Source organism: Thiorhodococcus drewsii AZ1, assembly GCF_000224065.1.
GTDB lineage: Bacteria > Pseudomonadota > Gammaproteobacteria > Chromatiales > Chromatiaceae > Imhoffiella > Imhoffiella drewsii.
The window spans coordinates 1-56,622 of the sequence record NZ_AFWT01000022.1 but is presented as its reverse complement, the minus strand read 5'-3'; the positions used below and the strand labels follow the sequence as shown (position 1 = coordinate 56,622).

Annotated in this window: 51 protein-coding genes, 1 tRNA gene, 1 pseudogene and 1 riboswitch; of the genes and pseudogenes, 22 read left to right on the top strand and 31 right to left on the bottom strand. The window is 61.4% G+C overall.

All coding sequences use genetic code 11. From position 1 onward, the window contains the following. The first annotated feature begins 381 nt into the window (after positions 1-381). On the top strand, positions 382-612 hold the full coding sequence (locus tag THIDRDRAFT_RS15180) for a hypothetical protein (protein ID WP_007041755.1): 231 nt from the start codon (positions 382-384) through the stop codon (positions 610-612). 208 nt (positions 613-820) lie between these two features. Beyond that, complete coding sequence (locus THIDRDRAFT_RS15175) at positions 821-1,003, top strand: hypothetical protein (RefSeq protein ID WP_007041754.1); 183 nt, start codon at positions 821-823, stop codon at positions 1,001-1,003. Positions 1,004-1,228: 225 nt separating this feature from the next. On the opposite strand, the gene THIDRDRAFT_RS15165 is transcribed toward THIDRDRAFT_RS15175, so the two are convergent. Together THIDRDRAFT_RS15165 and THIDRDRAFT_RS15160 are read right to left on the bottom strand one after the other, a co-directional pair. Continuing rightward, positions 1,229-1,807 carry a DUF3501 family protein gene (locus THIDRDRAFT_RS15165; RefSeq protein WP_007041752.1) on the bottom strand — a complete coding sequence of 193 codons (579 nt, stop codon included), beginning with the start codon at positions 1,805-1,807 and terminating at the stop codon, positions 1,229-1,231. Positions 1,808-1,849: 42 nt separating this feature from the next. Beyond that, the gene (locus THIDRDRAFT_RS15160; protein WP_007041751.1) at positions 1,850-2,395 is read right to left on the bottom strand and encodes a glutathione peroxidase; all 546 of its coding nucleotides are present in this window, start codon (positions 2,393-2,395) and stop codon (positions 1,850-1,852) included. Positions 2,396-2,547: 152 nt separating this feature from the next. On the opposite strand from THIDRDRAFT_RS15160, the gene THIDRDRAFT_RS15155 reads away from it, so the two are divergent. Then, entirely contained in the window at positions 2,548-3,291 is a 744-nt protein-coding gene (locus tag THIDRDRAFT_RS15155) for a ferredoxin--NADP reductase (protein ID WP_007041750.1), read from the top strand. A 90-nt stretch (positions 3,292-3,381) separates the two neighbouring features. Here the strand turns inward: THIDRDRAFT_RS15155 and THIDRDRAFT_RS15150 are convergent, their stop codons facing one another. Beyond that, positions 3,382-4,722 (bottom strand): DEAD/DEAH box helicase, encoded by a 1,341-nt coding sequence (locus THIDRDRAFT_RS15150; RefSeq protein WP_007041749.1) that lies wholly within the window; start codon positions 4,720-4,722, stop codon positions 3,382-3,384. Between the two features lie 330 nt (positions 4,723-5,052). On the opposite strand from THIDRDRAFT_RS15150, the gene THIDRDRAFT_RS15145 reads away from it, so the two are divergent. Further along, positions 5,053-6,573 (top strand): DUF2325 domain-containing protein, encoded by a 1,521-nt coding sequence (locus tag THIDRDRAFT_RS15145; RefSeq protein ID WP_007041748.1) that lies wholly within the window; start codon positions 5,053-5,055, stop codon positions 6,571-6,573. Positions 6,574-6,598: 25 nt separating this feature from the next. Here the strand turns inward: THIDRDRAFT_RS15145 and THIDRDRAFT_RS15140 are convergent, their stop codons facing one another. The 9 genes from THIDRDRAFT_RS15140 to THIDRDRAFT_RS15100 all read right to left on the bottom strand — a co-directional run bounded on the left by THIDRDRAFT_RS15140 (position 6,599) and on the right by THIDRDRAFT_RS15100 (position 15,866). After that, the gene (locus THIDRDRAFT_RS15140; protein ID WP_007041747.1) at positions 6,599-7,708 is read right to left on the bottom strand and encodes a glycosyltransferase family 2 protein; all 1,110 of its coding nucleotides are present in this window, start codon (positions 7,706-7,708) and stop codon (positions 6,599-6,601) included. Between the two features lie 132 nt (positions 7,709-7,840). Continuing rightward, complete coding sequence (locus THIDRDRAFT_RS15135) at positions 7,841-9,532, bottom strand: PP2C family protein-serine/threonine phosphatase (RefSeq protein WP_007041746.1); 1,692 nt, start codon at positions 9,530-9,532, stop codon at positions 7,841-7,843. A gap of 12 nt (positions 9,533-9,544) precedes the next feature. After that, positions 9,545-10,324: a substrate-binding periplasmic protein gene (locus THIDRDRAFT_RS15130; protein WP_007041745.1), complete on the bottom strand. Its 780-nt coding sequence runs from the start codon at positions 10,322-10,324 to the stop codon at positions 9,545-9,547. Between the two features lie 5 nt (positions 10,325-10,329). Further along, positions 10,330-11,169, bottom strand: a complete 840-nt coding sequence (locus THIDRDRAFT_RS15125) for a GGDEF domain-containing protein (protein WP_007041744.1) — start codon at positions 11,167-11,169, stop codon at positions 10,330-10,332. Then, positions 11,159-11,566 carry a DUF1987 domain-containing protein gene (locus tag THIDRDRAFT_RS15120; RefSeq protein WP_007041743.1) on the bottom strand — a complete coding sequence of 136 codons (408 nt, stop codon included), beginning with the start codon at positions 11,564-11,566 and terminating at the stop codon, positions 11,159-11,161. The genes THIDRDRAFT_RS15125 and THIDRDRAFT_RS15120 overlap by 11 nt, the downstream gene beginning before the upstream one ends. Positions 11,567-11,615: 49 nt before the next feature. Beyond that, entirely contained in the window at positions 11,616-12,170 is a 555-nt protein-coding gene (locus THIDRDRAFT_RS15115) for a SiaB family protein kinase (RefSeq protein WP_007041742.1), read from the bottom strand. A gap of 90 nt (positions 12,171-12,260) precedes the next feature. Then, a complete protein-coding gene (locus THIDRDRAFT_RS15110) occupies positions 12,261-13,064 on the bottom strand; it encodes a phosphatase PAP2 family protein (RefSeq protein ID WP_007041741.1) in 804 nt (267 codons plus the stop codon). A gap of 121 nt (positions 13,065-13,185) precedes the next feature. Continuing rightward, the gene (locus THIDRDRAFT_RS15105) at positions 13,186-14,844 is read right to left on the bottom strand and encodes an ArnT family glycosyltransferase (protein WP_007041740.1); all 1,659 of its coding nucleotides are present in this window, start codon (positions 14,842-14,844) and stop codon (positions 13,186-13,188) included. Further along, entirely contained in the window at positions 14,844-15,866 is a 1,023-nt protein-coding gene (locus THIDRDRAFT_RS15100) for a glycosyltransferase family 2 protein (RefSeq protein ID WP_007041739.1), read from the bottom strand. Before THIDRDRAFT_RS15100 ends, THIDRDRAFT_RS15105 begins: the two co-directional genes overlap by 1 nt. 154 nt (positions 15,867-16,020) lie before the next feature. On the opposite strand from THIDRDRAFT_RS15100, the gene THIDRDRAFT_RS15095 reads away from it, so the two are divergent. Both THIDRDRAFT_RS15095 and THIDRDRAFT_RS15090 read left to right on the top strand, forming a co-directional pair. After that, on the top strand, positions 16,021-17,289 hold the full coding sequence (locus tag THIDRDRAFT_RS15095) for an MgtC/SapB family protein (protein ID WP_007041738.1): 1,269 nt from the start codon (positions 16,021-16,023) through the stop codon (positions 17,287-17,289). A 248-nt stretch (positions 17,290-17,537) separates the two neighbouring features. Next, on the top strand, positions 17,538-17,948 hold the full coding sequence (locus tag THIDRDRAFT_RS15090; protein WP_007041737.1) for a hypothetical protein: 411 nt from the start codon (positions 17,538-17,540) through the stop codon (positions 17,946-17,948). A gap of 42 nt (positions 17,949-17,990) precedes the next feature. Here THIDRDRAFT_RS15090 and THIDRDRAFT_RS15085 read toward each other — a convergent pair whose 3' ends face one another. The 4 genes from THIDRDRAFT_RS15085 to recJ form a co-directional block, all read right to left on the bottom strand. After that, entirely contained in the window at positions 17,991-18,917 is a 927-nt protein-coding gene (locus THIDRDRAFT_RS15085; protein ID WP_007041736.1) for a coiled-coil domain-containing 22 family protein, read from the bottom strand. Further along, positions 18,910-20,352 carry a vWA domain-containing protein gene (locus THIDRDRAFT_RS15080; RefSeq protein ID WP_007041735.1) on the bottom strand — a complete coding sequence of 481 codons (1,443 nt, stop codon included), beginning with the start codon at positions 20,350-20,352 and terminating at the stop codon, positions 18,910-18,912. The genes THIDRDRAFT_RS15085 and THIDRDRAFT_RS15080 overlap by 8 nt, the downstream gene beginning before the upstream one ends. A gap of 204 nt (positions 20,353-20,556) precedes the next feature. Then, positions 20,557-21,099 (bottom strand): ribosome biogenesis factor YjgA, encoded by a 543-nt coding sequence (gene yjgA / locus THIDRDRAFT_RS15075; protein WP_007041734.1) that lies wholly within the window; start codon positions 21,097-21,099, stop codon positions 20,557-20,559. A gap of 52 nt (positions 21,100-21,151) precedes the next feature. Beyond that, the gene (gene recJ / locus THIDRDRAFT_RS15070; protein ID WP_007041733.1) at positions 21,152-22,876 is read right to left on the bottom strand and encodes a single-stranded-DNA-specific exonuclease RecJ; all 1,725 of its coding nucleotides are present in this window, start codon (positions 22,874-22,876) and stop codon (positions 21,152-21,154) included. A gap of 244 nt (positions 22,877-23,120) precedes the next feature. Between recJ and THIDRDRAFT_RS15065 the strand changes: the two genes are divergently transcribed. Next, entirely contained in the window at positions 23,121-23,408 is a 288-nt protein-coding gene (locus THIDRDRAFT_RS15065) for a co-chaperone GroES (RefSeq protein ID WP_007041732.1), read from the top strand. 72 nt (positions 23,409-23,480) lie between these two features. Further along, positions 23,481-25,109 carry a chaperonin GroEL gene (gene groL / locus THIDRDRAFT_RS15060; RefSeq protein ID WP_007041731.1) on the top strand — a complete coding sequence of 543 codons (1,629 nt, stop codon included), beginning with the start codon at positions 23,481-23,483 and terminating at the stop codon, positions 25,107-25,109. Between the two features lie 82 nt (positions 25,110-25,191). Here the strand turns inward: groL and THIDRDRAFT_RS15055 are convergent, their stop codons facing one another. From THIDRDRAFT_RS15055 to THIDRDRAFT_RS15045, 3 genes are all read right to left on the bottom strand, one after another. Next, complete coding sequence (locus THIDRDRAFT_RS15055) at positions 25,192-26,889, bottom strand: patatin-like phospholipase family protein (RefSeq protein WP_007041730.1); 1,698 nt, start codon at positions 26,887-26,889, stop codon at positions 25,192-25,194. 85 nt (positions 26,890-26,974) lie between these two features. Next, positions 26,975-28,843: a GMC family oxidoreductase gene (locus THIDRDRAFT_RS15050; RefSeq protein ID WP_007041729.1), complete on the bottom strand. Its 1,869-nt coding sequence runs from the start codon at positions 28,841-28,843 to the stop codon at positions 26,975-26,977. 133 nt (positions 28,844-28,976) lie between these two features. After that, the gene (locus THIDRDRAFT_RS15045; RefSeq protein WP_007041728.1) at positions 28,977-31,499 is read right to left on the bottom strand and encodes a hypothetical protein; all 2,523 of its coding nucleotides are present in this window, start codon (positions 31,497-31,499) and stop codon (positions 28,977-28,979) included. 251 nt (positions 31,500-31,750) lie between these two features. Beyond that, a riboswitch (cobalamin riboswitch) is annotated at positions 31,751-31,978 on the top strand. Positions 31,979-32,170: 192 nt separating this feature from the next. On the opposite strand from THIDRDRAFT_RS15045, the gene btuB reads away from it, so the two are divergent. The 6 genes from btuB to THIDRDRAFT_RS26100 all read left to right on the top strand — a co-directional run bounded on the left by btuB (position 32,171) and on the right by THIDRDRAFT_RS26100 (position 37,000). Further along, on the top strand, positions 32,171-34,051 hold the full coding sequence (gene btuB / locus THIDRDRAFT_RS15040; RefSeq protein ID WP_007041727.1) for a TonB-dependent vitamin B12 receptor: 1,881 nt from the start codon (positions 32,171-32,173) through the stop codon (positions 34,049-34,051). 357 nt (positions 34,052-34,408) lie between these two features. After that, positions 34,409-35,461: a nicotinate-nucleotide--dimethylbenzimidazole phosphoribosyltransferase gene (gene cobT, locus THIDRDRAFT_RS15035; protein ID WP_007041726.1), complete on the top strand. Its 1,053-nt coding sequence runs from the start codon at positions 34,409-34,411 to the stop codon at positions 35,459-35,461. Between the two features lie 4 nt (positions 35,462-35,465). Next, the gene (locus THIDRDRAFT_RS15030) at positions 35,466-35,891 is read left to right on the top strand and encodes a histidine phosphatase family protein (RefSeq protein WP_007041725.1); all 426 of its coding nucleotides are present in this window, start codon (positions 35,466-35,468) and stop codon (positions 35,889-35,891) included. Next, complete coding sequence (locus THIDRDRAFT_RS27500; protein WP_007041724.1) at positions 35,888-36,049, top strand: histidine phosphatase family protein; 162 nt, start codon at positions 35,888-35,890, stop codon at positions 36,047-36,049. The genes THIDRDRAFT_RS15030 and THIDRDRAFT_RS27500 overlap by 4 nt, the downstream gene beginning before the upstream one ends. Next, positions 36,046-36,798, top strand: a complete 753-nt coding sequence (locus THIDRDRAFT_RS15025) for an adenosylcobinamide-GDP ribazoletransferase (protein WP_007041723.1) — start codon at positions 36,046-36,048, stop codon at positions 36,796-36,798. Before THIDRDRAFT_RS27500 ends, THIDRDRAFT_RS15025 begins: the two co-directional genes overlap by 4 nt. Before the next feature lie 75 nt (positions 36,799-36,873). After that, a tRNA-Gln gene (locus tag THIDRDRAFT_RS26100) sits at positions 36,874-37,000 on the top strand. A gap of 308 nt (positions 37,001-37,308) precedes the next feature. Here the strand turns inward: THIDRDRAFT_RS26100 and drt3b are convergent. From drt3b to THIDRDRAFT_RS15015, 3 genes are all read right to left on the bottom strand, one after another. Then, entirely contained in the window at positions 37,309-39,255 is a 1,947-nt protein-coding gene (drt3b, locus tag THIDRDRAFT_RS24725; protein WP_007041722.1) for an antiviral reverse transcriptase Drt3b, read from the bottom strand. Beyond that, positions 39,248-40,486, bottom strand: a complete 1,239-nt coding sequence (gene drt3a / locus THIDRDRAFT_RS24720; RefSeq protein WP_007041721.1) for an antiviral reverse transcriptase Drt3a — start codon at positions 40,484-40,486, stop codon at positions 39,248-39,250. The genes drt3b and drt3a overlap by 8 nt, the downstream gene beginning before the upstream one ends. Positions 40,487-40,978: 492 nt before the next feature. After that, positions 40,979-41,212, bottom strand: coding sequence for a hypothetical protein (locus THIDRDRAFT_RS15015; RefSeq protein ID WP_007041720.1), 234 nt, complete (start codon positions 41,210-41,212; stop codon positions 40,979-40,981). A gap of 370 nt (positions 41,213-41,582) precedes the next feature. Here THIDRDRAFT_RS15015 and THIDRDRAFT_RS15010 point away from each other — a divergent pair, with 370 nt between their 5' ends. Next, positions 41,583-41,822, top strand: coding sequence for a WGR domain-containing protein (locus THIDRDRAFT_RS15010; protein WP_007041719.1), 240 nt, complete (start codon positions 41,583-41,585; stop codon positions 41,820-41,822). Here the strand turns inward: THIDRDRAFT_RS15010 and THIDRDRAFT_RS15005 are convergent. Continuing rightward, a complete protein-coding gene (locus THIDRDRAFT_RS15005) occupies positions 41,795-44,137 on the bottom strand; it encodes a DNA internalization-related competence protein ComEC/Rec2 (RefSeq protein ID WP_007041718.1) in 2,343 nt (780 codons plus the stop codon). The two genes, THIDRDRAFT_RS15010 and THIDRDRAFT_RS15005, sit on opposite strands and share 28 nt — an antisense overlap. 180 nt (positions 44,138-44,317) lie before the next feature. Here THIDRDRAFT_RS15005 and THIDRDRAFT_RS15000 point away from each other — a divergent pair, with 180 nt between their 5' ends. Then, positions 44,318-44,848: a DUF2062 domain-containing protein gene (locus tag THIDRDRAFT_RS15000; protein ID WP_245535857.1), complete on the top strand. Its 531-nt coding sequence runs from the start codon at positions 44,318-44,320 to the stop codon at positions 44,846-44,848. Here THIDRDRAFT_RS15000 and lolD read toward each other — a convergent pair. From lolD to THIDRDRAFT_RS14980, 4 genes are all read right to left on the bottom strand, one after another. Next, positions 44,791-45,492: a lipoprotein-releasing ABC transporter ATP-binding protein LolD gene (gene lolD, locus THIDRDRAFT_RS14995; protein WP_007041716.1), complete on the bottom strand. Its 702-nt coding sequence runs from the start codon at positions 45,490-45,492 to the stop codon at positions 44,791-44,793. The two genes, THIDRDRAFT_RS15000 and lolD, sit on opposite strands and share 58 nt — an antisense overlap. Continuing rightward, a complete protein-coding gene (locus THIDRDRAFT_RS14990; protein ID WP_007041715.1) occupies positions 45,485-46,732 on the bottom strand; it encodes a lipoprotein-releasing ABC transporter permease subunit in 1,248 nt (415 codons plus the stop codon). Before THIDRDRAFT_RS14990 ends, lolD begins: the two co-directional genes overlap by 8 nt. Before the next feature lie 108 nt (positions 46,733-46,840). Then, complete coding sequence (locus THIDRDRAFT_RS14985; RefSeq protein WP_007041714.1) at positions 46,841-47,236, bottom strand: GFA family protein; 396 nt, start codon at positions 47,234-47,236, stop codon at positions 46,841-46,843. A gap of 73 nt (positions 47,237-47,309) precedes the next feature. Beyond that, a complete protein-coding gene (locus THIDRDRAFT_RS14980; RefSeq protein WP_007041713.1) occupies positions 47,310-48,611 on the bottom strand; it encodes a threonine/serine exporter family protein in 1,302 nt (433 codons plus the stop codon). A 227-nt stretch (positions 48,612-48,838) separates the two neighbouring features. On the opposite strand from THIDRDRAFT_RS14980, the gene budA reads away from it, so the two are divergent. From budA to THIDRDRAFT_RS14965, 3 genes are all read left to right on the top strand, one after another. After that, positions 48,839-49,624, top strand: coding sequence for an acetolactate decarboxylase (budA, locus tag THIDRDRAFT_RS14975; protein WP_007041712.1), 786 nt, complete (start codon positions 48,839-48,841; stop codon positions 49,622-49,624). 229 nt (positions 49,625-49,853) lie between these two features. Then, entirely contained in the window at positions 49,854-51,215 is a 1,362-nt protein-coding gene (locus tag THIDRDRAFT_RS14970; RefSeq protein WP_007041711.1) for a TrpB-like pyridoxal phosphate-dependent enzyme, read from the top strand. Positions 51,216-51,271: 56 nt separating this feature from the next. Then, on the top strand, positions 51,272-52,165 hold the full coding sequence (locus THIDRDRAFT_RS14965) for a LysM peptidoglycan-binding domain-containing protein (protein ID WP_007041710.1): 894 nt from the start codon (positions 51,272-51,274) through the stop codon (positions 52,163-52,165). A 33-nt stretch (positions 52,166-52,198) separates the two neighbouring features. Here THIDRDRAFT_RS14965 and THIDRDRAFT_RS14960 read toward each other — a convergent pair whose 3' ends face one another. Further along, positions 52,199-52,648 (bottom strand): hypothetical protein, encoded by a 450-nt coding sequence (locus THIDRDRAFT_RS14960; RefSeq protein WP_139058752.1) that lies wholly within the window; start codon positions 52,646-52,648, stop codon positions 52,199-52,201. Positions 52,649-52,880: 232 nt separating this feature from the next. Here THIDRDRAFT_RS14960 and THIDRDRAFT_RS14955 point away from each other — a divergent pair, with 232 nt between their 5' ends. The 3 genes from THIDRDRAFT_RS14955 (at position 52,881) to THIDRDRAFT_RS27340 (ending at position 55,575) form a co-directional block, all read left to right on the top strand. Continuing rightward, positions 52,881-54,572, top strand: coding sequence for a methyl-accepting chemotaxis protein (locus THIDRDRAFT_RS14955; RefSeq protein ID WP_007041708.1), 1,692 nt, complete (start codon positions 52,881-52,883; stop codon positions 54,570-54,572). 270 nt (positions 54,573-54,842) lie between these two features. Continuing rightward, on the top strand, positions 54,843-55,157 hold the full coding sequence (locus tag THIDRDRAFT_RS14950; RefSeq protein ID WP_007041707.1) for an EthD family reductase: 315 nt from the start codon (positions 54,843-54,845) through the stop codon (positions 55,155-55,157). 139 nt (positions 55,158-55,296) lie between these two features. Continuing rightward, the gene (locus THIDRDRAFT_RS27340; RefSeq protein ID WP_425358446.1) at positions 55,297-55,575 is read left to right on the top strand and encodes a hypothetical protein; all 279 of its coding nucleotides are present in this window, start codon (positions 55,297-55,299) and stop codon (positions 55,573-55,575) included. Here THIDRDRAFT_RS27340 and THIDRDRAFT_RS14945 read toward each other — a convergent pair. The 3 genes and pseudogenes from THIDRDRAFT_RS14945 to THIDRDRAFT_RS26405 form a co-directional block, all read right to left on the bottom strand. Continuing rightward, a pseudogene (locus tag THIDRDRAFT_RS14945) lies at positions 55,503-55,679 on the bottom strand (transposase domain-containing protein); the annotation flags it as partial. The gene THIDRDRAFT_RS27340 and the pseudogene THIDRDRAFT_RS14945 sit on opposite strands and share 73 nt — an antisense overlap. A 152-nt stretch (positions 55,680-55,831) precedes the next feature. Beyond that, positions 55,832-56,305, bottom strand: coding sequence for a tyrosine-type recombinase/integrase (locus tag THIDRDRAFT_RS14940; protein ID WP_083827498.1), 474 nt, complete (start codon positions 56,303-56,305; stop codon positions 55,832-55,834). 205 nt (positions 56,306-56,510) lie between these two features. After that, positions 56,511-56,600 carry a hypothetical protein gene (locus THIDRDRAFT_RS26405; protein WP_483754786.1) on the bottom strand — a complete coding sequence of 30 codons (90 nt, stop codon included), beginning with the start codon at positions 56,598-56,600 and terminating at the stop codon, positions 56,511-56,513. Between the last annotated feature and the right edge of the window lie 22 nt (positions 56,601-56,622).

The window sequence follows — 56,622 nt, the reverse complement described above, 5'->3', positions numbered from 1 at the left end:
CCCCCAACCACGCGCAAATCCGGCGCAACCCCACCACATCCAAGGATGAACGCTTGACCCACCTGGGTCCAGCACACAGATCAAGGAGACGGACTCCATAACCCGATCGCCCCTGGCACATCTCGATCGATCCTGTGTCAGCCATCGATCTCGCTGGCGCTTCATCAGAGAGGGAGTGTCACCGAAAACGGCCGAACGACTCGATCCAAGCGAGTGTTGCAGATATGGTAGAGAATCGCACAACCAACGAAAATTTTGGGCCAGAAAGACGGAATCCTACGAGGAGCCGCCGTCAATTGTGCAGAACGTGACGCACCTAGCGAAAAGCAACCCAACCAACGCGGTAACTTTATGCCTCGTTCTAACTGGTAGAGACAGCGCATGTCGTCGAAAACAGGTGTGCTTCACATCAGCAATGAAACCATCATCCAATTGCAAGCCCTTTCACTCCCAGGTGAGTCTCTGGACAGCGTCATCCAGCGCGCCGTGCTCGCGCTCCAGACCCTGGAGGGAACCTCTAGACAGGAGGCCATGGTGCAACGCATGAACGAGCTCGAATCTCGCATCCAACAACTCGAGCATCGATATGAAACCTGTCAAGAAACGGAATAAGGCGATTGCTGCGAAAGAAGGGACCTGTCTGAGGGACGACCCACATCGGTCGTGCAAGATGCGGTTCGCACGCTCACCGCATCCTACGGGGGAGATTATCGACCACCCGATACCGAAGACGAATGAGAGCCTACGACCTAACGTTCACGCCAAACCCTACGCAGAGCAACGACCGATCAGAGCGATCGCTCGATCAAGGAGAACCCCGATGGCACAACGCCCCACTCTTTCGCCCATACAGCAGGCCAAGAAGCGCATGGCGGAAGCCAAACGCCGGGAGGATCAGATCTTGGCCGGAATCAAACCCGAAGCCGGAACGAATCAGACCCAGCTCTCGGAGGAGGACGCCAAACGCATCGCCGCAGCCTTGACTCAAATCCTGAAGGATTAAACCCGCAAAACGTTTAGGCGGAGGGACATCCTGTCGCAGCTTGGCTACAGGCTTGAGAGCCATCGGGGTTTCCAGCGATAGAGGTGGCCAGCGGCCGCCTCATACCTTAGGTCTAGCACTGAGAACGCGGACCAAAGCACCTCGACGCCTTCATCCAGACCGAGCACATCGAAAATCCGGCCGAGGCACATCCTCAGGCAACGCTTGATCAGACCGGAAACGCCCTCAAGCCAGGTCGCCAACGAGCGAGTCGCGCACCGCATGAGGCAGATCCACCCGATAGGTGCAGCCTGGATGGTCGATACCGACGGCCACCTCAGCCACGGCCTTGGCGGCATCGACCATGGATTGCGTCAGCTCGAAGCGCAAAAAGTGCACCGCAGAGGTCTTGGTCGTGTCCTCGCGCTTCATGTCTTCGTCAGCGATCGCGTAGACCCTGTCGCAACCGGCGACACGCACCCAGACCCTGTCCTCAACTCCGCGCAGCCGAACGAGTGCCTCACGCCGCTCGTCCGGGTCCTGGTACGCGATCATGAGGGTCGCCTTCCAGTTGCCGCCATCCGGAATCAGCGGATTGTAGGCGTCCAACTCGTCCTGGATGCCTTCGGCCTCGAAGATCCGCTCGACCCGCAGCATCTCCTGGACCTGGTACTGCATGGTCAGACGGTCTTCGAAATAGAGTGTTGCGTGGGGACCGAGCGGCACCTGGCGGCGCTTCTTGTGGACCATCACCTTGGCACGAAACTCGCCGCGAATCTGGGCGTATTCTTCGAGGCAGTAGAGATCGTCGCGTGTCAGATGCATGCGCATCTCCGAATCAAATGCTCATGAACACCGCAGACGCGATCACAGCAGCTTCTCGATCGCCTTGACGACCTTGCCGCTATCGGGTTTGGTGATACTGGTGAAATGATCGACGAAGTTGCCCTCGCGGTCGATCAGATACTTGTAGAAGTTCCACTTAGGATAGGGCGCGCCGGCGGCGGCGAGACGCTCGAACAGAGGCGCAGCCTTGCCGCGCTTTACGCTGACCTTCTCGAACATGGGAAACTCGACCGAGTAGGTCAAACGGCAGAATTTCTGGATATCCTGCTCCGACCCCGGTTCCTGACTGGCGAAGTCGTTGGACGGAAATCCGAGCACGACCAAGCCCCGCTCGCCATAGGTGCGATAGAGCCGCTCCAGTCCGTCGTACTGAGGGGTGAATCCGCACTTGCTGGCCGTGTTCACGACCAGGATGACCTTGCCCCGATAGGCGTCGCACAGGCTTACCAGTTCGTCACTGGCAAGACGCCGCACCTCCAGATCGAGTAACGGCGGACAACCCGTGTCATCGGCAGCAGCCGAGGTCGACATGGCAGCCAAGCCGAGTATCAAAAGGGTGTTTTTCATGACGACCTCCACAATTTCCCGATATCGCATCAAGGTTTCTTTAGGTAAAGCAAGCGAACCGGGATTGCAATGGCCAGACACGGACCGATCATTTTGTTTGAGATCCGCCACTCGCGCGGATTCACAGACATCCACCAGAGGTAGGACAGGATATGAACGATTGGGTAAAGGCGACGGTCGTCGGCAAGCATCAATGGGCCGAGGGGCTCTTCAGCCTCCAATTCGAGGCGCCGGTCGCTGACCATGTCGCCGGGCAGTACATCAAGGTCGCACTGGACATCGAGGGGGAGCGGGTCGGTCGACCCTATTCACTGGTCAATGCCCCTGGAGAGCATCCACTGGAGATCTATTTCAACGAGATTCCGAGCGGACCTCTGACCCCACCGCTCTCGGCGCTGAACCCGGGCGACAGTCTGTGGCTGACCTCGACCGCCAGCGGCATCTTCACGCTGGAGACGGTCAAACCCGCCAAGACGCTCTGGCTACTGGCCACCGGCACTGCGCTCGGGGTCTATCTGTCGATCCTGCGCACTGAAGATCCCTGGAAACGCTTCGAGCGCGTGGTCTTGGTTCATGGCGTGCGCCAGGCAAGCGACCTCGCCTACGGCGAAACGCTGGACGCGATCGCCAAACAGCATGAGGGGCGATTCACCTTCATCCCGCTGGTGAGCCGAGAGACACGCGAGGGAAGTTTGTGTGGCCGAGTCACCGACCTGCTCAACGACGGTCAGTTAGAGGGCCTGGTCGGGGAGTCGATCGACCCGGAGAACAGCCACGTCATGCTGTGCGGAAACTCGGCAATGATCAAGGACGCCAAACAGATCCTGGAGGCACGCGGCCTGGCGCGCCACCGTCGTCATGAGCCCGGCCAGTACACCACCGAGCAATATCACTGAGCACGAGAGCGATCGGATCGCGACGCCGAGCCCGTGCTCGGCGCCGCCTTACCTTACCGGATTGCCCAGCAAGAGCCGGCGAAGGTCGGGCTAACGCACCGAGCGGCGGTTCCCGTTGCCATTCCCGCCGCGCGGACGTGCATGACGCGGGCCCTGACCGGCGGCGTCCCCCGAGGGCGCATTACGACGCGCGGACGGAGAACGGGCATGATGGGCGCGGTTCTGCCCAGGCTCACCACCGGAGCGCCGCGGGTTTCCCTTCTCCTGACGATTCGAGGCATCGCGAGACGCGGGCGAACCTGCCTCGAAGCCGTCGATGGCAATCTTCTCGATCTTCCGACCGAGCAGACGCTCGATACCAGCCAGCAGACCATACTCGTCGGGTCCGACCAGGGACACGGCGGCACCCTCTGATCCAGCCCGTCCGGTCCGGCCGATCCGATGGACATAGTCCTCGGACACGTTCGGCAGCTCGTAGTTGACGACATTCGGCAAGCGGTCGATGTCCAGTCCACGCGCAGCGATATCGGTCGCCACCAGCGTGCGCACGGCACCGCTCTTGAAATCCGCGAGCGCACGGGTCCGCGCGCCCTGACTCTTGTTGCCATGGATCGCAGCCGCCGTAATGCCGTCCGTGATCAACTGCTGGGCGAGCCGGTTGGCGCCATGCTTGGTGCGTGTAAACACCAGCACCTGCTGCAAGCCACCGGAATGGATCAGATGCGACAGCAAGGCGCGCTTCTGATCCTTGACCACGGGATGCACCAGCTGCGACACCGTTTCGGCAGCCGTGTTGCGTCGCGCAACCTCGATCCGAGCGGGATTGCTGAGCAACCCGGTGGCGAGCTGCTCGATCTCGCGCGAATAGGTCGCCGAGAACAGCAGGTTCTGACGCTGCTTCGGGAGCGACTTGAGGATGCGGCGGATGTCGTGGATAAAGCCCATATCCAGCATCCGGTCGGCTTCGTCCAGAACCAGAATTTCGATACCACCGAGATCCACATTGCCCTGGCCCTGATGATCGAGCAACCGCCCCGGGGTGGCGACCAGGATATCGACGCCACGACGCAGCTTATCGACCTGCGGTCCCATCCCCACGCCGCCGAAGATCTGGAGCGAGCGCAGCGGCAGATTCTGACCATAGAGACGCACGCTTTCGCCAACCTGTGCCGCGAGTTCGCGGGTCGGCGTCAGAACCAGGGCGCGAGGGCGACGCTGGCGTCCATTCGACTGCGCCGCGTTCAACAGCTGCAGCATGGGCAAGGTGAAGGCGGCGGTTTTTCCGGTACCGGTCTGAGCGCCGGCGAGAACGTCTCGGCCCAAGAGAACGGCGGGGATGGCCTGAAGTTGGATCGGGGTGGGATGGGTATAACCCTGCGCGTCAACGGCGCGCAGCAGTTCGGCCGAGAGGCCGAGCTCAGCAAAGGACATAGAAACTCCTGGGTCGGCCTACCCAGAGGTTCCCTGGGCCGGTCTAGGCGCTGTGATTGGATAGCGTGACGGGTGAGCCTTGCTTGGAGGGAAATCAACCGACGGACGGATTGCGCCGACCGGATGGCGCATTAGGAACCATGCACCATACGCCAAAAGCACACGAATGCAAAGCGAAAGCTGGCCGCCGTCAGCAACCAGATTGACAGGGATCGGACGACGACATAGCATCCAAACAACAATAATTCCCATTTGCATCAGAAGACGCGAACAACGGGTGAACCACCACACATCGCGCTTCGTCCTTCCGATCTCCACGGAGCCGCTGGCATGCTTCAACGCTTCTTTCTCGAAGTCACTCAATCCCAGGACAGTCAATCACCGGAACGCATGGCGCTCTACGACTACGACAGTCGCCGCCTGCTCAACGAAATCCACGGCGAGGAGTGGCGAAAACTCCTCGAACACCTGGATACATCCGAAGAGGGGATCTTGGATGCGACGACGCAGGATGAACCCGACGGCCTCCGGCCGCTTGATATGGACAGCCAACCGGCGTCCAACACCGACACCAGCGGTCGTGCGGAGTCGGTCGGGGAGATCCCGCAATCGGCCGGCGCGATCGAACTCTACCGCCCGCCCGAGGATGCGCTGGATCCGGTCAAGACCGGACGCCGCAAGCTCTGGGAGATCCCGCACAAATATCACTGCCCCATCATCGGGACCTGCCTCACGGTCGAAGAGCTGCGTCGAATCGGCAAACGTTTCGTCTGGAGCACGAAGGAGCGACTGAGCGATTATGAGATCCACGTTGGATTCGTGTCGGCTGCAGAGGAGCGTAACGGACTCTCTCAGGCAACACAGAAACTGCTCGACAAGAAATTCGCCAGCACGGTGCGCCGTTACGGCAAGGCCAAGGATCAGAAGGCCATCCTCGCCCTCTGGTCCGAATCCCTCGCCTGCGGCGAGGTTCCGAGCGGACTCTGGGCCCTGATGAGCCACCCGAAGACGGATGCAGAGACCATGGTCCTCGCCTACGAGGACATCCACATGCTCTCCCACCAGATCGGAGCCGGACAGCGGGCCGACCTGAAACGGCTCAGCGAGACCCGCGTCGAGCTGAACCGGGTCCGTCACGAATTCGAGACCTTTCAACGACGCTCCACGCACCAGGCCGAACAGCGCGAACGCACGATCTCCGATCTGGAAACCGCACTGAGCGATCGACAGGATGCCTGCACCCAGCTCGAACAGAAGACCGAGCTGCTTCAGCGGCAATTGGCAGAAAACGGGACCTCAGACCTGGTCGAGCGCATCGCCGCGCTCTCCGACGCACACGCACTGGCGCAATCGCGACTGGAAACGGCCCTAAGCGCATCCCAGGCCCTACGTCAGAAACTGAGCGACACCGAAAAACGCGCCGCCGAGCTCGAGACCCAGCTCGCCGAGCGCGAAGCCGAGCGCGAGTCGCTCGAACGGCTACTCACGCTGAACCTCAGTCAACAGTGCGAGGAATGCCCCAACGACAGCTGCGCCTGCCGCGCCGACCTAGCAGGCCAGCTGGTGCTCTGTGTGGGTGGACGCAAACCCCTGGTCGAGCAATACCGTCAGTTGGTAAACAGCTGCAACGGACGGTTCGAGCACCACGACGGCGGACTGGAGGATAGCCACCGCAGACTGGAGACCATGCTCGCCTCGGCCGACGCCATCGTCTGCGCCGCCGACTATGTCAGTCACAACGCCTATTACCGCACCAAACGATTCTGCAAACGATTGGATAAACCCCACGTCCTGCTGGGCAACTCGGGACTCTCGTTCTTCGCCCGCGCCCTGGAGCAGGTCGCGAATTAGGGCCGCCGGCGACCGACGGCGGCCCTCAACTCGCCGAGCGCACCGAAATGGCGCGCCCCTTCCAGCGCACACTGTTGCGAACCAGGGTGAGATAGAGCGAGCGCAGGAAAACGCCGAAGAAGAAGACGAGCGAGATCGGGTAGGTGATGGCGGTCATCAGGCCGAAGTTGCCGAGCGGTCGCAGCAGCCACCCGATTTGGGCGACATAGGCGGCATAGCCGATCAGTCCGGCGATGCCCCAGCTCGACAGACCATCGACGGGCAGACCACGCAACGCGTCGAAGGCGGCGACACCGCCCGAGATCCAGGCGGTCATCATCGCCAGCATTGCCAGATCGGTGTCGATGGCGCCACGGGCAAAGTTTTTGGTCCAGCCCTCGACGAGATCCCGCAGACCGCCCGGATACATGCGAAAGGAAATGGTGCCGCGACCGATGAAATTATGGGTCGCGACACCGCGCCGCCCCATCTCACGCGCCAGCGCCACGTCATCGACGATCTCGGCCCGGACCAAACCGTGCCCGCCGGTACGGAAATAGTCCTCGCGCAGACAGACCATGCAAGGACCGAAGCTACCATTCGAACGTATCCGCTCGCCCGCCAGGGTGAAGGAGCGGATGCTCCCCATCATGATGATGAAAAAGAGCGCCGAGAGTTGCTCATAAGGGCGCTTCATGCGGTGATAGGGCTGCACCGAGACCAGGCCGCCGTGCCGGGCATGGGTGGCGACGATTCGCCGCAATCCACCAGGCTCCAATTCGGTATCGGCATCGAGGAACACCAGCAGATCGCCGCTCGCGCGCCGCGCACCCAACCAACAGGCATGCGGCTTGCCGAGCCAGCCCGGCTCAAGCTCGGTGACGCTGATGACCTCGGCTCCAGCCGCACGCGCCAAATCACCCGTCCCATCGGTCGAGTTGTCATCGACGACGATCAGCTCGAAATCCACGTCGTCCTGCCTCGTCAAGGATTCGAGCAGCGGGGAAATGCGCTCGCATTCGTTACGCGCCGGGACGATCACCGACACGCGCGTTCCGGGCACCGCGTCCGGGGCCGGCGGACACACGCGCATTCGACCGAGAAAGACGAAAGCCAGGCTCCAGGGCAGGAGCAACCACAAGAGTTCGGGCAGCATGATCGGGAGGCTCGTGTATGACGTCGGATGATCGGCTCGCCGAGCGGCCGTCCATCGAGCGGGGAATGCAAATGAGCGCAGTATGCGGATCGCCCGTCGAGAAGGCAAACCGCACAAACGCTGCCGAAAATCTCAGCGCGGTCGCACGCCGATCAGGGTCATATCGTCGCGACGGGATTCGGGTCCACGATAATCGGCGAGCATCTGGCACAGCGCGCTCGCCTGGGCTTCCAGGCTGAGTTCGGCGTGCGATTCCAACCATTCGGCGACCCGCCTGCGCCCCAGGAGTCGAGGCGGCACCCCACCCATCTGATCGGTGATGCCATCGGTCATCAGATAGTAGGTCGCGCCGGGACGAATCTGGATCTCATGCTCGACGATCCGATCCGGCGCGGACAGGCTCTGATAGCCCAGATGGCCACGCGAGCCACGAATCACGCCAACCGGCTCGCCCGGCTCAAGCATCAGCAGAGGAATACCGCCGGCACTCGCGAAGCGCAGGCGGCGGGTCCCGACATCCCACAACAGGATGGCCGCGTCCAGACCGTCGTCGGACTCGGAGCTCGGATCCTGCTGGCGCAGACGGCGGCGGACATCGCGATCCAGGGCCTTGAGGATAGCCACAGGCTCGGCCAAACAGTCGTCGCGCAGCAGACGCTCAAGGGCCGCAGCCACCACCAGGGTGATGAAGGCGCCCGGAACCCCGTGCCCAGTACAATCCGCCAACAGGATGAGACAGCGATCGCCGCAACGTTCGATCCAATACCAGTCCCCGCCGACCTCATGCAACGGCTCCCAATGGACATGGATCTCGCGAACCGCGTCGCCAAGAACAGCCGGTGCCGGCAGCATGGAGCGCTGGATGCGACGCGCGTAACGATGACTCTCCAGCAGTTGATGATTGGCTTGCGTCAAACGCTGGTGGGTCCGATCCAGTTCAGAGAATGCGCGCTCGACCTCGATGTTCTGTCGCGCCAAATCGCCGAGCGCCCGTTCCAATTCCGCTGTTCGCGTACTTACCCGCTGTTCCAGTTGCTGGTTGAGCGCAGTCAACTCGCGCTGAGCCACATCGCGTTGATCGAGCCCGCGTTGCGAGGACTGGAGCAACACCCTGAGGTGTTCGCTCAGTAGACCCAGCTCGTCGTGCGCATGCGTGCGCAGATCGGGCGGGACCCAACGGCCCGGTCGTTCGGGATCCACTTCCGAGATCGCCCGCGCCAGCCGCAGCAAGGGCCGAGTGATCATAAAATAGAAGATCGCGACGACCAGGGCCGAGATGAACAGCGAACGCGCCAGACCGAAGATGGCCTCCCGAGTGATTCGACGCAGAAAGCGCTCGGACAGAACCTCCGGGGACAATTCCACCCGCAGCTCGCCCACCCGAGTGGTCGAGCCACCGGGAACAGGGTAGTACAGCGGCAGACGATACCGAGTCACCCCCTCGAACAGCCAGGCCCAACGCTTCGCGCCCACCGCCGGATCCCCGCTGCGGTGCTGCTGAGCCAAGATCTTGCCGAAGTCGTCGCTCAACCGAGCGTCGCGGATGGCATCGAAGACGAACAGCCCCTGCACCAACTGGCGTCCAAGCTCGGGATTGAGCTGATAGGCCGCCTCGGCGGCCGATCCCTCGACCAACACCAGCAGCCTGCGCATATTCCCCGCCGTCTCGTCGCGCATCGCGCGCCAATCGACGAAGAGCTGGAGCGCCCCGACCAGCAACCCAAGCAGGAGCGCTGCCATCAGAGTGACGCCGGCCTGCTTGAAGGTCAGACCAGACCTGAAGGCGACCTGCCGCTTACCGAGCAGCGATTTAGTCGGCTTCATGCAATCGCACGGCTAATCGGAGAGCCCCGGCGGATCGGTCAGTCCAGCGCGACGCTTGAGCCGCGAGACCCGCTCGGCGTTTTCCAAGAGCCAGCGGTCGAAGCGCACCAGGACCTCGGCATGATGCCGACTGGAGAGCCGGTATTGACCGGTGGCGTGCGGCAGACGGGGATCGTAGACGAGTGCCTCGGCGTTACCAAATATGCGCTCGGACTGGACCTTGGCCACGGCGATGTTGGCATAGGCCGCATCCAATCGGCCGGCCAGCACCTGCTGGAAGAGCGCAGATAAATCGGCGTTCTCCATCAGCGTGAGTTGCCCCGCCTCGATGCGGCCCACCCAAGCGACGGGGGCAAAACCGATGATCGCGCCCAAGGTCCGAATCTTGCTGATCGGATCACCGACCCGCGAGGGGGGAACGAGCGTCCCGTCCAGATAGTCCACGATGGGACGACTGTACTGGATGTCATGGCCGACGCGCAGCTCGGGACGCCAGCTTGGATCGTCGGGGTATTTGAAGTCGATGCGATCCCGGAGCAGGCTCGCCAAGAGACGTGATGGCGGCATCGGCAGATAATCGAACTGGATGCCCGCGTCCTCGGCAAAGGCATCCAGCAGATCGCGCCCGAATCCCTCGAAGCGGCCGGACAGCCCGTTCTGGAAGGGCCGATAGTCGATGTTCTCGACCCCGACCAGATATCTGGCGGGTACCTTCTCGGCCGCCTCTTCGGCCGCAGCGAAGCCGTATCCGACCAGACACACCAACAAACAGACGAGACGAATCGACCCCATATGCCCTAGCGTACCGAAGCGGGGCGATAGGTGACGACACGGTCGCGCCCCGCGCTCTTGGCCTCATAGAGCGCCTGGTCGGCGCGGGAAATCGCCCGTTCGAGCGGTTCCTCGCCCTCCACCTCGGCCAAGCCGATGCTGATCGTCATGTGCAGACTCCCATCCTTCCAGGGCGAACGAAACGCGCGCGTCTGCTCGCAGAGACGATTCGCGATGGATTCGGCCACGTCAAGCTCCGTCTCGGGGAGCACCGCCAGAAATTCCTCTCCGCCGAACCGCCCGGCGATGTCGCCCTTGCGCAGCCCCCCGCGCAACAGCTCACCGAAGTCCCGCAACAGCTGATCGCCAGCCGCGTGCCCGAACTGGTCGTTGATGCGCTTGAAGTGATCCAGATCCATCATGAGGACGATGAGTCCCTTGCCGTGACGCATGAGACGGCGCTGCTCGTACTCGGTCAGCTCCAGCACGTAACGACGGGTGTGGACGCCGGTCAGCTCGTCGATCGAGGCGATGCGCCGCAATTCATGCTCAAGACGCTCGCGTCGCTCGATCTCTTTGTGCAAGGCGTCGTTGAGCTGTTTGAGGTCCTCGGCCTGGGCGCTGAGGATGCGATTCGCCTCATGCAGTTCGAGTTGCATGCGATCGCTGATACGGACCAGACGCACCGTCTCGCGGTAACCGATCCGATAGGCATCGGCGAGGGTCTTGACCCCGTTGGAAACCACGTCGAGCTGCTCGATCATCCCCTCTGCCCGACGGATGACGGCCTCTTCCTGGGCATAGAGAGAGAATCCCTCGTCCGCCTGCGACCCATCGCCATCTTGGTGGAGAAGGTCAGAAGACATGGGCATCGAGCACACAGAGATTGAAGCGGACGCACTCCATGTCCTCGCCGAAGTCCTCACCGAATTCCTGCATGGTCTCGTCGTCCGGATCGTAGTTCCAATTGATGTCGACCGGGGTACCGCACCGCGCGGCCTCTTCGAGCATCTGGAAGAGGTTCATCAACGCCTTGGCGCTGCTGCTGTTGAAATAGGACATGCGCAAGTCGAGCAGAATCGGAGCGGGCCGCGTCTCGGCCGACACCTCAGCCAGAAAAGCCGCAAGGCTCTTGAATACGGGTCCGAAGAAGGACGCCGCGTCCTCCGGGTAGGATTCGCCCTCGATTCGCAATCGCCGATTGGCGAAATCGAAGTCGATCAGCGGCGAACGCTCGGTTTGGGGTCGGGAAAATGTATCCATCGGTTCGGGTCGAATACTGATGATCCTCTTGGATGGCCTCGGGGAGGTCTTAGATGAATGCCTTCAGACAGAAGAAGTCATGTTCACCGGGAAACGGGGTCAAACCGAACTCGATCGGACGGCTCGAACGTCGGGCGATCTCGATCAGCCCGATACTGGCGCCACGGCTCGCCGCCTCCGCCGGCTCGCGCAGCTTCTCCCGGTAGTAGGACTTGATAGAATCCCGATCCATCGCCGCGAGTTCGGAGAGACGGCGCATGAGGGTCGCCCCCTCCTCGCGCAGCACCCTGTTGCCGCACAGGACGAAAAAATGGCCCTGCTCGCGCCCGACGATGATCATGCCCGAACTCAGCTCGCTCGGTGATCCTCGCTCGTCCTCCAGACGCTCGGCCGAATAGCGAATGATGTTCTGCACCTGCTCGACGAAGATCGAGAAGACCCGCTTAGTGACGTTGGTGTCGGTTGCGTCGAGACGCATCTTTTGCTTGAGCGCCTCGCCCAGCGAGAAGAGGATGCCATCGGAAACATAACCGACGAAAGAGAAAATCACGCCCTGCGCGACCATTCGCTGATAGGAGTCGAGATACTCTTCCGCTAGAGACATGTTATCGGCTCTCCAAAAGGATTCGATTTCCGCACACGGACAAGGTCCAGCGGACCACGGACGCAACCGCTGCGCTCGTCCAAACGCGAATCAGACATCAGGACCCACTCTGTGGAGGTGCCGCCAAGGCAGTAGGACGTACTGAATCATCACACTGAGGAAGGCAACCAGACCCAGAGCACTCAATACCGGCGCCACGCTCGGATACTGACCTGGATCGTACAGCAAACTCAGCGCGGGAACCGTCAGCAGCGTCACAACCGAGAGATGCAGCACAACATTTTCAGCCGGCCCAGGCCAGTGCTGAGCGATACGGCACCCCAACCAGGCCGCGAGCGCACCACCCATGAGTCCGGCCGCCACGTCCACCGGCCAATGGACGCCGACCGCCACCCGACTGAATCCGACCGCAACCACGAACAGCGTCGCCAGCAGACGCCAGGGCCAGGCGCGCACATGCCAGATCAACACCGAGAAGAAGACCGTCGCCGCCACACTGTGGCCCGAGGGGAAGCTGGCACCTTGATGGCCTGGGCCGATCAGATGGAAAACGCCCTCCTCCAGCATCGCCGGAGGACGCGGGAGATCCAACAAATCCTTGAGCCCACGACTGTAGATGGCCGCAATCAGGGCCGACACCAGCAACGACCAGAAGAGTCGCGGATACCGTAGAGAGAAGAGCAGCGCAAGCGCCGTCAGCACGCGCTCGTCGCCGAAGCTGGTCAGAGACGCCCAGACCCAGTCCGGGTAGCCCGCCGCGATGGCGTTGAGCCGAATGAACCCCCCGTGATAGCCACAGATCAACACGATCGTCATGGCGACTAGCGCCGAGACCATCGCCCAACGGATCAGCCAATCGCTGGCATCCGATCGCGGCTCGGGCGTGCGCAACATGCCAATCCTCAGCCGCCGGGACCATTCGGCGGACAGACGCCGCGCCATTCCACCCATCACACTCGCCCCCTAGACACGGGCACCATGAGCACTCCCTGCCCCGCTTTCAACCAAGCCAAATTCATTGCATCGCCTCCATCATGACCAAGGCCACGGGTCCCCGGCGATAGACGAGCGTCTGATTCAGGCCGGGTAGATCGCGGGCCAATCGATCGAGCTTGTCGATCCGCAGAAAGACCAGATCGCCCGCCTCGGGTGTCCGGCTGGGTGTTACCGCATCCCGATAGACGCTGAAGCTCGGCATCGAGGTGCGATAGACGACGGTCGGCATATCAAGCGTTTTGGCGACCAGGCCCGCCTCCTTGACGGGACCCTGCATGACATCGAACACCCTGGGTACCAGCACGCCGAAGACCACCAGGGTCTGGATCATCCCGGCCAACACCAGACGCGCCCAAAGCGCGGGACGCGACCAACTCCACAGCAGCAACAGGGCGACCAGCCCGGCCAACACCGCGACGCCATACTGGACATCGAGAGCGAAACGCCCGCTCCCAATCATCGCGACCTGATGCGCCTTAAGCGTGATATCGAATCTGGCTGCGACATAGACGAACGCCTCCAGCAGCCAGGGCAGCGCCACCATGAGCGCAAACAGCAGCATGGGCGGCACGAAGGCCAGCCAACGATTGGTCAACCGCTCGCGGTATCGAGCCATGAGGATGAAGAGCGGTGTGCAGCCGTAAAGCAGATAGTGCGGCAGCTTGGTTCCTGAGAAGGAGAAGACCAGCAGCACGGTCAGAAACCAGATCCAGAGGAAGCGATCGAGCGGATCGGACCAGGCGTTGCGCAGATCCTTCAGCAGACTCAGGAACCAGCCCGAGAAAGGCAGCAGGATGATCGGCAGCATCACCAGATAGTAGCCGGGGAAACCGCTGTGACCCTGCATCGCCGAGTCGAACCGCCCCAGGTTGTGCTGTAGGAAGAAGCTGCGGAAGAAACCGTCGCCATCATGGAGATAGATGGCCAGATACCAGGGCACGGCCACCGCCAGGAAGACGATCCAGCCGAGCGGAGAGAAGGCGGCTCGAAACCAGCGTCTCAAGACGCCCTTCGAGCGCCCCATCTCGGACAGGAAGAAGAGAAAGCTCACCACCAGCGGAAAGAAGACCGCCACCGGTCCCTTGGTCAGGAAACCGAGTCCCATCCACAGATAGGCGCGCAGCACGAAACCCCGGTTGGTCTTGGGATCCGGATCCAGGAAATAGCGATAGATCTCGAAGAAGGCCATGGCGATGAAGAGATTCAGCACCGCATCCGCAACCGCAGCCTTGGCGATGAGCGACACCTGGAGCGAGAGCGCCATCGCCAGACCGGCGACGGTCGCGGTCCGAGCATCCAGACAGCGCCGCACGAAGAACCAGAGTCCGGCGATCCAGAGCGTCGCGGCGATGGCCGAGGGCAGTCGCAGTGCGAACTCGTCGAACCCGAGCAGCTCCGCGCTCGCCGCCTGCAGCCAGTAGATGAGCACCGGCTTGTCGTAACGCGGCTCCCCGTCCTTGTGCGGCGTGATGTAATCGCCGCCGGTCAGCATCTCGCGGGTCGCCTCGGTGAAGGCCCCCTCGTCCAGGTCGTAAAGCGGAACGGCCCCGAGCTGCCAAAAGAAGCTCAGCGCCACCACCAGAATCAGCAGCCAGGGCGAGGTCATGAGCCGCTGGAAGCGCCCAGCCGCGATACCCGAGGCGGCGACGTTCTTGAGTGATTCGGTTGCCGGCTCCATCACGCGCCCTCGCTCCAGCCCGCCGCGTGCGGATCGGACTGCCAACGGATCCGATGATGCGTGCGCTCGCCCGAGGCGTAAAACGTACGGGTCATCAGCTCGGAGAGCACGCCTGTGGTCAGAAACTGCACCGAGGCAACCAGGAAGAGAATGGCGACGAACAACAGCGGACGATCGCCGATGTTTTCGCCCAGCGCGAATTTGACCACCAGCAGGTGCGCCATCATGAGCCCGCCGAGCAGCCCGAAGAGGATCCCAATCGAGCCGAAGAAGTGTCCGGGACGCGATCCGAAACGCAGGAAGAAGAAGGCGGAGATCAGGTCCAGCACCACACGGAAGGTGCGCGAGATGCCGTATTTGGAGACGCCGAACTGGCGCGCCTGGTGGGCGACCTCGGTCTCGCCGATGCGCTGCGGTGCGGTCACACCCGCCACCCAGACCGGAATGAAGCGGTGCATCTCGCCGAGCAGAGTCACCTCCTTGATGACCTCGGCGCGATAGACCTTGAGGCTGCAGCCGTAGTCGTGCAGCGCCACGCCGGTCACCTTACCGATCAGCCGGTTGGCAATGCGCGAGGGGATCTTGCGCATCACCAGGTCGTCCTGGCGCTTGCGCCGCCAGCCCTGCAGCAGATCCAGATCGCGCTCCAGGAGCTCATCGACCATGCGCGGGATGTCGGCCGGATCATTCTGCAGATCGCCGTCGAGGGTCGCGATCAGCTCGCCTCGGGCGGCATCGAACCCGGCCTGCATGGCCGCTGTCTGGCCGAAATTGCGCCGAAGACGAATCACGCGCAGATGCGGGCCGGTGCGTTCGGCAACCTCGCTTAGACGCTCGCCGGTACCATCGCGGCTACCGTCGTCGACGCAGATCAGTTCCCAAGGCCCCCGATAGCCGGCGAGGCCCTGACGCACCCGTGCCACCATGGGCTCGACATTGTCGATCTCCTGGTACATGGGAATGACGACCGAAAGCGATGGCCGCCCGTCGTCGGCGGATTCTGAGACTGGGGAAGTGGTCATCGAAGCATGATCCGTGATGAGGCCGAACCGGCCCGGGCAGGGGCAAACTATACGGGAGACCTGGAAAATTCAACTGCGGGCTGGCGAGACGCTTCGAGGTAATTCTCCAGCCATGGCGTGATTGCCGAAGCCCGATTTGACATAAGAGAGGCACATGAACGACGAGCAGCAAATCTTCTACCGACTGGGCGTGGCGCTGGCGATCGGCCTACTGATCGGGACCGAGCGCGGCTGGAAGGAGCGCCGGGCCTCGGAGGGACGTCGGGTCGCCGGGGTGCGCACCTATGGGCTGATCGGACTGCTCGGCGGAATCACGGCGCTCCTGTCGCAGACCTTCGGTCCGGTTCTGCTCGCGCTGGTCTTCTTCGGACTCGCCGCTCTGGCGACAGCGACCTATGTAATCGAGCACGCCCATGACCAGGATCTCGGCATCACCAGTCTGGTCGCGGTCTTCCTGACCTTCGCCTTCGGCGCACTGTCGGTGGCGGGCGACATCTCGGTCGCGGCGGCCTGCGCCGTGATCGCCACACTCGTCCTCAGCGCCAAACCCCTGCTCCACAGCTGGGTCGAGCGCCTCGGCGAGGCCGAACTCAAGGCGGGGCTCGAGCTGCTCCTCATGTCGGTCGTGGTCCTGCCCCTCCTACCCGACCGGGGCTACGGCCCCTGGCAGGCGCTGAACCCATACACCATCTGGTGGATGGTGGTACTCATCGCCAGCATCTCGTTCGCGGGCTACATCTCGGTCAAGCTGATCGGGGCCCGGCGCGGTATCGTCGCGACCGGTCTGATGGGCGGCATCGCCTCATCGACCGCGGTCACGCTGAACTTCTCGCGCATGGCACGCCAGGAGAGCGACTCGGCGCCGATATTGGCGATGGGCATCCTGCTGGCCTGCATGACCATGTTCCCGCGGATACTCATGGTCACGACCCTGCTGCATCCGGCCTTGGCTCGGCAGCTGCTCCCAACCCTCGGCCTCATGACGCTCTGTCTGCTGCTGCCGGCACTGCTTCAATGGCGGAACCGACCGGGCAGCGACGCGCCGCTCCGATCGCCGCTGAAGAACCCGCTCGAGTTCGGCACCGCCCTGACCTTCGGTCTGCTGCTGGCCCTGGTGATGTTCTTCGGCACTGCGCTGCACCAGTGGTTCGGGACGGCCGGGGTGCTTGCACTTGCGGCCATCTCAGGGATCACGGACGTCGACGCCATCACCCTGTCGCTGGCGCGCATGAGCAACGACGGCATCGGGATCCAGATCGCCGCCACCGGCATCCTCATCGCCGCCTCGGCCAACAACCTCACCAAGGGGCTGATAGCGACCATGATCGGCGGACGGGCGATCCGGCTCAGAGTCGGACTTCCGCTCGCGGCGAGCGCTGCCGTAGGACTCTCGGCCGCCTGGATCTGGACGGCTGCCGGCTGAGCCGACCGACGCACCTCGACCTAGGACACGGTTCGAGGACAACTGTAGAATCCAACACGAGGAACAAGGAGTGTGGCGGGATTCGATTTCGTGAACTCCACAGCAGAATGGGACTATTAGGCATGTAAAACAGTCGGATATTCAGATTAAGATCGTGGATCGGATACTGGGGAGATGACCTTTCATCTCGAGCAGGTATTCGCTCATCCCCTAGCGATTCGTCCTTCCGATCTGCGGCAGATGAATATATGAACGACCATATGGTTGAAACCCTGGACATACCCATACTTTTCGGGCGCTTTCTCGTCCTGACGGGACTGGTGAAGGAGGAGGATATCGCCGAGGCCGCCGCCGTGCAGCGGGACCTCAACGCAAGCCCGCTCTTTCACCTCGTCGAGCAAGGGATTCTGTCCATGGAGGAGATCATGCGAGCACGGCAATATCAGCGCGAGCAGATGGTAACCTTCTGCCAGGCGACGCGCGCACTCGACATCATGTCCGAGGAGGACTGCGCGGCCATGCTCGACAGGACCGCGAAACAGCGTTTTCAGCTCGGAGACATTCTCGTGAAGCAAGGAAAGATATCCGAGGCGCAACTCGCGGAGGCGCTAAACAGGCACCGGAGACACCAGGAAAACAGCGGTCTGGACCAGGCATGAAGGACGCCGATCGCGATGGCGAGCGGCCCATGGCGCGCGACATCAGTGGGTAACGCGATAGAGCTTGAGGTATTCGAGACGCAGACTGCTATAGGTCCGATTCATGCGCTCGAGCTGTCTCAGTAGCTGTTTCTTCTGCTCCGCCAGACTGTCGCGCTCGAGCTGTGTCTCCTGCACCAGCTTGCGATATTCCTGATTGGTCGACTTAAGCGAGAGAATCTTCGTCGCCAGCTGATCCAGTTCGATCCCCAGAACGTTCTGATGCTGGCTCGACTCGGACAGAAGCGTTTGGAATTCGAGATTCTGCTGCTCGATCGCATCGAGATCCTGAATCAACTGCTCGGTCAGGTCCGATTGCAAGGTCGTATCGAGCTTGTGTCGAAGCTCCTTGTTCGTGCTCTCCAACTGCCGGCACTTATCCGTGAGATTGCTGATGTCATCGCGGTTCGCAGAGAAGGACGACAGACTCGCCTCATACTGGTCGAGGAGATCGTCGATGCCCGTGTCTAGCCCATCGTCCCCCGGATACGCCGGGAGAGCCGATGCCCCGACCAGGGAAGCGGAGGACTTCCCAAGGGTGGCGGGCGCTGATTCTGCGTGTGGTGGAACGCTGGATGCCACCTGTTCCCGGTCCCAGACCTGGATCAGGTGGTGGAGATCGTCCAGAACCGATTTCCAGGCCGCCGCCTCGGCGATCTCCTCATCGAACGGCCTGGCCAGGGATTCGAGGAGGGCCCTGGGATCGTCCCTGTGTGCACCAGCCTCTCGGACATTGCCGAATGACTCGACCTCCTTGGCGATCCGATTGGACACCGCTTTGCAGGTTCGTCTCATCTTCGCCTGTCGCTTATGCAGCCGCCACCAATTGATACCGAACACCAGGGCCGCAATCGAGGTGACCGCACAGAATTCGGCAAGCCCATAGACCCACAAATAGCCGTGTTCGGTCATCGTTGCGATTTCAGACATCCAAGTCGGACTCGTCGCGATCGGCTAGCTTGCGTCGACGCCACCACCATCCCCCGAGGATGAGCGCCAGCAAGAGCAATATGACCGCATTGGCGAACAGCAGGGTCATGGCGGCAGACCGTTGCGGTGGCGGAGATGGGATCGGCTCGTCGGCCTGCGCGGGGCGCCCGCCGCCATTCGCCACAACGACAGTCGGTGCAGCAGCAGAGGCGACGACCTTGACCTGATAGGATTTGGTGCGTTTGAAACCCCGGCCACGAGCCATGAGTTCGACGCGAGCATCCCCCGTGGAGGTGAAGAACAAGACACCGGTGAAGCGATGGATATCGCCATCCACCGAGACGGAGTCGAACGAAATCGGTGGCTGCTCCCAACCCGAGGCGGGATGGATCCAGGCCTCGAGACGCACACCCTCAAGCAGCGTCGCGTCGGTATCCGGGCCTCGATTCACCAGGCGCGCCTCCACCGTCACGCCCTCGCCGCCCCGAACCTTTAACGGCATATCCGCCTCCAGATCCAGATCGCTCTCGATATAGGCCTTCTTGTCCGTGCTCGAGGTTGTGAGTTTCCAGGCTCCTGCTTCAGGGTTCTGGATTCGGACATGATCGAAATCATCGAAGCTCTGCCACTCCACGCCAGGGCGTTGATCGCCGGCCTTGAGCTCCCGATTGCTGGGATCGGTCAAACGCATCTGACCGTCGCTGGGACCACGTTTGACGAGAAGCTCCAGCCCCTGCACGTTCGTATCGACCACAATCTCATCGCCGACGATCGGCGTCGTCAGTGGGATATCCACCTGTTCGAACAGCTGCACGAATGCAGCATAGAGGTCCTCGGGCCTCTCGGTGCGGAAGGCCTGACCGCCGGTTGCCTCAGCGAGTTGATCGAGAAAACCCAGGTCCGCCTCAGACGAAAATGCAATGCCGAAAATGCGAATCCCCGCAGCGCGATAGAGCGGGATAATCTCGTCGAAGATCGCTTGGCGTGCCGACTGGGGGGCCTGTTTGTTGCCCAGATTCAGTTGCCCATCGGTGAACAGCACCATGAATCTGTCGACTCCAGGCTCCTTGGGTTGGCGCGCATAGGTCTCGTACCCGAGACGCAGGGCCGCGCCGAAATCGGTGCGCACTCCATCCATTTTCACCGTGCGCAGGAAGTCGCCGAGCTCTTTATGTGTACGACCTCCCCGCATATTCTTGCCGGACACCCGCAATTCAGCCGTACTGGCAAAGGTGAGCACGCCAAACCGATCGTCGGGCTTGAGCAGGGCGCTGAAAACCTCGATCCCCGTGAGACTATTCCGATCGGGATCGTTGCTGGCCATGCTGAGCGAACGATCCAGCGCCAGCATCACTTCAACAGCAGCGGACGCATTCGGTGGCCCCAGAACCAGGAACAGGATGAGAACGAAGAACGTCGCCGGCCAACCCATCATTTAGGACAGCCTCTCAAGTTGAGGTGATGTTGAGACGATTCGCGTGAACGAGAAGCGCGCGCCCTTTACACAATACGCAGGAAAGGGCGCCTAATGGAAGTATAAATGCACTCAGTCTCCCGCCCGAAAATGGACCGGAAACTGAGTGCCTGGAACCGATTGCCGCACGGCACCTGGAGATATCGGGCGATCATCGGCAAGGCGTCAGTCCTGAGCCTCTTCCATCGTCTCACGCAGGAAACGGAACAGCTTGCGCGGTGCGTCCGGCTTGCCGCGCTCGACGTCGCGCTGGGCGTTGCGCACCAAGGCCCGCAGCTGCTGCCGATCGACCGACGGACACGCTTCAACGAAGGCGTTCACCGCGCCATCGCCCTCGGCGATCATGCGCTCGCGCCAACGCTCAAGCGCGTGATGACGCGCGTTGGCCTCGCGCTCGCGAGCCTCGGCGCCGTCCATAAGCGCCTGCACCGCCGCCATGTCCTCGCGCACCAGGAGGTTGGCGATCCGCTTCCAATGGCGGCCGAGCGCGCGGTGATCCTTGATGCGCGGCGTCTCGTCGAGCGCGACCCAGGTGTCATCGCTGAGATTCAGACGCTCCAACTCGGAACGCGGCATGCTCGCCATCCGCTCCGCCAAAGACTGAAGCGCCAACTTCTCGCGCTTGAGCTGGCTCTTGCTCGGACCGCGCTCCTCTTCCTCGTAGGCGTCGTCCTGATCGTTGAGATCGTCGTCGTATTGGTTCTCCATCGAAACCCTTTGCATTGTTAGCGTTCTTTGCGATTCAAATGAGGTGGCACGCTCAGGCATCCGGCTGCAGGTATTCCATGACCAGCTGCGGTGAGCGGACGCCACGGTACTGGTTGACGTCCAGGCGATAGGCCAATCGAACAGGCCCTCGGGCCTGTTCGAGCTGATCACCGAAATGAAATCCGATCGCGTCGAGCGGATCGCCATCGGGCGGCGCGAGTCGCAGCTTCAGATGACGCTCGCCGACGATGCGCGCCTCCAGCACCTCGAAGGTCCCGTCGAACCTGGGCTCGGGGAAACCCTTGCCCCAGGGACCGGCGAGACGCAGTGCCTCGGCCGTCTCCAGGGTCAGCAGTCGCGCCGGGAGTTCGCCGTCCGATAGGATCTCGGGCTGCGGCGGGACGTCGCCGATCTGTTCGCGCACCACCGCCACAAAGGACGCGCGGAAGACGTCGAGCTGGCCGCGCCCAATGGTCAGACCAGCCGCCATGGCATGGCCACCGAAGCGTTCGATGAGCCCCGGGTGAGCGCGATCGACGCGATCGATGGCATCGCGAATGTGCAGCCCCTCGATCGAGCGCGCCGAGCCGCGCAGCCATCCGTCACCCGCGTCGGCGAAGGCGATCACCGGGCGATGATAGCGTTCGCGGATGCGGGCCGCGACGATCCCCGACACCCCCTGATGCCAGTCCTCGCCGAACAGACAAAGGGCCGGCGGCAACGCCTCGCCGTCGAGGCTCAGACGATCCAGCAGACACTCCGCCTGATCCTTCATCTCGCCCTCGATCTCGCGACGCCGCCGGTTGAGATCATCGAGCACCTGAGCGCTGGACAAGGCCCGCTCCGGATCATCCGTCAGCAGACACTCCACGCCCAGGGACATCTCCTCCAGACGCCCAGCCGCATTGAGACGGGGCGCCACGAAGAATCCGAGATCGGCGGTCGTGGCCCGGGTCGGATCACGTCCGGCCACCTGGAGCAACGCCGAGACCCCGGCGCTACAGCGCCCGGCCCGAATGCGCCGCAACCCCTGCTCGACCAGGATGCGATTGTTGCGGTCCAGCGTCACCACGTCGGCCACGGTGCCGAGCGCCACCAGATCAAGCAATTCGGCCAGATTCGGTTCGGGCCGACCCGCCCCGAACCAGCCGATATCGCGCAAATGACGACGCGTGGCGGCAAGCAGATAGAAGACCACCCCGACCCCGGCCAGGTGCTTGCTCGGAAAGACGCAGCCGACCTGATTCGGATTGACGATGGCGGCGGCCTCGGGCAGCGACTGACCGGGCAGGTGATGGTCGGTGACCAGGACCGGAATGCCGAGTTCGGCCGCGCGTCGCACCCCGGAGACGCTGGAGATGCCGTTATCGACCGTCAACATCAGATCCGGGCTCAGACCCGCAGCCGCCTCGGCCACTGCCGGACTCAGGCCATAGCCGTTGGCGAAACGGCTCGGCACCAGATAGGAGACCTTGGCCGCGCCGAGCATACGCAAACCGCGCACCGCCACCGCGCTGCCGGTGGCACCGTCGGCATCGTAGTCGCCGACGATCAGGATGTGGCCACCCTCGCGAATCGTGTCGGCGAGCAGCTCGACGGCGCGATCCAGCCCGAGCAGGCTGTCCACAGGCTCCAGATCGCCGAGACCGAGGCGTGCCGCCGCGTCCGGGTCGGTCAGACCGCGATTGGCATAGAGCACCGCCAGAAAGGCCTCGGGGGTCCGAATCTGGGCAAAGAGATCTTGATCGGAAAGGCGTCGGATTCGGATAGGGATCACTGCGACTCGGTCTAGGGACGTTGATGATCTAGGGATGTTGGCCTGGGTCGAGCATTCGGGCCGGCCGACTCAGTGTATTGCCTATCCCCGTTCGAACCAAACGCAGTCGTCGAACCGAGCCCAACGAACAGCTTGACAAGGATCCGTATCTCACTACAGTGTTAGCACTCGCTAAGCGAGAGTGCTAACAAGCCATATCCATTTTCTCAACGACACAGAGATTCCCCGAGGGAGATCGTCATACATGAACCTCCGTCCTTTGCATGACCGCGTTGTCATTCGTCGCAGCGAAGAAGAACGCACCTCCGCTGGAGGCATCCTGATCCCCGATTCGGCCACCGAGAAGCCGATCCAGGGCGAAGTGGTCGCCGTCGGCAACGGCAAGATCCTGACCAATGGCGACGTGCGGCCGCTCGACGTCAAGGTCGGCGACAAGATTCTCTTCGGCAAATATTCCGGAACCGAGGTCAAGGTCGCGGATGAGAAGCTGCTGGTGATGCGCGAAGACGACATCATGGGCGTGATCGAGTAACGGCTGACGCCGACTCTCCGCCAGCATCCCGACCCAACAGATTCGACCTCCCCTTACCGAGGCTCAGCCCACATGGCCGCTAAACACATCTTTTTCAACGAAGACTCCCGCGTCCGCATGCTGCGTGGCGTCGATCTACTCGCCAACGCCGTCAAGGTCACCCTGGGTCCCAAGGGCCGCAACGTGGTGATCGAGAAGTCCTGGGGCGCGCCCACCATCACCAAGGACGGCGTCTCGGTCGCTAAGGCGATCGAACTCAAGGACAAGTTCGAGAACATGGGCGCCCAGATGGTCAAGGAGGTCGCCTCCAAGACCTCCGACATCGCCGGCGACGGCACCACCACCGCCACCGTTCTGGCTCAGGCGATGGTTCGCGAGGGACTCAAGTCGGTCGCCGCCGGCATGAACCCGATGGATATCAAGCGCGGCATGGATCTGGCCGTCGAGGCCGCCATCGCTGAGCTCAAGACGCTCTCGCGCCCCTGCTCCACCAACAAGGAGATCGCCCAGGTCGGTACCATCTCCGCCAACTCGGACGACTCGATCGGCAACATCATCGCCGAGGCGATGGAGAAGGTCGGCAAGGAAGGCGTCATCACCGTCGAGGAAGGAAAGTCGCTCGCCAACGAGCTCGATCTGGTCGAAGGCATGCAGTTCGACCGCGGCTATCTCTCGCCCTACTTCATCAACAACCAGCAGAGCCAGAAGGCCGAGCTGGAAGATCCCTACATCCTGCTGCACGACAAAAAGATCTCCAACATCCGCGATCTGCTGCCCGTGCTCGAAGGCGTGGCCAAGGCCGGCAAGCCGCTGCTGATCATCGCCGAGGACATCGACGGCGAGGCTCTGGCGACCCTGGTGGTCAACAATCTGCGCGGCATCCTCAAGGTCTGCGCGGTCAAGTCGCCCGGATTCGGTGACCGCCGCAAGGCGATGCTCGAAGACATCGCCATCCTCACCGGCGGCACCGTCATCTCCGAGGAGGTGGGTCTGTCGCTCGACAAGGCGACCCTGAACGACCTGGGACAGGCCAAGACGGTCCAGGTCGGCAAGGACGACACCACCATCATCGACGGCGCCGGATCGCACGATCAGATCAAGTCGCGCTGCGAACTGATCCGCGCACAGATCGAGGACACCAGCTCCGACTACGATCGCGAAAAGCTCCAAGAGCGTCTGGCCAAGCTGGCCGGCGGTGTTGCCGTCATCAAAGTCGGCGCTGCGACCGAGATCGAGATGAAGGAGAAGAAGGCACGCGTCGAGGACGCACTGCACGCCACGCGCGCCGCAGTCGAGGAAGGCATCGTCCCCGGCGGTGGTGTCGCCCTGGTCCGCGCCCTCACCGCGATCAAGGGGCTCAAGGGCGCCAACGACGACCAGAGCGTCGGCGTCGGCATCGCCCTGCGCGCGATGCAAGAGCCGCTGCGTCAGATCGTCACCAACGCGGGCGAGGAGCCCTCGGTCATTCTGAACAGGGTTGCCGAGGGCACCGGCAACTTCGGCTACAACGCCGGCACCAGCGAGTTCGGCGACATGATGGAGATGGGCGTCATCGACCCGACCAAGGTGACCCGTTACGCCTTGCAGAACGCCAGCTCTGTGGCCGGTCTCATGATCTCCACCGAGGCCATGATCGCCGACGAGCCCCAGAAGGCGTCGGCCCCGGCCATGCCCGGCGGCATGGGCGATATGGACTACTGATAGCCCGCCAGCGAGACGCGCCGCGTCTCGCTCCCCTGACCGGCCCCCACGCACATCCAGGGGCCGGTCCATTCCCTCCAAGTCAGATCAGCCCTCGCTCCGTCAGACTCTTGCGAATCGCACCGAGAATGGGCTCGACTACGTCGCCACCCATCACACGTTTCCGCCAGGCGAAAAACCGCCAACCAGCCTGCAATAAAAAGCGGTCCCAGGCCGAGTTCACCTGCGTGCGGATGAAGGCCATCACCAAGGCATCGGCACGCGCTCGGACCTGAGGACTCAACGTCTCGAACTGCGACTCGGTCATGCACGGCCAGACAGGTTCCGGGACCTCGATTGCGCATTCGCCGATCAGCGGAATGATAGGCAGGTAGGAATGCCCGTCTCCGCGCAGAATCGGCTCCGGCCGAGCCTGAGTCCAGTGCGCGAACAGCGGATTGCCGACTTCCAATACAAAGTGACGGCGCAGAAACTGCTGACAGTTGCGTCGCCCGAGCTGATAGTCGTGCTCGCGAAACGCACGGGCAAGAAACCCTCCGAATCCGTTGAGCCCACCGCTCGCCAAGGCGAACTCCGTGCTCGACTCACTACGCACCGGCGAGACGATGAACCGGCTGAAGACCTGCTCGCTACTGGCCAACTCCAGCTCCTCAAGCTTGAACCGAAGCTGCGCCTTGACGGCCCCCATCAGGGCCGAAAGGACCGAGAGCAGACCCGTGTCCGGCCTGTAGTCGAACTGGACCTTGGCCTCGGCCGGGAAGGGGTCGATCATGATCACCGCGCGATTCGCCTCCTGGCCTCCGCGCGGATTGCGCCCATCCTCACCGGCCAGCGCGCGACGGGCGAGTTCGAACGGCTCATTGTTTGCCAGACCGCCATCGAGATTGACGAAACTGTAGGTCCAGTCCTCGCGCGGCGGCTGATTCGCGGGCCAGGGGTCGGGCCAGGCTGGCGGAATAGTCTCCTCGTGCGTACATTGGCCGGACTGGCCGGGCTCTGGAGTCGCAACGATCGGAATCGGCCAGCGTCGAGCGTCATAGGCCAGTGTCCCGGTCCGCTCCAGCACGCGGGCGGCCAGTCCGATCGGAAAGGCCGCGCTCGCCAGGGCCGATTCCTTGAGCAACGCCCAGGATCCGGAGAGTCCGGGAACCACGCGGAGCGCGATGCTGCCATCCTCGGCCTCGCCCCCACCCTGACCGAAATGGAATTGCATATGGTCGGCATGCATGGACATCCCATATGCGTTCCCGCTCTCTCCTCGGAAGCGGATCGAATAGGGAACGCCGCGCAGATTGGTGACCGTCAGATAGAGCGGCAGCGGATCGGCAACAAAGGGTGGCAGAGGCTCATCGCCACGCGAGCCCGACTCACCCCCGATGAGTTCATCCGCGATACCGTCGAGAAGGGTCGCGTTCAACACCGACCGAACCGCTCGATCACCCTCGAGATCATCGTTCGTCAGCAACCCGCTGATGTCGATCTTATCAACCCAGGCCCGGTATTGGTGGCTGTCGCCCACTGGATCCGGAGAGGGATAATCGGCGTCCCGCAGGGAGGAAACCAGCAAGGCACCGCTCAATGCACCGGCCGAGGCACCAGTCAGCACCTGAATCTGGACAGCATGATCCGGCGTCCCGTCCGGATCCTCGGCCTTGGCCCGCTCCCAGGCGGCCAGTGCCTGCATCAGAAAGTCCAACACCCCGGCGGTGTAGGCGCCGGCCGAAACGGCGCCCGCCATCACCAACCCGATACCGAAGGTCCGATCGTCGTGTGTCCTCATCCTCGTTGCTCCCGTTGCCGCATGCCCGCCGGAACGCCGTCTCGGCGGCGTCCCGTTCCTGTCGCGCCAAGAACCAGACGGAGACTCAGGGCGGCGCCAGCACGTCGGCTGCCTTCTCCGCCGCCATATAGACCGAACTGACGATGAAGAAACCGGGAATCCGAGGGAAGATGGAGGCATCCACGACCCGCAGATTCCGCACCCCGCGCACCCGGAAATCGCCGTCGAGAACCGCGTTGGGATCGCCGTCGCGTCCGATCGGGCAGGTGCAGGAGGCGTGATGCCCCCAGGACTGATAGCGAACGAAATCGCGCAGTTCCTCATCGGACTGAACCGCGTCGCCGGGCGCCTCCTCGGCGACGATGAGTCCGGCCTTCTTCAGCGGCTTGGTCAGCTTGCGCACGAACTTCACGCCCTCAACGACCGAGTTCAGATCCTTGCCGGAGGCGTCGTTGCCTTCCTCGAAATAGCGGAAATTGATCTCGGGCCGCTCCCTCGGATCGGCCGAGCGCAGCCGGACCTCGCCGGCCGTGTTGGCGGTATGGGCCTTGAGCACGGCCCAGGTGAGATAGTCGAGCTTGAGGACATCGGAGGAGTAGCCAGGGAAATAGCCCCTGAAGTCCGCGAGCAGCGCGAAACAGAAGAGATCGGGCAAGGGCCGCTCTGGCATCGAGCGCTTGATCAGCCCCAATACGGCCCCGTTGGTACTGTAGACGCCAGTGCGCCGACTGGCCCATTCCTGATATTGCGGATCGCCCGGCGCGTACCTGGCGCCGCGCAGCACCTCCCAGTCCTCGGCCATGCGGTTGGCCACTCCGACCTCGTAGCGATCCTGCAGGTTGCGACCGACGCCGGGAAGATCGACCAGCACTGGGATGCCGTGCGCCTCCAGATGCTCGCGCGGACCGATGCCGGAGAGCATCAGCAATTGTGGGGTATTGAAGGCGCCGCCGGCCAGGATCACCTCGCGCGAAGCGAGCGCCTCGCGCCGCTCGCCCGGCTCCTCGCTCGGGTTCTGGTGGGCCTGATAGAGCCGCGAACCGCTGAGATATTCGACCCCTACGGCCCGATCCCCGTCGAAAAGAACCCGGGTCGCCAGGGCATCCAGCTCGACCCTCAACCGATCAGGGAAGCGCTCCGCAGTTTCCAGCAATCGCTCGCGCGTGCTCATCCGCTCATGCCCACGGTTCAACAGGGGCGTATATCTGAGCCCATGGGCGTTTTTGCTTACCAAGCGCCAATCGTTGGGATCGCCCTGACCGTGTAGGAGCCAATCCAACCGGTCCAGCGGCTCTCCCTGATCCTCGAATGCCTGTCTGATCGAGAGCTTGAGCGTCTCGACCAAACCCTTGTCGCCGAGTGCCGACTTGGGGATGGACTTCTGGGTATGCGCCCAGCCGCCCCAGCCGTGACGGGTCGGATTCAGCCCAACCTTGCCGAGCCACCGATAGGGCGGCAGACGATACTGGCAATTCTCCATCCGCTCGAACAGTCGGCGCATCGGCTCCGCCCCCCAGGAGGCATCGTCGGTCAGGCGCGCCAGATCGTCCCAGTCCTGGTTGTGCGGATAGACTATGATCATGGCGTTGTGCGCCGTGCAGCCACCCAGACAACCCGCGCGCGGATAGAGCACTCCATCCACCCGCTGTCCGTCCCAGTCCTCGCGGTACTTCAGGTCGCGCCGCTGGAGCGCGTCGTCGCCGTAGTGTCGCACCCAGAAATCCCAGCGCATAGCCGCGTTCTCGGTCGACAAGGCATGGAACACGGGCACCCGATAGTCGTCCGGCAGACGCGCCTCGTTCGGATAGGGGGCATCGCCTCCCTGCATCCGCACAGGATCCCCGCCGGCCTCCAAGACCAGCACGCTGTGGCCGCGCTCGGCCAATCGGGCCGCTAGGGTTCCGCCACCCGCGCCCGAACCCACGATCAGGTAATCGTATTGAGTCGCCATCATCCATCCCCCTATTCGGTCCGCCGATCGCCGCCTCTCCGCGGTGGGGAGCGGCGGCGACCGAGCGGACTATCCGAATGACGTTGAGAGGCCAGAGGAGACCGGCGCGGCCTGAGTGCCACGCCGGATCGGGGGGTCAGAAGGTTTTGAGGAACTCGACCAGCGCCAGTTTTTCCTCGTCGCTGAGACCGGGTTCTTCAGCGAAATAGTCGGTACCGAAGTAATGACCCCGATTCACCACGAAGTCCGGACACTTGCTGATCGAAAGCATCTCGTCGACGATCTCGCGGTCGCGGAAGACCGCCTTGGCCTCCTCGTCGGAGGCTCCCGAAGGAATGGCCTTGAGCGCCTTGGTGATCTTGAAGACCACGGGAATGAAGTCCCACTTGTTGGACGGATCCAGATCCATGTTGGCGATCAGATTGACCGGCGTCCCCTTGGGGATCGGCCCTAGTTCGAGTCCCTCCTTGTCGAAGGCCCAGGGCTTGAGGACGCTGAAGGGCCGGACCAAGAACTGTAGCAGATCGGGCAGATAGCCCTTGGCGACGCGCAGGTAGCTGGTTTCGGTGGTCAGGTCGATGACGCCCGGAACCGCCTTTCCCGACGCGGTCATATACGCACGATCCCCACGCCGCCTCTCCGGCCACAGCAGCTGCTGAATCCCGGATTCGAAGGATTTCATGCGATCCTCAACCGAACCGCTCCAGTAGAAATCGCCCACGGAGTTATTCAGCAGATAGGGTGCGCTGGACCAGAGGCTCACCAGCGACGGTACCCGGGTGTAGCCGCGTCCGCCGGCGGGCATCTGGTATTCGCGTGGTTCGCCGGTGATGGGATGGTGGACCTGAATGGTCCCGACCGATGGCAGCGACTTGTAGCTCGCCGACGAGAAGTTGTCCCAGATGTTGTCGGCCAGGGCATTGGTCGCGAGCGGGCTGCAGGCGTTGGTCTCCAGCAGCGTCACCGGTACCCGCAGATCAGTCGAGAGGAAGTTGTCATCAAGAAAATCCTCCTTCGCCACGATCGCCTTCATCGCCGACTTGAACTCGTCGGTCTTGGTCCATGTCCAGTAGTCGCCCCAGCACTTCAGATAGTCGGGACCCACGCAACCATTGGGGAAGAAACTGTAGGCCTTCTCGGGTAGCTTGCTCGAATGGCAACGGGCACAGCGCTCGGCGAAGGCCACCTTGCCTTGTGCGAGCTGCGATTGATCGCCCGTGAGATAGCCCGAACCTCCGGGCGCCTTGGCCAGAAGATCGGGCTGGGTCGCGGCGAGGAAGAAGAGCGCGAGATCCGGCGTCTGGGCCTCGTTGGCGTTCCAGTAGGTCGAGTGCTTGCGCGCGTTGGCGATGGTGAAGGGCGAGATGGTTTTACCGCCGATCAGTGGGCGGAAATGCTCCAGCCATTCCTCGCTGAAGAGACCGATGTTGACGTAGACACGGTTCAGGGCGCCGAGCGCACCGACCGAATCCGCGCCGTCCTTGAGCACCCGAGGCGTCAGCACCGTATCGGGCGCACGGTAGAACTGATTGAGCGGACTCTCAGCCGGCACATGGCTGTTGAACTGAGCGTTGTCGAGGCTCCCGCCGGCCAGGTGCTCCTGACCGAATTTGAGTGCATTGAGCATGCGCGGCCCGAGCTGGTACACCGCGTTCATGGTGCGCGGATTGTTGATGTAGTCGGTCGAGACCAGCGAGGTGTCGAGCGCGCCGGGACGCGAGGTATGGAAAAGCTGGAAGGCGAAATTGGTCGGATCGGCCTCATGGATGAAGATGCGGTCGATCCAGAAATACTGGGCGCCCGGATTGGAATTCAGATTCGCCCATTCGGGGTGTTCCGGATCCGTCGGCGGATTGGTTGGATTGGGACCGACATGACAGAAGCCACAGGACATGCCGACCCGGTAGGGGCGCACCAGGTTTTTGTTGTTGTAATAGCTCGGATCCGTGTAATAGCGCTTGGGATCCCAGCGCCGCTGGGCCGTCTCGTCGAACGCCGGATTGGGGAAGAGCCGCAGCCCCACGATCCCGGTGGCATAGCCGTAATAGGAACCGACCGGCAAATTCTTGCCGCGCGCGCCGATCTCGACCCCTGGATACTTGCTCGCGTTTTCGAAGGGATCCGGAGCGCAGTCATCCCGTCTGACGTCCAGCCATAGTCCGAAGCGATCTTCGCGCGGTCCCGACTCCTTCTCGAAGCAGGGTTCGTTGACCAGTCCCAGATATTGCCAGCGATTGTCGCGACTGAACTTGAGGCTGGGATGATTCGAGAGAACCTTGAGGAAGTCGAGATTGCCTCGGCTCTCGGTGGCAAGCCGATCCCACAGCCGATCGTTGCCGGCTGTCCAGACGATCCAGTTGTTGCGGCCGATCGCCACTGCCCTGGCGGCCGCGTCGGGCGCGATGCCCGGCACGTAGGCCGCAAGTAGAGAGGCGACCTTGGCCGGATCCTTGGTCACGCCGTAATCCATGTCGGCGAAATAGTCCTCGTCCGCTCCGGGGAGCGTGTCCGCCGTCCGACCCGCGCACAGCGCCTCGTCCTTCACCTTCCCCGCCCCCGATCCACAGTCCGCAGCGACAGCGCAGGTCGCGCTCTCGAACAGAAGCCCGACTCCACAGAAACCCAAGACGAGCGCACACCTCGAACCCTTGCTTTTCATGGCATCTCCCCCGAACGCTTGACTGGAACGGTGGCAACGAACTCAGTCGGCGCCACCCCTGAGCGAGATCGACTGCAGACGTACATATTTCGTGTACTATCGCAGCTTGCATTGAGCCTAGACAGGGGCCTTTCGATTTCAACCACAGAGTTATCGACGTCTTTACGTGAATGCCGTTCGAGCGAAGGGACCTAGATCACGCATCCATTCGCTCCTCCCATCATTGACCTACCACTCAAAAAAACCGTTAATAGCGCGCTCGATCTTCAGGTGCCCTCTGCAGCTTTCGCCCAGAGGGTTGAACGGGAAGCCGGTGCGTCACCTGCACACGAGGAACAAACCCGGCGCTGCCCCCGCAACGGTAAACGAATCGAAGACGCGATCTGATGCCACTGTGACATGTCGTCATGGGAAGGTGTCGCGTCTGGGCGTCAGGCCCAATCGTGAGTCCGGAGACCGGCCAGGAGATCCGGGCCAACCGACCGCACTCGGACCTTCACTCGGTCCGTTCTGTGTCGTCCACGGCCCACCCACCGGGGTCGCGAGGGGCGTCCACCTGGGATGCCCGACGCTCCACGCACGCGCTCCCGTCTTCGCCCAACCCGCTCGCTGACCCCTCCTTGATTTGACCCTGCGGGTGTGCAGAGGTCATCGCTGGAGACCCTCCCGACATGAAGCACCCATTGACGCTGGCCCCACTGGCCATCGCGCTGGCAGGCACTGCGCTTGCCGACTCACCGACCAATCTCGACCCCGTCATCGTCACGGCGACACGCACCCCGACTGTGGAAACCGCCGCGCTCGCCGCAGTCACCGTCATCGACCGCGCCGAGATCGAGCGCCGCCAAGCGCGCTCCGTCCCCGACCTGCTGCGCGGGGTCCCCGGCGTAACCCTGTCCCAGAACGGCGGGGCTGGACACGTGGCCTCCGTCTCACTGCGTGGAACCAACTCCGACCATGTCCTGGTCCTGATCGACGGCGTCCGAATCGGCTCGGCCACGTTGGGCACCTCGCCGCTACAGGACATCCCGATCGAGCAGATCGAACGCATCGAGGTGGTTCGCGGACCGCGTTCGAGCCTCTATGGCTCGGAGGCGATCGGCGGTGTCATCCAGATCTTCACCCGTCACGGCGGCGGCCCGCTGACACCGCGCGCCAGCATCGGCGGCGGCAGCTTCGGCACACTCTCGGCATCGGCCGGGATTTCGGGAGGCGGCGAGCGCGCCTGGTTCGACCTGGGCGTCAACGCCGAGCGCACCGACGGCATCAACGCCTGCGACGGACGCCCGATCCCCTATGCCGGATGCGGCGTGCTCCAAAACGACCGCGACGGATACCACACGCTGGGCGTCAACGTGCGCGCGGGCTACCGCTTCAGCGACCGGGCATCGCTCGACCTGCACCTGCTGAACGCGCATAGCCGCACCGAGTTCGATGGATCGATGTATGGAGGCAATGTCTCGCGCTCCTGGCAGCAGGTCCTGGGGGGCGAGTTCAAGCTGCGGCCACTGACGCCCTGGACGCTGACCCTCTCGGCCGGTCACAGCTGGGACAACTATCGCGCCTATTACGACGACGCCTCCGAAGGGATCGACGATCGCTTCCTCGACGGCTTCAAAACCGAACGCGACAGCGTGGCCCTGCAGAACGACCTGCGTATCGCACTGGGCCAGGTGCTGACACTGGGAGTGGACTACGCCAAGGACAGCGTGTCCGGCACCGTGGACTACAGCAAGGATTCACGCGACAACCTGGGCGTCTTCGGCCAATACCAGGGCGAATTCGGCCCCACCACGCTGACCTTCAGCCTGCGTCAGGACGACGACGAGCAATTCGGCACACACGCCACCGGCAACGCCGCACTTGGGTATCTGTTCGAGAACGGCATTCAGGTCTCGGCCTCCTACGGAACCGCATTCAAGGCGCCATCCTTCAACGACCTCTACTATCCCAACTACGGCAATCCGGAGCTGGGTCCCGAGCAGTCGCACAGTCTCGAACTGGGACTCCAGGGCGAGCTGCCGCTCGGCTGGGCGACGCTGGGACGTTGGGAGCTGAATCTCTTCCGCACCCAGATCGACGACCTCATCGCCTACGACGCGCCCACCCAATCAGCCGCCAATATCGAGAGCGCTCGCATCCTGGGCATTGAGGCATCGGCGCAGGCACGCATCCTCGACTGGGACCTGAACTCGGCGCTGACCCTCATGGATCCAGAGAACCGTTCCGACAACGCCAGCGACGGCAACCTGCTGCCACGTCGGGCAGAACAGACCTTCCAGCTCGATCTGGACCGCCAATTCGAACGCTGGTCGATCGGCACCACCCTCTTCGTCTCGGGACGCCGGTTCGACGACCTGGCCAACAGCGAGCGGCTCGACAGCTACAGCCTGGTGGATTTTCGCGCCGAGTACGCGATCAACACCGCCTTACGGCTCCAGGCCAGATTGGAAAACGCCTTCGACGAGGACTATGAAACGGCATACCTTTACAATCGCCCCGGGCGGGCCTTCTATCTGACGCTACGCTACGCGCCCAAGCGCTTCGACTGAACACCCGGCAGCAACGGCGAGAATCGCGCCCGAGCCTCTCCAGCGAGCGCGCGGTCGCACCCAACGACCTCGCCTCCTCGCGACTGGGATGAGCAGGAGGCGAGGTGCCTGACGGACCAGGCCAACCGGCGATCGAGCACGGCCAGCATACCGCCAGCCGATGTGGTCGCCTTTGCCGGCAGGCCCCGCCAGCGCAAGCCGGCGAACTGCCTCACCGAATGAACCGACGAACCAAGTCATGCATAACAAAAAATCACGTCTGACCCAGAAGACGACACCACTGATGCCCATGGACACGCTCACGCGGGTTTGCCCGAGCGGCACGAACGGCACCCACTCAACGGAGGTGACCCGCTGATGGAAGGATTGCTCTGGATCAACGACCCCATCCTCCCGATCGACAGCATGGCAGCCGATTCAGCGCGCCGGCGCCAAGATCAGCTGACCAAGCCTCGCGGATCGCTCGGCCGGCTCGAAGAGATGGCCATCAAGCTCGCCGGCATGCAGGGCGCCTCGGCACCCTCGCCGGACCCGGTCCACATTCTCCAGTTCATGTCCGATCACGGCGTCGCCGCCGAGGGGGTGTCGCTCTACCCGCAAGAGGTGACCATCCAGATGATGCGCAACATCGCGCACGGCGGCGCCGCCGTCTCGGTGATGGCGGAGGCGATCGGCGCACGGATGGAGATCATCGACCTGGGGATCCTGACCGATCCCGGTCCAGTTGAAAACGTCCGCTCCGAGCGGCTCGGTTTCGGAACCGGCAACATCGCCCGCGAACCGGCCATGAGCGAGGAACAGCTGGTGGCCGCCATGAACGCGGGGCGTTCCGGTGTGGAGCGCGCCCTGAGCAACGGGGCCAGACTGCTGATCTGCGGCGAGATGGGCATCGGCAACACCACGCCCGCCACCGCCGTCGCCTGCGCACTGCTGGACAAGCCGGTCGTCGACATGGTCGGACCCGGAACCGGACTCAACGCCGAAGGGATCGACCGTAAGCGCCAAGCCATCGAGTCCGCGCTGGCGCTACATCTGGAACCCGGGCGCTCCACACTGGACCTGCTCGCCCGTCTCGGCGGCTTCGACATCGTCGCCACCACCGGCGCCTACATCACCGCAGCCCAGCGCGGTCTGCCGATCCTGGTCGACGGCTTCATCATGAGCGCGGCCGCGCTCGCCGCCGTCCGTCTGCAGCCCGAGGTGCGCAACTGGATGATCTTCTCGCACACCTCGGCCGAGCCGGGTCACCGGCTCATGATGGAGGCGCTCGACGCGGATCCCTATCTGGATCTCGGAATGCGCCTGGGCGAGGCCACCGGCGGCGAGGCACTGGTGCCGCTGCTACGGCTCGCCTGTGTCGTCCATCAGAGGATGGCGACTTTTTCAGAAGCCGGCGTAACTGAGGTCTAGGCGAATGAACGAGCGCCTCCTAGATCTGTTGCGCCACGGCGAAGTCCAGGGTGGCGCTCGATTCCGTGGTGATCAAGACGACCCGCTAAGCGAGCGTGGCTGGGAGCAGATGCGGCTCGCCACCGAGTCCGCCTGCGACTGGACAGAGATCATCAGCTCGCCCTCCTGTCGCTGCGCCGACTTCGCGCGGCAGCTGGCCGAACAGCTCGGCCTGCCTTTCAGCCAGGAACCGGCAATCGCCGAGCGCGGATTCGGCGCCTGGGAAGGGCTGGCCGCCTATCAGATCCCACCGGACGAACTCTCGCGTTTCTGGGACGATCCGGTCGGCTATACACCACCCGACGGCGAGCCCTTCGCCGAGTTTCGCGATCGGGTTCGCCAGGCCCACCACGACATCCTCGCCCGCTATGGAGAACACCCCTTACCGTGACCCACGGCGGCGTGATCCGCATGCTGGTCGCCGAAACGCTACAGATGCCGGATGAGGCCATCCTGCTGGTCGAGGTGCCCTACGCCTGTTTCACCCGGCTGCGCATTCTGGAGGCACCAGGACGCCCCAGCCTGGTATTCCATCGGGGACAGGCATGAGCCTGCGCCCCTTGTGGATCGCGGGTCGTCTGCTGACCCGCCTGCCCTTCCCCGATCCCGGCGAGGCATCAGCGACCGATACCGGCCATTCAGTCCCCTGGTACCCAGTCGTGGGTCTGATACTCGGCGTCCTGGTGGCGGCGGCCGGCATCGGGCTGGCTCAGACCGAACCGGGAGTCGCGGCGGCACTCGTTCTCATCCTCTGGGTCTGGTCGAGCGGCGGCATCCATCTCGACGGACTGGGTGACAGCGCCGATGCCTGGGTCGGCGGACTCGGCAGCCGCGAGCGCACCCTCGCCATCATGAAGGACCCACGCTGCGGTCCGGCGGCGGTGAGCGCCATCGTCCTGGTCCTGATCGCCAAATGGGCCGGCATCCAGGCCCTGATGACCGACGGACAGCCTTGGCTGCTGCTGTTCATGCCCCTGCTCGGGCGCACCCAACTGTCACTGCTGCTGCTCACCACGCCCTATGCCCGAGAGCACGGCATGGCGGGCGATCAATCCCGCCATCTGCAGCGGCGAACCGCCTGGTTCGCAACCCTGACCAGCGCCCTGGTCTGCCTGCTCGCAACTGGCTGGGTCGGCCTGATTCTGCTGATCGTGGCCGTGACGACCTTCGTACTCGCCCGACGCAGCATGCTGGAGCGCATCGCCGGATTCACCGGAGACACCGCCGGCGCATTGGTCGAAATCACCGAGACCCTGGCCCTCCTGACCTGCGTCCTCGTCACCTTTTCCGCCAATTGAGCCCAAACCGGCTGCCACACTGTCCCCTTAGAAGATGCTGGAGGCGATCTGGGCCGGGCCGGCTTGGCGAAATGTCGGGGGTTAGCCGCAAGCCGCATGCGCTCGGCCCACACCCCGTGCAGGATGTGGCCATCAGGGAACGTCTGAAGCCTGGCGGACTCTGACTCCGTCAATCTAGGTTCGAATCCTAGTTCCCCAGCCATACAAAAAAAGGGCTTAGCCGAGAGGCTAAGCCCTTTTTTTTGTTTCCGGTCTTATTCTGGGTGGAGCTGCGTACGGTTCTTTCCAGATAGAGCCAGTTCCTGAGATGCTCTAGACGGCGTTATAGGGCGACTCTTAGGGTAAAGGTGAGAGTCGTGCCGCCCCCTGAGTGTGTGCGAGCACTAAGCCCGCTCAATACGGATACGCAATTTTCTCTTCGGGATCCAAAAGTCGTTGTCCGTAGAAAGACAGAAGTTACAACTCCTGTGGAGGAGGCAAAGCGCGACTCTCATCGTAAAAGATACCTCGCTAGTACATTCGTTTCAACTCTTTCTTCTCAAGCGCTTGAAGTAAATCGAGATTTTTCCAGTCAACAAACCATTTTGTTGTGGTATTAATAAATGTTTCCTTTTCGGCTTTAGTGGGAGGAGAGATCTGTCGCGCCTTGCAATATTCGGAGATGGCTTTCTTCTTGATTGTATTAGATAAATAGGGGCAGCTGACGAGATCCATAAACACTAGGCAAATTTCAGCGTCCGTTTCTATTTGCTGGATGCGATCTAAAAAACGGTATGCCGACTGTTCAAGTAAGCCCATGATTTCACTATATCTGCGGGCATTTCTAACGTAGAAGAGGGCGGAAATCCAGTGAAAATAAGACATTTCGTTGTTTATGTTGAATATCTTTTTCACGGTATCATCAGGAAGTGAGTATTTATCCCCAAGTTCTGCTAATGCTAACGAGACATTTATGTATTCCAGAGATAATTCATCGGAAATAATTACTCTAGTGTCATTTTTAGATTCGAAATAATTTTCAGCTAAATCATAAATTAGCTGCAGGATTCTATCTTGGTAGATAGGTAGGCATTTTTTTGAAAATCGAGAGACTAAAACGATTGATCGGGATATTTTGTAAGAACCTGTGACTGTAGGAGCAACGCTATAAAAGAAAAACAATATGTCTAATAAAACAACAATGGCATCGGCGTATTTTTCTTCGTTTTCAAGTCCCGGTTCTGGGGCTATCTTAACTAAGACTTCAATTCTTTTTGATGCGGTAGATACAATATAAGAGCTGACTTCATGGTAATCTACATCACGCTTTTTACAGTTGCTCTTAATTGCATCAATAAAACTTCTTGTAAGCTTCCAAGTGGAATATATTTTTTTTGGAAAAATGGCATTATCATTTTTTCTATGACCTAGAAATTTATCTAAAAAATTAGCGAGATCTCGACGTGTTTCTTGTATGATCATCGACTTTTTTGTGAAAAAAGGTCGGGTAATCTTTACGAGTTTATTAGAATTGGTGTGCAGGTTGAACGCAAGAAGCTCATTTGCATAGCAATTATAAACTTCGGCTGCAATTATTTCTGTAATTGCAAAAATATATACATCGTCGACGTAGCGTCGAAAACAATATTGTTCATCGAACTGATACTTGCAGCGATCTTCGAGAGTCTGTATTACCTTACGGTCTATTGCTTGAAATATTAACTCTGCGAATATTCGGCTTGCCTCAGGGCCAATGATTATCCCATTTGTCTCTTGATGATTTGCATTTTGCATGGCTGAGTCGAACGCTTGAGCGAATGTCGTACTTACAGCCTTATGTTCTTTTGTGAAATTTTTTCCTTTTATCGCCCAGGATAATGAATGTGTGTAGATGCTATCAAAGCACTTGCTTACGTCTAGACTCCAAAATATCGAGTATTTTTTTTCGAGCCGAAAATAATCAGGAGATTCAAAAAACTCATATAGCCGGTTGAAACCTCTATATGAAAAGAAAGAAGGGGCATGCCTTGCGAATTTCTCCATCTCTGTGGTGCTGACAATGCCAGACTTAAACTTGTAAATATCATTGAGGTGATTCTTTAGATAGAAGACACTAGTCTTGCGATGCGGGGCGCGTATCGATGCCGGGCTGATTCTTGAATAATGTAAAATCACTTCGTCGTATTCTTGGTAAATATTTCTAATCCTGTATTGTGCTGAAGGATGTATTATGGAAAGTCTTCTGTATTCAGTGGAGTTCCTTCGGATTTTGTAGTGAAAAGGTATAGTTGGTTTTTTTGAGCTTTGGATCATATCGAGAATATCATTTGATATTCGAGTTGTTGATCTTTTGAGGTTCTCATAGAAGCCGTCATTGGAAAATATGATCGGAGTGTCGAATGGCAGTGTTTCTGTAAGAACCACGCGATCATAGTCCTTTTTTCTAACGCGACATCGAGTGCCTTTAGATTTACGCATTTTTCCAACACTCTTGTATCTGAATAATCCGTTTTCCACTAAAGTGGATGAAATCTTTTTCGGAGAAACCCTTTCTAAAACTTAAAGTAAGAAGCAATCGCTGCTGACGTTTTGTTAATAGGCCGTTGGTTCGAGAAAAAGACCTTCCCTTTTGTGAAATAATGGCAATTTTTAGGAATTTGTCTAAAAGTTCAATGCTCTGGTTGTTATGGCTGAGGTTGGGGTAGTTGTGGAAGATGCCAGAAAGATTTTTAGTTCCGGTTTTGTAATCGTAAACTGAAAAATTTTTAGTGAGATATTTTAATCTGTCATGTAGTAGTATGAAGTCTCTGTTTTGAGCGAAGCTTAGAAAAGATCTGACTATTTTTGTTTTTATTTTGTTTATTTTTTTATCAGCGATTTCTATTTCGACTTGGCGAAAACTTTTATCTTTTGTATTGCTACTTCCTTTTAGAGGGGGGACAATTAAGCGATAGCCAAGATATTCTAATTCATGTGTGCCAGATTCTTTTATGGATTTTTTTAATGTGATGACGGAGGTTTTTTTGTAATTTAATTCTAAAGATTCAGGAAGAGCGTTTGCGATAAATTCGTAAAATTCTTTTTCCGCTTCGCGAGCATCTGTAATAACAAGAATGTCATCGACATATCGGGCATAATATTGCGAATGAATATTTCTCTTTATTGTGTTATCGAAATCATGCAGTGCGATTTCAGAGAGCACAGAGCTTAGACTTAATCCTCTTGGAAGCCCGACTCCTCCAGCTGCTTTGTAATGCCTGAAAAAATGCTGTAATGCCTCTTTTGTAAGGGGGCTTAGCCCGCTTTTTTTGTTAATTGACTCTAGCAGTGGGACGGTGTCTACGCTTTCGAAAAAGGAGCGGATGTCCGTTCTGTATACTCGATAGGGCGTTCCTTCTTGAAGTAGTCTTGATAATACATTGACGACAGAATTTCGATTAAGAGTGGTGGGCTTGTAAGCATGCTGTAGATTTTTTTGGATCTTTCGGAGTATTAGAATGGACGGAAGGTTGTCTACGAAATAAAAATCCTTTTTACAGGTATGTCTTTTAATTAAAGGGTTGCGAGGCCATTCATCGCGAAGGATGTTCACGCCATTTTCTATATATAGGCGTTTGCGGTCATCGATGTGAAGATCTCGATGGGTATAGAAATCCGATCGTCGAAGGCAACGAAGGAGGCTGGAGTAACCAAAAGATTGATCGTGCACAGAGGCTCCCTTTCTCTAGATGGGGCACGTAGAACGACAGGATAACCCTTTTCTGATCGCCTCTAAAGGGTTATGCATTCTGTACTTCTACTTAGAGTAGTGAGGGTAGGGAGAACAAGCTCGCAGAAGAGTGTTAAATAACATGTAAGGCAATGAGTTAAAGAGAAAAATTGCGTTAACCAGTCTGCTAAGTAGACTGTTACTCAGCGCGTGGCAATCATTACATCAGGCAAGCTAACGTACCTCCAGTCCGTCAACCTCCAGTCTTCTGATAAAAAAATGACCACCTCCCTGTCGCGCCCTTCAAGCGCATCGACGTCAGGGCCGTCTGGCCGAAGACGACCGTACGGACCCGTTCCGATCGATTTCCGGTCGGGCTCGCACGGTCGACGGACCATCAGGCCCAAGGATCGACGGCGTCATCTCGGGGATGTCGACGCTGTAGCAGCTCCCGGGGCAGCTCATATGCCTGACGCTCGGCTTCGGAGCGAGTCAGACCGCCATCGAATTCGGTGATGGCTGCTCGTTCCTCGAAATACTCCCCCGCAAGTCGGCATCCAATCGGGCCACGAAGGCCGCGATCTCGGCATCGATCGGTGAGCGGTAGGGCGATCTCGCAATGCCCTCAGCCGTGAGATCGCCAGTCACCCTGACGTGACGCTGAAGGAGCGACAAGGGATCGACCCCGTGATTCTCCAGCATGGCCAAGGCCGAGGGGGTGGCCATCAGACGCCCAAGGGGAAATAAGGGACCGACAGGTTGAACCAACCTCGCGCACGGATTCCCTCGTGCTCGCTCGGACAGAGACGCGTCTCATGGCCAGATGCATCGCACCTCCAACGCGGCTTCATTGCGACTGCATGTCCACCCGCATTTCCATCCGAGGGACGAGTTCCCGTACAATACCCGGCCCCGATCGACCTTGATTCATGGCAAGCGTTTGACTTTGCTGATAATCTCGGCCTGAAAGCCGACCCATGGGTCGACCTTGAGAGTGCCGGCCAAGCATCCGATCGATTCATCCGAGAGCCGCGAACAGAACCGGCAATCAGCTAGAGGGCGCCCGCCCCTTCGCGACGTCAGGAGAATGGGACCCATGTATCGCTGGATACAGCCCGAAAAAGACCGCTACTATCAAGCTCATCTGATAGAAGACCTCTTCGGTGACTGGACCCTTGTCGCCTGTTGGGGAGTATTGCATTCGCGCCAGAGCCAGATGCGCAAGACAGGCGTGCCCTCCTACGAGGCCGGGCTCGAACAGCTCAAGGCGATCGACAGACGCCGCAGACAGCACGGCTACCACCTGATTCAAGGAGCGGCCGACCTGCCGCACTGAGACTCTTCCTCAAGACCATCCACTCCGGGTCGATGGGTCCAGATTCTGCCGGCCCGCGACCGCCATCCCCAGGGGCCCTCGATCCGTCCGCCCGCATCCAGCCGCAGCTCGATCGCACCCGACGTCGCCGTATTCAAGCTCGCGATCCCCAGCGCATCCACCCGAGCACAGACCTCGCTCGATGGAAAACCGAACCGGTTGAGATATCCCGAGGAGAACAAAATCCACTCCGGCGCAACCGTCCGCAGAAACGCCTCCGAGCTGGAGGTCGCGCTGCCGTGGTGGCCCGCAACCAGGATATCGGCGCGCAATCCATTCCCAAAACGCTCGATCAACTCCTGCTCGACCGCCTTGCTGGCATCACCGGTCAGGAGGATCGAACGATCGCCAGCGGTGATCTTGAGCACGCAGGAGGCGTCGTTGTCGCGGGTCGCGCGATCGTCCGGGTACAGGAAGCGGAACGACACACCCGACCATTCCCAGCCATCGCCGACACGACAGCGCCTCGCCCCAGCCAGGTCGAGCTGATCCGGCTCGCCACTCTGAATCCGACCGATCGGCATGGCGTCCGCCAGAGCGGATGCACCGCCCGAATGGTCGCGGTCGGCATGACTGACCACCAGCCGATCGATACGCACGATCCCTTGGCTGTGCAGGAAGGGCAGAATGATCTGCCGACCGCTGTCGAACCCGCCCGGATAGCTCGGCCCCGTGTCGTAGATCAGTGTCCCGTCGTGCGTCACGACCACGATCGCCAACCCCTGCCCCACATCCAGCAGATAGAACCAGAGCGCACCCGGAGGTGGAACGGGCGGATGCACCAGGGCGGCGGGCAACAGCAGCAGAACGCCCAGCCAGCGTCCAGGCAGACCACGCGGTGCCAATAGGAGCAGCACGGCCACCCCCGCGACCACCCAGACCCAGAACGGACGTGCGGACAGATCGAGCGCGGCCCAGTCGCGCCCCCCGAGCCAGATCAGGGCGTCGAGACAGCGACCCAACAGCTCGGCGATCAGTGTGAGCGGTAGGGTCGCGCCCGGAATCAGGCTCGCAAGGCTGGCGATCAGCACCAACGGCAACAGGAGCCCGAAGAGCGGCACCGCAACCAGATTGACCAGTGGTGCGATCAGCGAGGCGCGGTCGAAGAACAGAAAGAGCAGAGGCGCCAATCCGATGCCAACCGCCCATTGCGCCCGCCACCAGACGCCGGCGCGCGATTGCCGTGGGAGTCGCTGCCCGAGGGCGTGGAGCAGCAGACCGACGGCACCGAAGGAGAGCCAGAACCCGTGGGAGAGCACCGCCGCCGGATCCCAAAGAAGCACACCCAGCAAGGCCAGGCTCAGGGCGTGGAATGGCCGCGTGGTGCGTCCCCAATAGAGCGCCCCGAGCAGCACCGCAAGCATGATGAGTGCACGCTGGGTCGAGACGGCGAATCCGGCCAACGCCGCATAACCGACGGCCGCCAGCATGGCGCCAACCACAGCGGCGCGCGGCGCGGCCATGAGCAGCGTCAGCCGGGCACTGCGAGACCAGAGCCAGCGTCCGACCAACAGCAGGCCACCGGCGACCAAACCGACGTGAAGTCCGGAGATGGCGACCAGATGATTGGTTCCGGTCCTGGTCAACGCCTCCCAGTCGCTCCGCTCCAAGCCGGAGCGATCGCCGACGACAAGGGCCTGAACCAGCCCAGTCGCGCGTGCCCCGTCCAGCACCCGAGCCAGATGCTCGGACAGTCCCTGGCGCCAGCGCGCGAGCCTGAAATGCCCCGCTCCATCGTCCAGACGCTCCGCGCCAGCACGCACATAGCCGGTCGCCTTGACCCCCTGCCCGAACAGCCAACGCTCGAAATCGAAGCCGCCAGGATTGGCGTAGCCGTGGGGCGGCTTGAGCCGAACGGGAAGACGCCAGCGTTCGCCGGCCCAAAGCGCAGGGGCGTCACGGTACCAGGTAAGACGAACCCGGCCCGCGAACGCCAGGGACGTGCCGTCCCTCGAGCATTGCTCCACCTCGAACAGGAAGCGCACCGTGCCGTTTCTCACGACCGGAATCGAGGCGATACGGCCCTCGACGAGCACCGGCGCACGACTCAGCGCCAGCGCTTCCGGGAAGGGGTGATGCAGCGACTGAACGACATGAATCTGCGCCCAGAAGAGTCCGAGCGCGAGGGCCGCGACAGGACGCCATCGAGGAATTTTGCACGCAAGGGAAAGCCCGAGTAGGATCGGCGCCGCAACGGCCCACGTCGGCGGTAATCCAGGCGCGAAATAGACGATCAGGATCCCAACGGCGAAGGCCAGCGGCCAAAGGCCGCTCATCGGCGCCTAGCCGCCATCTGAGCGGACATAGGTCGCATCAGCGCGTTTCTTGCCCGACGGACGGTCTTCGGACACAGAGATCGATCGACGGATCCGGGCGCGGCTACCCTATACTCGCGCCATCCTGCCGAGATGAAGACCAAGCGGACTTGCTGAGTGAAGAAATGGCTGAAACGGGTCATGCCGACCCCAAAATCGATCCATGAGAATCGATATCTTGGCATCTTCGGTAAGCTACTGCACGATCCCAACCTCTGGCATCTGAACCGTCATTCGGTCGCCGGCGCCTTCGGGATCGGCATGTTCGTCATGTACCTGCCACCGTTCGGCCACACCTTCATCGTGGCCGCGCTCGCCATCTATCTGCGCGTGAACCTACCCATCTCCATGGCGCTGGTCTGGATCTCCAATCCAGTGACCATCCCGCCCATGTTCTATGTCGCCTACGTGGTCGGCTGCTGGATACTCGGTATGCAGGCGGAGGGATTCAACGTCCACTTCTGGCTGGACTGGCACAACTGGTTGGCGGTCACCGCCCCCGTGCTGCTCGGCAGCATCATCTGCGGCGCCGTCTGCGGTCTGCTGGGATACCTGAGCATCCAGATCCTCTGGCGCTGGAAGCTGATGCGCCAGATCCAGGCTCGGAAGGCGCGCTATCGCTCGATGGTCGAATCGCGCACCAGCCGTCCGTCCTCCAAGAACCAGACCTGATCCATCCGCCCGGCCAACTCCAGGTCGTGGGTGACGAGCACCAGACTGGTGCCGATCTCGCGATTGAGTTCCAGCATCAGCTCGTAGACGCCGGCCGAGGTATTGCGGTCCAGGTTGCCTGTGGGCTCGTCCGCCAACAGACAGGCCGGATGCGTCACCAGTGCGCGGGCAACCGCCGCGCGCTGGCGCTCGCCGCCCGAGAGTTCGCCCGGCTTATGGGCGCCGCGATGACCGAGACCGACCCGCCGCAGCAGATCCTCGGCCGTCTCCCTCGCCTCCGTCGGCTTGGCCCCGCCGATCAGGAACGGCATGGCCACGTTCTCCAGCGCGGTGAATTCGGGCAGCAGATGGTGAAACTGATAGACGAACCCCAGATGGCGGTTGCGCAACCGACCGATCTGCGATTCGGACAGCTTGCTCACGTCCTGGCCGAGCCATCGCAGACTGCCTGCACTCGGGCGATCCAATCCGCCGATGCAATGCAGCAGGGTGCTCTTGCCCGACCCCGAGGCCCCGAGGATGGCGATACGCTCACCGGCGCTTACGGTGAAATCGACGCCCTGCAGCACCTCGACCACCTGAGGTCCCTGGTGGAAGGTCTTGACCAGACCCTTGGCTTCCAGAACCAATGTCGACTCACTCATAACGCAACGCCTCCGCCGGCTGGGTCCTGGCGGCGCGCCAGGCCGGATAGAGGGTCGCCAGAACCGACATCAAGAAGGCGCCGGCACCGATCGACAGGACATCGGAGAGGTGCACGTCGGAGGGAAGCTCGCTGATGTAATAGATGCTTGGATCGAGGAAATGGACACCGAACAGGCTCTCGATGGCTCCCACCACCGGCTCCACGTTCAGGGCCAGTATCACGCCGGCGACCATGCCGATCAGGGTTCCGATCAAGCCGATCGCCGTGCCCTGGACCATGAAGATGGCCATGATGCGTCCAGGCGAGATGCCGAGCGTGCGCATCACCGCGATGTCGGACTGCTTGTCGGTCACCACCATCACCAGGGTCGAGACGATGTTGAAGGCTGCCACCGCGACGATGAGGAAGAGGATGATCCCCATCATGCGTTTCTCCATCGCCAGTGCGCTGAAGAAGTTGCTGTGCATCTGGGTCCAGTCGACCAGGCGATAGACGCCGCCGAGATCGTAGGCGATCTCGCGTGCCATACGCGGCGCCTCCCACATATCGGTCAACTTGAGCCGCACCCCGGACACGGCATCGCCGAGGTTCAGCAGCTTGGCTCCGTCCGAGAGCTGAATGAAGGCCGCGTTGCGGTCGTAGTCGGCCATACCGACTGCGAAGATACCGCTGACGGTGAAACGCTTGAGACGCGGCATGATACCGACCGGGGTCGCGCTGACCTGCGGCGTTACCACGGTGACCTTGTCCCCCGGACCCACCCCGAGAAAGGCCGCCAGATCGCGACCCAGAATGATGCGGAACTCGCCGTCCACCAGATCGTCGACCGAACCCCGGGTCATCTCGCGGCGCAGATCGGAGACCTGATCCTCGTCGGTCGGCAGGATGCCCCGGATCAGGGCGCCGCTGACCTGGGAGCCGTTGACCAGCATGCCCTGCACCTCGACGAAGGGCGCGGCACCGACCACGTCGCGATGGGCGCGCACCTTCTCCAGGATCTCGCGCCAGTTGGCCATGCCCCCATAGGGATCGGTCAGGGTGGCATGCGAGGCCATGCTGAGGATGCGTTGCTGGATCTCCTTGTGAAATCCGTTCATGACGGACAGCACCACGATCAGGGCGACGATGCCCAGCGTGATCCCGACCATCGAGGTCCCGGAGATGAAAGAGATGAAATGGTTACGACGCTTCGCTCGCGTGTAGCGCAGGCCGATATAGAGTGGGAGGGGATGATACATAGGCGCGGGATTTAATCACAAAGCCGGAGGGAGTGCCGAAAATCCTCGCTCATGCCGCCAGTTCCCGCGCAGCGGGTTTCGAGCGGCAGAGCAGGCATTTTCCGAGCATCACGTCTGCCACGTATCGAATTGCGGCGCTGAACCGCCGATGTGATCCCACGGCGCCTTTGATCCCACGAAGATATGCGCCTCGATCTGAATGCCGGGATCACCATTCAGGGTTCCCAGCGTGACCCCATGCACCTGACCCTTGTGCGTTCCGCACAGCGTCGTGCCGCAGGTCTTGCAGAACATCAGCCCCCAGTCGGGCTGAGACGCATACGCTTGCAGATTCTCGGCACCACGCACCCAAGAGAAGGACCCTGGATCGGCCAATTCGGCATAGGCCGAACCCGCCCCGCTAAAGGCCTTCCGGCAGCGCGAGCAGTGACAGGATCGCGCATGCATGAGTTCGCCATCGATACGGTATTGCACCGCGCCGCAAAAACATTCGCCTTCGATCAATTCAGTGTCTCCCGTTCAGTCGCACCCAACATGAAGAAAACACACGCCTTGCTTCCAACAAGAGGAGAGGCGCTTACCGATCCGGCTTGCCGGGAATCCGGCCCTCGAAGCTCCAGGCGCGGTCCGTCAGCATGCGGGCGAGCGCCAGTCCGATGACGATTCCGGCGACGATGAACATGGCCTGGTAGGCGTTGTCGATCGCCTCCTGCGACATCCCCTGATTGGCATAGACCAGCGCCTGATAGGCGATCGCGCCCGGAATCATGATGAGCACCGGCGGTACCGACAGCACGATCCTCGGACAGTGCATGCGCGGCGAGATCCAGGCGGCCAACAGCCCGACCAGCAGACTCGCCGCCGGAGCGGCCAGTTGCAGCGGCCAATGGAGGTCGACCCAATAGAGTCGCAGCGTATTGGCCAGCATCCCGATCGCGGCGGCCGCCAAGGCGATGTGCAGCGGGGTGTTGAACATGATGGCAAATCCCAAGACGCCGCAGAAGCTCGCCGCCATCCGTAATGTCACCAGCGTCGGATCCGACAGATCCAGCTCCGGCGCCTGCAAGGGGACCAGATGCACCAGTTCGGCGACCAGCCAGGCGCTGATGGAGGCCACGCTGACGATCAGGATGGCATAGGTCAACCGCGCGATCCCGGCGCTGAAATCGAGTCGGGCCAGGTCGAGCGCGGCAGTGATGAGCGGAAAGCCCGGAATCAGAAAGAGCACGGCGGATGTATAACCCGCAGCGTGACGCGAGCTGGGCACCCCGAGCGTCATCAAGACCCCTGTGACCACGAGATAGAGCAGACAGGCGACGATGCCCGCCATCAGGGTGACCCCAAGCTGATTGAGACGACGGCGGGCGAGCGTCGCGCGCAACCACTGCCCCGCCCCGGCGCCAATCGCAACGCCCAGACACTCCAGCCAACCGCCGTGATTGAGAAAGCAGAAGGCCCCACAGGCGAGCATCGCGGCCATGGCCGTCAGCACAGGTCCGTAGCGGGTCGCATGGTTGGCGATGGCATCGAGCCGACGCTCGAAGTCGTCGAGACGGGTCCCCTGCGCGGTACCGAGCGCCAGCGCCTCCATCTCGACGATACGCCCCGCGTTGACGCTGACCGCCGGGATGGTCCCCACCAGCGTATGCGTCCTGGATCCAAGCACGCAGGTCGCCATCACCGTGTTGAGCGTCACCTCGGCATGGACGGCCTCCAAACCGAGCGCGACTCCCACCCGGTTCATTTCTTCTTTCACACGGTAGGCACCGGTTCCGGCCGAGGCCATGAGGGTACCAGCGCGCACGACCGCGCGGCAGGTCGACTCGAAATCGAGCGTCTCGTCGAGCGTTTTAGCGGATTGTGGGATAACAGGATCCATGAGCCTCGTTGGTGGTTAGAATGCATTGAGTTCGGCCATCGGAAACGATCGGGATGCACACGCCGTCAACCACCAGCCGAATAGAGACCGAGCGGCAGAATCATAAAGATCCGATCTCATGCCGAACAAGCCCGGCGTCTGACAACGAATGCCGGCATAGATTCCACATCCTGACACACGCACCACGAGGGTGATCGCTCGAGCGCACCCTCCGAGAGGACCGACCGATGAAGATCTCGACCAGGCTTTCGGCCATGGTGCTCGGCTTCGGCATCTGTATCCAGGCGCAGGCGGGTGACGACACCCTCTATCAGGTCTCAACCATCGACGCACTGCTCGCCGGCGTCTACGAACCGGTCGCACAGGTCGGCGACCTCATGCGTCACGGCGACTTCGGACTGGGGACCTTCGAGGCGCTCGACGGCGAGGCCATCCTCTTCGAGGGCAGGATCTACCAGGCCCGCTCGGACGGCGTGGTACGTCAGATGCCGCCCGAAACGGGCACGCCCTTCATGGCCGTCACCCATTTCGATCAGGACCTCGCGCTCACACCGCCGAGCGACCAGAACTATGCCGACTTCAAGTCCTGGCTGGAGGCCGCACTGCCGAGTCGCAACATCGCCTATGCGATCCGGGTCGATGGCCAATTCGCCCAGGTCCGCTATCGCAGCGTCCCGCGCCAATATAAACCCTACCCTCCGCTCTTGGAGGCGTCCAAGTCGCAGACCTTTTTCGAGCAGAAAGAGATCCGAGGCACACTCATCGGCTTCTGGTGTCCGGCCTTCACCAAGGGCGTCAACGTACCCGGTTTCCATCTCCATTTCCTCTCGGACGACCGGCAGCATGCAGGACACCTGCTCGACTTCGAGCTGACCCGAGGCCAGGTCGCCATCGACCTCACCAACGACTGGTCGGTCGGCCTGCCGATGGATCCGTCCTTCCTCGACGCCAACCTGGAAGCGGATCGCAGCGAAGCACTGCACCGGGTCGAGCAGGGCAAATCGGACGAATGAATGAATAAAACTGGCCTGGCGCAAGTTTCGGCCTGGATGGGATTCAAGGCCAGCAACAAAACTGGCACACTTGCCGCGCGATAACGCAAGACCAGCGGTGATCCGAGAAAGAAGGCGGCGACTGAAGGTCGTACGCGATGGTACAGACAAGTGCCCCCTGGAAACGCGCCCAAGAACGTGTTTCATCTACCGCCGGCAGCCCATCCATCACTGAGGCGAATACGTCAGAATGAGCGACCCAGTCAAATATCAGCTCGACGAGCAACAGATTCCCCGCTTCTGGTACAACATCAACGCCGATCTGCCCGTGCCCATGGACCCGGTTCTGCATCCGGGCACCAAGCAGCCGATCACCCCGGAAGAACTCGGTGTCATCTTCCCCCGTGCCGTCATCGAGCAGGAAGTCAGCACCGAACGCGAGATCGAGATCCCAGAGCCGGTCCGCGAAATTCTCTGCCAGTGGCGCCCCTCCCCGCTCTACCGCGCCCGACGTCTCGAACAGGCGCTCAATACCCCGGCCAAGATCTTCTACAAGTACGAGGGCGTCAGCCCACCGGGAAGCCACAAGGCCAACACCGCCATCGCCCAGGCCTTCTACAACAAGGCGGAAGGCGTCAAGCGCATCACCACCGAGACCGGCGCCGGTCAGTGGGGCTCGTCCCTGGCCATGGCCGGATCCATGTTCGGCCTCGAAATCCTGGTCTACATGGTCAAGGTCAGCTACAACCATAAGCCGTACCGCCGCGCCTTCATGGAGACCTTCGGCGCCCAGTGCATCGCCAGCCCCAGCAACACCACCGAATCGGGCCGCGCCGTGCTCGCCGAGCATCCGGACAGCACCGGCAGCCTAGGCATCGCCATCAGCGAGGCGGTCGAACTGGCCGTCCAGCGCGACGACACCAAATATGCCCTCGGCAGCGTGCTCAACCACGTCCTGCTGCACCAGACCGTCATCGGACTGGAGGCCCAGAAACAACTGGAGATGGCCGACGCCTATCCAGATATGATCATCGGCTGCACTGGCGGCGGCAGCAACTTCGCCGGCATCGCCTTCCCCTTCCTCGGCACTCAGCTGCGTGGCGGCCGCGCGGTGGAATGCATCGCTGTCGAACCCACCGCCTGCCCGACGCTCACCAAGGGGCTCTTCGCCTACGACTTCGGCGACACCGCCCACCTCACCCCGCTGTGCAAGATGCATACACTGGGCTCGACCTTCGTCCCACCGGGCTTCCACGCCGGCGGTCTGCGCTATCACGGCATGGCGCCGCAGATCAGCCATCTGGCCAAGCTCGGCTATATCGCCCCGCGCTCCTACAACCAGCTCGAATGCTTCGCGGCCGGCATCCAGTTCGCCCAATCAGAGGGTATCGTCCCCGCGCCCGAGGCCACCCACGCGGTACGCGCGGCGATCCACGAGGCCGAGAAGTGCCGCGAGTCGGGCGAATCCAAGACCATCCTCTTCAATCTGAGCGGTCACGGAAACTTCGACATGCAGGCCTATACGGACTATCTGGGCGGCAAGCTGAAGGATCTCGACTACGCCGAGAACGAGGTGGCCATGGCGCTCTCCGGTCTGCCGTCGATCGGTTGAGGCATTGCCCAGGTAACAGAGGATCCTCGAACGCGCCACGATCAGGAGAACGCCGGATGCAACCGACCCCACGCCTTGCCACTCCGACTCTGGCGCTCATGATCGCCGGGATCCTCGTTCTGACGGCTCCGGCCCTGGTCTTCACGGCCGAGCCCACGTCCCAGGCGGCGAACGAGACGCCGCCTGGGAACCTGGAACAGCTCGATCATTTCCAGCATCAACTCGAAGAGCTCAAGCAGCGCGTCCAAGGCATGGAAGGCAAGCTGCGCGAATCCGCCACCGCGCGCAAGGGTGCCGACCAGGCCCGTATGGAGGCCGAGCGCCGACTGGCCGAAAAATCGCAGCAAGTCGAGCGCCAGAGGGAAGAGACGCAGCGGCTCCAAGCCGAAATGATCGCATTGGAACGCCAGGTCGAGGAAAAGGACGCCGAAATCGCCCGGCTGCACATGGACACGCTCGACCTGCAATCGGAGCGCGACAAACTCAAGGACAAGCTCGCCGAGCACGAGGACCGGATCGCCAGATTCGACGAGGAGCTACACACAACGACCGAGGCGCACGCCGAACTCGAATCCCGCTTGGCCGAGATCCAGAGCCAGCTCCCCACCTCACAGGGCGGCACCCTCACGCCCGAGGCCGCGCGCGAATCGGCCGCCGAGGCATTCGCCCTGCTGCAAGAAGCGCAACAGACTCCCAGTTCACCACCGGACCCGGCCGCCAGCGATCGCATCCGCGCGGCCGAGGACGCGCTTCAGCGAAGACAATTCATACTAGCCAACACCCTTTCGGCCCAAGGCGTCTACCGGGTGCGGTCGAACGACACCCTCGCCCAGATCAGCAGCCGCCTCTATGGCAGCGGCAACCAGTGGCACACCCTCTTCGAAGCCAACCGCCATCTCCTCGAAGACCCAGACCACTTAGCCCCCGGAATGACACTGGTCATCCCCTGACGGCACCACCCCGGACACGCGCCAACCTCGCCATCAGTCGCAAGGCGTGAAGAAATCGCTCCCTAGCGCCTCCCGGCATTGAGCAGCAAGCTCGTCCGCCGCTTCGGCCGTCTCTGCCTCGTCGGCCATCGCCCCCAACTGACGCGCCGCACGGCAAGGCTCGGCCCGAACGCAACGCCCGTCCTTACCGCACGCATGATCTAGCAGACGCTCGCAATCGGCCAAGCGCGACCCCGTCTTGGGCGTCTCAGCTCGACTCCAGGCATCCAACATCCCAGCCTGGGGAACCGCCCTTCCCTCCCGGACGATCACCACCGAGCCGTCGGCGAGCCGATGCACTCCATCCCATAGCGGACGCCGCTGACCATGATCCAACTGCCAGGCACGGTGGGTTTGCGAATCCACCTCGATCTGAGTCCCATCTGACAATTGCCCCCGCCAATCAGCCGCCATCGGCAGAGACGCCCATGTCAGCATGGCCATGGAGGCCATATATCGAACGACGAATGTACGCATGTCAGCCACCGTAATCTGGTCTATCTTTTGCTTGTGTACACAGACCTGTCGAGCGGGCACAGGGCTGCAGAACAATAACGATCAATCCGGCCCCACTTCCTCCCGGCACGCTTAAAAAACACTGCTTTCGGACTGGTCTCGATCCAGATGACCGTTCCGCATCTAGGTTCACGATCGACGTGAAGAGGACGAAGAAAGGATGATGAAAACAAAAACGCTCTCGATCAGATCCAAAATCCTGCTGGTTGCAATCACACCCATCCTCCTCGTCGTCGGCCTCTTGCTGACCCAGACGATCAGCAGCGAGCGTCAAGCGGGGGTGGAACGGATCGAGAACACCCGAGCCCTGCTGATGGCCGAAAAGGCGGCGCAACTGAAGAGCTACGTCGAACTGGCCATCAGTGCTATCAAGAAGATCTACGATGCGGCCGGACCGGAGGACAGGGCGGCGCAGGAGCGCGCCAAGACGATCCTGCGCCAACTCAGCTTCGGCGCCGACGGTTATATCTTCGCCTACAGCTATGACGGCACCAACCAGGTGCTCGGCCCCAAACCGGAGCTTGAGGGGAAAAACCTCATCGATCTGCGCGACAAGGACGGAAAACCGTTGATTCGATCGATGATCGAACAGGGCCAAGCGGGCGGTGGAACCTATATGTACAAATGGGACAAGCCCTCGACGCACAACCTGGTGGATAAGCTGAGTTACGTCGCCCCCTTGGATAAATGGCAGTGGATCGTCGGCACGGGTTTCTATATCGACGACATCGACGCAACGCTCGCGCAAATCAAGAAACAAGTTGATCAGTCGATCACCGCACGCCTCATCAAAACGACGTCGTTGGCCGCACTGCTGATCGTGCTCGCCCTAGCGGGGAGCATCTGGCTCTCCAGTCGCATCACCCGCCCCCTGGCCAACACATCGTCCGCGCTGCTCGAAATCGCCGACGGCGATGGTGACCTGACCCGGCGCCTTGATGAAAAGAGCGCGGACGAGGTCGGCAAACTGTCATCCGGATTCAACCATTTCGTCGTCAAGATCCATCGCATCATCCAAAGCGTCGATACGGTCACGAAACGTCTGACAGTCGCGGCGGAACAGATGCGGGACAACGCCGATCAGGCGAATACGGCGGCACAGAAACAGCGGCAGGGAACCGATCAGATCGCGGTCGCCATCAATCAGATGACCGCAACGGTTCAAGATGTGGCGCGCAATGCGTCGGAGGCGGCTCAGGCGGCGGAATCCGCAGAAACCAAGGTCCAAGAGGGCATCTCGACCGTAGACGGCACCATCTCCTGCATCGGCGAGCTGGCCCGGCTCTCGGACGATGCGGCCGACATGGCTCGGACGCTCTCGACAGAGAGCGCGCACATCGGCTCGGTGCTGGACGTGATTCGCGGCATCGCCGAGCAGACCAATCTGCTCGCACTGAACGCGGCGATCGAGGCCGCCCGCGCCGGCGAACAGGGTCGCGGATTCGCCGTCGTCGCCGACGAGGTGCGTACGCTTGCGAGCCGCACGCAGCAATCCACCCTGGAGATCCAGGACATGACTCAGCGGCTGCAGTCCGGCACCTCGGACACGGTCGAGATGATGACCCGCAGCGCCGACCAGACCAAGCAGGCGGTCGAGGTCGCCGAACGGGCCGGCGACAGTCTGCGCGCCATCTCAGAGGCGGTCGGCACCATCACGGCCATGAATACTCAGATCGCAACCGCCGCCGAGGAACAGGGAGCGGTCGCGGAGGAGATCAACCGCAACGTCACGCACATCTCAGACACCGCCGATCACTCCGAGCGCGCGGCGAAGAGCTCGGCCGATACGGCACACGAGGTGAGCCAACTGGGCGGCGATCTCAGAGACTTGGTCGGAAACTTCAAGATCTAACCACATCCAGCGCGGACGATCCGTCTCGCAACAGCAGCCGTTCCCGCCGAAAACCGAACACGGAGAAAACGACGCCTCGTGGAGTGACCCGCGTAACGGCACACATGGAACAGCGGCGGGTCAAGGCTGCAACAGCGGTCACGTTCAAGCCTTGCCGAAACGGCTCTCGACCGACAGAAACCGCATTGGCCCGTTACCTGCTCATGCACATGGCGTCCTCTCTCCGGACCAAGCACGACATCCAACAAGAACACGACGAGGAGATCGCCAATGATCAAGGTCAGTGTCATGTATCCCAACACACCAGGGGCACGCTTCGACCACGACTACTACCGCGACACGCACCTACCCTTGGTGAAAGCGCGCATGGGCGAACACTGCAGATCCTATACGATCGATCGAGGATTGGGCGGCGGCGCCCCGGACACACCCGCGACCTACGTCGGCATGTGCCACATCTTCTGCGACTCCGTCGAGTCCTTCCAAGCCGGATTCGGCCCGCATGCCGAGGAGATTATGGCCGACATCCCCAACTACACCGACCTGAGCCCAGTGATCCAGATCAGCGAGGTCATTGTCGGTTGAGAGCAATAGGGGGAATACGACAAGTGCGGCGTTGCCAGGTCGCACTGTCCGATCCCCGCTCAGTTCTGTTCTTCGAGTTTTCTGATGGGGTTTTTGGGGTTAAGTAAACTGTCCCCGGAACTCGCTCGTCCGTGGTTGGATGGGCTACTTCGGCATCTCGGACTATTACCGGCCGATCCCCGAGCTGGACCACTGGCTGCGGCGAAGCATCCGCATGTGTACTGGAAGCAGTGGCGCGGGTGCGCAATCGCATTCGCCAGCTGAGGTCTCTGGGGACACGGATAGTAAGCGTCCGGAGAACTACAGGATTGACCCAACCGGCTTGATATCGTCCATTGTCAGATTGTGCGGCAACAGTGCCGCGATGGCCTCTGGGGTCTTGGCCGAAGGTAGGTATTCGAAGAGATGGTTGAGGTAGGCCCAGGGCTCGAGGGCGTTGGCCTTGGCCGTCTCGATCAGGCTGTAGAGCAAGGCGCTAGTCTCGGCGCCCTTGGGACTACCAGCGAACAGCCAGTTCTTGCGTTTATGCCCAGCAGGGCATAAACGCAATTATGCGCACCTCCGGATTATGCGCAGTTGTTCAGTCAAACGTCTCGCAGTCCGGCATCAACGCCGAATTAGCGTTGCCTATCAGGAAGCGCTCGTCCACGCGGCATAGCCGGGACTGCGCCTAATCACAAGCTGTCGAGGAAGGCGAGAACATCGGCTTTTGGCGAGTAACGCGGTGCCTTCGTCTCGGGCGGCTGCAATGTGGCCAATGCCCGTTCCTTCATGGCTAGATCGGCCTCCAAATACTGATGGGTGGTCGAGACATCCTTATGGCCGAGCCACAAGGCGATGACTGCCAAGTCGACGCCGGATTGCAGGAGCGCCATCGCGGTGGAATGGCGCACGACATGGGGCGAGACGTTTCGGTCTCGCAATGATGGACAGCCGGAGGTAGCCGCACTGACAGCGCGTTGCAAGCGCTCCTCCACGCCCGAGCGACTCATCGCTTGACCGAAGCGATTTGGGAGTAGCGCTTGCGTTGGCTCAGTTGGCAGGGTGCGCATCCAGGCGCGTACCGCTGCCGAGGTATGTTTCCAGAGCGGCAGGACACGCTCCTTGCGTCCCTTGCCATGCAAATGCACGGCACCGTTGTGCTGCAGATCGACATCCCGGCGCTGGCTAGATCGGCCTCCAAATACTGATGGGTGGTCGAGACATCCTTATGGCCGAGCCACAAGGCGATGACTGCCAAGTCGACGCCGGATTGCAGGAGCGCCATCGCGGTGGAATGGCGCACGACATGGGGCGAGACGTTTCGGTCTCGCAATGATGGACTGTAGTGGTCAAGTCCCAGCGGACACTTTGTTAAGCTGCGTTCGCCTTTGCCTCGAACTCTGCTGGGCTGACATAGCCCAGATAGGAGTGGCGGCGCTGGCTGTTGTAGAACATTTCGATGTAGTCCGATCACACACGCTCT

What these genes read in the sequence shown, in the direction of transcription:
- drt3b (WP_007041722.1), bottom strand. Translation starts at nt 39,255, where the DNA reads ATGCGTAAATCTAAAGGCACTCGATGTCGCGTTAGAAAAAAGGACTAT.
- THIDRDRAFT_RS15100 (WP_007041739.1), bottom strand. Translation starts at nt 15,866, where the DNA reads ATGACCACTTCCCCAGTCTCAGAATCCGCCGACGACGGGCGGCCATCG.
- THIDRDRAFT_RS15030 (WP_007041725.1), top strand. Translation starts at nt 35,466, where the DNA reads ATGAACGAGCGCCTCCTAGATCTGTTGCGCCACGGCGAAGTCCAGGGT.
- THIDRDRAFT_RS15080 (WP_007041735.1), bottom strand. Translation starts at nt 20,352, where the DNA reads ATGATGGGTTGGCCGGCGACGTTCTTCGTTCTCATCCTGTTCCTGGTT.
- THIDRDRAFT_RS14965 (WP_007041710.1), top strand. Translation starts at nt 51,272, where the DNA reads ATGCAACCGACCCCACGCCTTGCCACTCCGACTCTGGCGCTCATGATC.
- THIDRDRAFT_RS15025 (WP_007041723.1), top strand. Translation starts at nt 36,046, where the DNA reads ATGAGCCTGCGCCCCTTGTGGATCGCGGGTCGTCTGCTGACCCGCCTG.
- THIDRDRAFT_RS15000 (WP_245535857.1), top strand. Translation starts at nt 44,318, where the DNA reads ATGCCGACCCCAAAATCGATCCATGAGAATCGATATCTTGGCATCTTC.
- THIDRDRAFT_RS15130 (WP_007041745.1), bottom strand. Translation starts at nt 10,324, where the DNA reads ATGGGGTCGATTCGTCTCGTCTGTTTGTTGGTGTGTCTGGTCGGATAC.
- THIDRDRAFT_RS15160 (WP_007041751.1), bottom strand. Translation starts at nt 2,395, where the DNA reads ATGAAAAACACCCTTTTGATACTCGGCTTGGCTGCCATGTCGACCTCG.
- THIDRDRAFT_RS15105 (WP_007041740.1), bottom strand. Translation starts at nt 14,844, where the DNA reads ATGGAGCCGGCAACCGAATCACTCAAGAACGTCGCCGCCTCGGGTATC.
- THIDRDRAFT_RS15145 (WP_007041748.1), top strand. Translation starts at nt 5,053, where the DNA reads ATGCTTCAACGCTTCTTTCTCGAAGTCACTCAATCCCAGGACAGTCAA.
- THIDRDRAFT_RS15175 (WP_007041754.1), top strand. Translation starts at nt 821, where the DNA reads ATGGCACAACGCCCCACTCTTTCGCCCATACAGCAGGCCAAGAAGCGC.
- THIDRDRAFT_RS14960 (WP_139058752.1), bottom strand. Translation starts at nt 52,648, where the DNA reads ATGGCCATGCTGACATGGGCGTCTCTGCCGATGGCGGCTGATTGGCGG.
- yjgA (WP_007041734.1), bottom strand. Translation starts at nt 21,099, where the DNA reads ATGGAGAACCAATACGACGACGATCTCAACGATCAGGACGACGCCTAC.
- THIDRDRAFT_RS15140 (WP_007041747.1), bottom strand. Translation starts at nt 7,708, where the DNA reads ATGCTGCCCGAACTCTTGTGGTTGCTCCTGCCCTGGAGCCTGGCTTTC.
- THIDRDRAFT_RS15005 (WP_007041718.1), bottom strand. Translation starts at nt 44,137, where the DNA reads ATGAGCGGCCTTTGGCCGCTGGCCTTCGCCGTTGGGATCCTGATCGTC.
- THIDRDRAFT_RS15165 (WP_007041752.1), bottom strand. Translation starts at nt 1,807, where the DNA reads ATGCATCTGACACGCGACGATCTCTACTGCCTCGAAGAATACGCCCAG.
- THIDRDRAFT_RS15065 (WP_007041732.1), top strand. Translation starts at nt 23,121, where the DNA reads ATGAACCTCCGTCCTTTGCATGACCGCGTTGTCATTCGTCGCAGCGAA.
- THIDRDRAFT_RS15115 (WP_007041742.1), bottom strand. Translation starts at nt 12,170, where the DNA reads ATGTCTCTAGCGGAAGAGTATCTCGACTCCTATCAGCGAATGGTCGCG.
- THIDRDRAFT_RS15090 (WP_007041737.1), top strand. Translation starts at nt 17,538, where the DNA reads ATGAACGACCATATGGTTGAAACCCTGGACATACCCATACTTTTCGGG.
- btuB (WP_007041727.1), top strand. Translation starts at nt 32,171, where the DNA reads ATGAAGCACCCATTGACGCTGGCCCCACTGGCCATCGCGCTGGCAGGC.
- THIDRDRAFT_RS14955 (WP_007041708.1), top strand. Translation starts at nt 52,881, where the DNA reads ATGATGAAAACAAAAACGCTCTCGATCAGATCCAAAATCCTGCTGGTT.
- THIDRDRAFT_RS15180 (WP_007041755.1), top strand. Translation starts at nt 382, where the DNA reads ATGTCGTCGAAAACAGGTGTGCTTCACATCAGCAATGAAACCATCATC.
- THIDRDRAFT_RS15110 (WP_007041741.1), bottom strand. Translation starts at nt 13,064, where the DNA reads ATGTTGCGCACGCCCGAGCCGCGATCGGATGCCAGCGATTGGCTGATC.
- THIDRDRAFT_RS27340 (WP_425358446.1), top strand. Translation starts at nt 55,297, where the DNA reads ATGGGCTACTTCGGCATCTCGGACTATTACCGGCCGATCCCCGAGCTG.
- THIDRDRAFT_RS14980 (WP_007041713.1), bottom strand. Translation starts at nt 48,611, where the DNA reads ATGGATCCTGTTATCCCACAATCCGCTAAAACGCTCGACGAGACGCTC.
- THIDRDRAFT_RS15010 (WP_007041719.1), top strand. Translation starts at nt 41,583, where the DNA reads ATGTATCGCTGGATACAGCCCGAAAAAGACCGCTACTATCAAGCTCAT.
- lolD (WP_007041716.1), bottom strand. Translation starts at nt 45,492, where the DNA reads ATGAGTGAGTCGACATTGGTTCTGGAAGCCAAGGGTCTGGTCAAGACC.
- groL (WP_007041731.1), top strand. Translation starts at nt 23,481, where the DNA reads ATGGCCGCTAAACACATCTTTTTCAACGAAGACTCCCGCGTCCGCATG.
- THIDRDRAFT_RS14950 (WP_007041707.1), top strand. Translation starts at nt 54,843, where the DNA reads ATGATCAAGGTCAGTGTCATGTATCCCAACACACCAGGGGCACGCTTC.
- THIDRDRAFT_RS15125 (WP_007041744.1), bottom strand. Translation starts at nt 11,169, where the DNA reads ATGTCTTCTGACCTTCTCCACCAAGATGGCGATGGGTCGCAGGCGGAC.
- THIDRDRAFT_RS15095 (WP_007041738.1), top strand. Translation starts at nt 16,021, where the DNA reads ATGAACGACGAGCAGCAAATCTTCTACCGACTGGGCGTGGCGCTGGCG.
- cobT (WP_007041726.1), top strand. Translation starts at nt 34,409, where the DNA reads ATGGAAGGATTGCTCTGGATCAACGACCCCATCCTCCCGATCGACAGC.
- THIDRDRAFT_RS15120 (WP_007041743.1), bottom strand. Translation starts at nt 11,566, where the DNA reads ATGGATACATTTTCCCGACCCCAAACCGAGCGTTCGCCGCTGATCGAC.
- THIDRDRAFT_RS15015 (WP_007041720.1), bottom strand. Translation starts at nt 41,212, where the DNA reads ATGGCCACCCCCTCGGCCTTGGCCATGCTGGAGAATCACGGGGTCGAT.
- THIDRDRAFT_RS15050 (WP_007041729.1), bottom strand. Translation starts at nt 28,843, where the DNA reads ATGATGGCGACTCAATACGATTACCTGATCGTGGGTTCGGGCGCGGGT.
- THIDRDRAFT_RS15150 (WP_007041749.1), bottom strand. Translation starts at nt 4,722, where the DNA reads ATGTCCTTTGCTGAGCTCGGCCTCTCGGCCGAACTGCTGCGCGCCGTT.
- THIDRDRAFT_RS14990 (WP_007041715.1), bottom strand. Translation starts at nt 46,732, where the DNA reads ATGTATCATCCCCTCCCACTCTATATCGGCCTGCGCTACACGCGAGCG.
- THIDRDRAFT_RS15155 (WP_007041750.1), top strand. Translation starts at nt 2,548, where the DNA reads ATGAACGATTGGGTAAAGGCGACGGTCGTCGGCAAGCATCAATGGGCC.
- THIDRDRAFT_RS15045 (WP_007041728.1), bottom strand. Translation starts at nt 31,499, where the DNA reads ATGAAAAGCAAGGGTTCGAGGTGTGCGCTCGTCTTGGGTTTCTGTGGA.
- budA (WP_007041712.1), top strand. Translation starts at nt 48,839, where the DNA reads ATGAAGATCTCGACCAGGCTTTCGGCCATGGTGCTCGGCTTCGGCATC.
- THIDRDRAFT_RS15135 (WP_007041746.1), bottom strand. Translation starts at nt 9,532, where the DNA reads ATGAAGCCGACTAAATCGCTGCTCGGTAAGCGGCAGGTCGCCTTCAGG.
- THIDRDRAFT_RS15055 (WP_007041730.1), bottom strand. Translation starts at nt 26,889, where the DNA reads ATGAGGACACACGACGATCGGACCTTCGGTATCGGGTTGGTGATGGCG.
- THIDRDRAFT_RS14970 (WP_007041711.1), top strand. Translation starts at nt 49,854, where the DNA reads ATGAGCGACCCAGTCAAATATCAGCTCGACGAGCAACAGATTCCCCGC.
- THIDRDRAFT_RS15085 (WP_007041736.1), bottom strand. Translation starts at nt 18,917, where the DNA reads ATGTCTGAAATCGCAACGATGACCGAACACGGCTATTTGTGGGTCTAT.